The following is a 57,671-nucleotide window of genomic DNA, read 5'->3' on the forward strand; positions in this document are numbered from 1 at the left end:
GCCGCGTCAGTATGCTGCTGATTCGCTTTATGCTGGTGATGGCTCCGGTGGTGTTGCTGATCAACGGTTACACCAAAGGTGACTGGTGGGAAGCGGCACTGTTTGCGCTTTCGGTCGCGGTAGGCTTAACGCCGGAAATGTTGCCGATGATTGTCACTTCGACGCTGGCGCGTGGTGCCGTAAAGCTGTCGAAACAGAAAGTGATCGTCAAACATCTGGATGCCATTCAGAACTTTGGCGCTATGGATATTCTGTGCACTGATAAAACCGGCACCCTGACGCAGGATAAAATTGTGCTGGAGAATCATACCGATATCTCCGGTAAAACCAGCGAACGCGTGCTGCATAGCGCGTGGTTGAACAGTCATTATCAGACCGGACTTAAAAACCTGCTTGATACAGCGGTGCTCGAAGGTACGGATGAAGAGTCAGCGCGCTCGCTGGCCAGTCGTTGGCAAAAAATTGATGAGATTCCGTTTGATTTCGAGCGTCGCCGGATGTCGGTGGTAGTGGCAGAGAATACCGAACATCATCAACTGGTTTGCAAAGGCGCATTGCAGGAAATCCTCAATGTGTGTTCGCAGGTGCGTCACAATGGTGAGATTGTGCCGCTTGATGACATCATACTGCGTAAGATTAAGCGCGTTACTGATACGCTGAATCGTCAGGGGCTGCGCGTGGTTGCGGTGGCGACGAAATACCTGCCAGCACGTGAAGGGGATTACCAGCGGGCGGATGAATCCGACCTGATCCTCGAAGGATATATTGCTTTCCTTGATCCGCCGAAAGAGACAACAGCTCCGGCACTGAAGGCATTAAAAGCGAGTGGCATTACCGTGAAAATCCTTACTGGCGACAGCGAGTTAGTGGCGGCGAAAGTGTGCCATGAAGTGGGACTGGACGCGGGAGAGGTGGTCATTGGTAGTGATATTGAAACGCTATCTGACGACGAACTGGCAAATCTTGCACAGCGCACCACGCTGTTTGCTCGCCTGACGCCGATGCATAAAGAACGCATCGTGACCTTGCTAAAGCGCGAAGGGCATGTGGTTGGCTTTATGGGCGATGGTATTAATGATGCGCCCGCCTTACGCGCTGCGGATATCGGCATTTCTGTGGACGGTGCGGTAGATATTGCCCGTGAAGCGGCTGATATCATCCTGCTGGAAAAAAGCCTGATGGTGCTGGAGGAGGGGGTTATTGAAGGACGCCGGACTTTCGCCAACATGCTGAAATACATAAAAATGACGGCGAGTTCTAACTTCGGTAATGTGTTCAGCGTGCTGGTGGCGAGTGCTTTCTTGCCCTTCCTGCCGATGCTGCCTTTACACTTACTGATCCAGAACCTGCTGTACGATGTGTCACAGGTGGCGATCCCGTTTGATAACGTCGACGACGAGCAAATTCAAAAGCCTCAGCGTTGGAATCCGGCGGATTTGGGGCGCTTTATGATCTTCTTCGGACCGATCAGTTCGATCTTCGATATTCTGACGTTTTGCCTGATGTGGTGGGTATTCCATGCCAACACGCCGGAAACGCAAACGCTGTTCCAGTCGGGCTGGTTTGTGGTGGGATTACTGTCGCAAACGCTGATTGTGCATATGATCCGTACCCGTCGTGTACCGTTTATTCAGAGCTGTGCATCGTGGCCGTTAATGATCATGACCGTGATTGTGATGATAGTCGGGATCGCATTGCCGTTTTCGCCGTTGGCCAGTTATCTGCAACTGCAGGCGCTGCCGTTAAGCTATTTCCCGTGGCTGGTTGCGATTCTGGCAGGGTATATGACGTTAACCCAGTTGGTGAAAGGGTTCTATAGCCGTCGTTACGGCTGGCAGTAAAGAATAAACTGGGCATGGTGGCCCGGATTCGATTACAGACAAAGTGAGCTTTGATCATGCCGGATGCGGCGTAAACGCCTAATCCGGCCTACAAATTCAATAAATTGCAGGAATCACGTAGGCCTGATAAGCGTAGCGCATCAGGCTATTTTGCTTTTGCCATCAGACTTAATCCGGGCATGATAGCCCGGATTTCCATCAAGATTAGCGACGAACAGCGATCGCTTCGATCTCAATCTTCACGTCTTTCGGCAGACGGGCAACTTCAACGCAAGAACGTGCCGGGAAGGTGGCATTGTGCTCGGTGAAGAACGCTTCGTAGGTAGCGTTTACGGTTGCGAAGTCGTTCAGATCTTTCACAAACACGGTGGTTTTAACGATATCGCCCACTTTCAGGCCAGCGGCTTCGACGATCGCTTTTACGTTATCCAGCGACTGACGTGCCTGTGCAGCGACGTCTGCCGGTACTTCGCCGGTTTTCGGGTTTACTGGGATCTGACCGGAGGTGATGATCATATTGCCCAGATCAACGCCCTGTACGTAAGGACCGATAGCTGCCGGTGCATTTTCCGTCGCGATAGTTTTGCTCATGATTTCTCCTTTATTACAGCGGTAAAAAGTCTGGCTCATTATAGGGAGCCAGACTTTTATTACCAACCGCAATTAATTGGCCAGCACCACATTATGGGAAAACTCTTTTTCACAGTATTTGCATTTGAGCGCGATGTCATTGGCGCGTTTTCGCACGGCAAAGCTGGATGAAACCGGTTCGGCATGGCTGATACAGTTGCTGTTCGGGCAGACCAGCACATTGTCGATGCGCTCCGGCAGGCTGGGGCGCGATTTACCCACCACTTCATAGTTGTCGATGCGATTTACTGTGGCTTGTGGTGCATACAAAGCCAGTTGGTCTACCTGATCTTCACTCAAAAAGGTATTTTCGATTTTGATCAGATCTTTACGCCCCATCTCACCAGAAGGCAGATTCAGGCCGATGGTAATACGCTGATCTGTCTCGGTAAGCTTGAACAGACTCAATAGCTTAAAACCGATCTGGGCGGGGATATGGTCAATTACCGTGCCGCGTTTAATAGCTTCAACCTGCAATTTATTATCGTGTGTCATCTCTATTTCCCCTTACAGTACCAGATCGCGATTCAGAACCAGTGCCAGTAACGCCTGGCGAGCGAAAATTCCGTTGCCTGCTTGCTGGAAGTACCAGGCGTGCGGTGTTTTATCAACATCGGTGGCAATCTCATCAACACGCGGTAGCGGATGCAGCACTTTCATATTGGCTTTGGCGTTGTGGAGATCGCTGGCGCGAAGAACAAACTGTGCTTTCACGTTGGCATATTCGGACGGGTCCAGACGCTCTTTTTGCACGCGAGTCATATACAGAATGTCCACTTCCGCCATCACTTCTTCAATGGAGCTGTGCAGACTCCAGGCGATCCCTTTTTCATCGAGCATATCCAGGATGTATTGCGGCATTGCCAGCGCGTCCGGCGCGATGAAGTAAAAACGGTTGCCGTCGAACTTCGCTAACGCCTGGGTCAGAGAGTGAACGGTGCGGCCATATTTCAGGTCACCAACCATTGCGACGTGGAGATTGTCCAGACGCCCCTGGGTTTCCTGAATGGTGAATAAGTCCAGCAAGGTTTGTGTCGGATGTTGGTTGGAGCCATCACCGGCATTCAGTACCGGTACATTGCCGGAAAACTCGGTGGCCAGACGCGCTGCACCTTCCTGCGGATGACGCATCACTATCGCATCGACGTAAGTGCTGATAACCGAAATGGTATCGGCCAGCGTTTCGCCCTTTTTACCCAGTGATGTATTGGCGCTGTCGGAGAAGCCCACCACGCTGGCACCCAGGCGGTGCATGGACGTTTCGAAAGAGAGGCGGGTACGGGTAGAGGCTTCGAAGAAACAGCTGGCAATGACTTTGTGCTTCAACAGCTCTGGTTGCGGGTTTGCTTTCAGTTTCGCCGCTGTCGCCAGCACCAGATTAAGGTCATCGCGACTAAGGTCGTTTATGGAAATGATATGTTTCTGATATAGCGGATTAGCCATCTTTTATCTCCTGACGCCTGGGCAAAAAAAAGCCCCTCGATTGAGGGGCTGGGAATGGGTGATCAACGGGAAGAAAAACGGCAGACCAGCGTCTTTTTTCAGACGCGGTAAGACAAAATGTCGAACACACTGAATCATACATCCTCCCGGCAAATTGTCCGGCATTATACTCATAGCCAGAAGCGGTGCAAGCATTTGATGCAATATTTTGTCAGCGCAAACGGTTTATTTGAATTAAAAGTCAAAGTATGTGCATTTTTATTTTCTATGGTTCTGGAGGGGAACGGTCGTTCGGTATCAATAATTGCAGACATTTCCTGCTTTTTTCTTTTTCACTTTCACCCAATCCGATATGCATTTTATTCCATTCATCCGACTTATAGGGCGGAGTGTGAAAACTCACGGCTAACACTATTGCTTACAGCTCAGGGATGCGCGCTATCACTTTAATTTCAAAATCAAAGCCTGCCAGCCAGGTAACACCCACCGCCGTCCAGTTTGGATAAGGTGGGGCGCTAAATATTTCATTTTTGACTGTCATGATGTCTTCAAATTGTTTTTCAGGATCGGTATGAAAGCTCGTCACATCAATGATATCGTCAAAAGTGCATCCCGCAGCTGCCAGGGTCGCATGCAAATTATCAAATGCCAGTCTGACTTGTTGCTGAAAATCGGGTTCTGGTGTTCCGTCCTCGCGACTTCCTACTTGCCCGGAAACAAACAGCAAATCGCCGGAACGAATAGCCGCAGAATAACGATGTTCAGCATACAGTGAATGTCGGCCAGCAGGGAAAACAGCGGTTCTTTCTACCATTTGGTTATCCTCAAGATTTACGACATGAACAGAAGATTTATATTTACCGGGAGCCGCTTTTAGGGGACGACGTGAGTAAACAAAACCCAGACATCATGGATAATGGCTGGGCTTAATTGAGCGTAGTCGGTTATGCGCCAAACGCGCCATCAATGGTATGCATCGCACCGGTAACAAAACTGGCTTCTGGCCCTGCTAACCATGCGACCATACCAGCGACCTCTTCCGGTTGCCCATGTCTTTTGATAGCCATAAAACCATGCAACATATCGCGCATTGTCCCGTTGGCGGGATTCGCGTCGGTATCAATTGGCCCTGGCTGGACGACGTTGATGGTGATCCCACGCGGTCCAAAATCACGGGCCAGTCCGCGCGCCATACCTTGCAGGGCAGATTTACTGGCGGCATAAGCAGCCATGCCTGCAACAGGCATACGATCGCCATTCACGGAGCCGATGATTAAGATGCGCCCGCCTTCGGGCATCTGCCGGGCGGCTTCAACAGAGGCATAGTAAGGAGCATGAATATTGATTTTGAAAAGGCGATCAATATCGTCGGCATTTAATTCCAGGGAATCGCCAAAGACGCCAATACCTGCATTTACCACCAGGATATCCAATGCGCCGCTCTTACGAACGACATCAATGACAGCGTCTCTGTCAGCACTATCTGTGAATACTGCTGTCGCTCCCGTCTCTTGTGCCAGGCGTTCAGCGGCATCTTTCGACCCCGCATAGGTGAATCGTACATTGGCCCCATCGGTGACGAAACGACGTACGATAGCAGCACCGATTCCACGACTGCCACCGAGGATGAGAACTGTCTTACCTGTAAAAGCGCCCATAAGGACTCCTTGATTTATTATGTAACATGCATTACAAAACTGTTTTAACTTTCTGTCAACAAGTTTTGTAATGGTCACTAAAAAACAATCTCGTGTTCCTGGTCGTCCCAGACGTTTCGCTCCTGAGCAGGCAGTCTCTGCGGCAAAAGTGCTTTTTCACCAAAAAAGTTTCGATGCTGTCAGTGTTGCTGAAATCACTGATTATCTTGGTATTAACCCCCCGAGCCTCTACGCGGCTTTTGGCAGTAAGGCTGGGTTATTTAGCCGTGTACTCAATGAATATGTCGGTACGGAAGCTATTCCGCTTGCCGATATTCTTCGTGATGATCGTCCGGTAGGCGAGTGCCTGGTTGAGGTATTAAAAGAAGCGGCGCGCAGATATAGCCAAAACGGCGGCTGCGCTGGCTGTATGGTTCTTGAAGGTATTCATAGTCATGATCCACAAGCGCGTGATATTGCCGTTCAATGTTATCACGCCGCAGAAACAACCATTTATGACTATATCGCCAGGCGGCATCCACAAAGCGCACAATGTGTGACTGATTTTATGAGTACCGTGATGTCAGGGCTTTCTGCGAAGGCACGAGAGGGGCACTCCATCGAACAACTCTGTGCAACAGCTGCCCTGGCGGGGGAAGCGATAAAAACTCTTCTCAAGGAGTGATGCTGGCCTTGATCCGAAAGGCGGGAACGCGCCTGCCGATAAGTTGTGATAAGACAATAATTCACGCGTTAAGGCTGGCGGAATTGATCATCTTTTCGTATAACGATAGAAATGAAACATTGTTTTAATTAAGGAGTGGAAAAGATGATCATCGGAAATATTCATAATCTTCAGCCGTGGCTACCCCAGGAGTTACGCCAGGCGATTGAGCATATCAAAGCAAACGTTACGGCAGAAACGCCCAAGGGCAAGCACGATATCGAAGGCAATCGTCTGTTTTATCTTATCTCGGAAGATATGACCGAGCCGTACGAAGCTCGCCGTGCGGAGTACCATGCCCGCTATCTCGACATTCAGATTGTGTTAAAAGGTCAGGAAGGCATGACCTTCAGCACGCAACCTGCAGGCACCCCGGATACCGACTGGTTAGCAGACAAAGACATCGCATTTTTGCCGGAAGGCGTTGATGAGAAAACAGTTATCCTTAATGAAGGTGATTTTGTTGTGTTTTATCCGGGGGAAGTGCATAAACCGCTGTGCGCAGTGGGCGCGCCAGCCCAGGTTCGCAAAGCAGTAGTGAAGATGCTGATGGCGTGATGACTTTTCGCCGTAAATAACTCCAGGTTTACGGCGAGTTTGTGAAAAGAGCGTTTTTTGATATTTTTTTGTGAGTAAAATTTGTAATGCTTAGACGTTCTTATTAACTCAAGGAGTTCGTCATGAGCAAAATATCGCATTCGGATTATTTTCACTACGTTGCTTCCTGCAGGAATTTTAAACCAAAACATGATGTTTTAAATAGCTGGTGTGTGGGAATCAATAATTTTTCCCGTATTGCCGAGGGGCAGCATAACAAAAGAAATATCCTTTCTCCTAAGGCATTTTTGGAGTTTCTAGCATGGATATTTACCTTGGGACATGTAGATTTTAGTGAAAGCCGCAATGAAGCGGGAAGAAAAATGATGGGTAATATAAAATCCTCATCTTATTTAAAAAAAGATGATGGTAGTGAAATAATGCGATTTTACATGAATAATCCTGAAGGGTGGGAAGATGATATACGCCCGGTTATTTTAGAAGTTAGACTTACCCCTCCCTCTGTGAATGGGGCTCGTCAAGGGCGTACAGCCATTATATTTGATGATGTAACAGAATCTGGTAAGTCAATTTTTCGTTTTGAAGGGACGGATTTTGAAACAAAAGATGAGAGTTCATTACTACTGATTACTAATAAAGTTCTGGCGTGTTACCAGCGTGAAATTAACAACGAAATAGCACTTCAGTTAAATAATAACCAGATGAATTGGCAAGCCCAGGACTATAAAGATTTTTTTAAAGATGCCTTGGCTACAACATTGTCAACAATAAAGCAAGAGCATCTGCTAATAATGCCTCATGTATGTAATGAAATTATTCCAGACTTACTGGGCGAAGAAGGCATACTTGAAGAGATAGATAATCTCAGCGCGTCTGACGATGCCTTTACTAATAATAAAAAAAGTAATGATGAAATTAATAAGATCAAAATTGATCTAGCGCATATTCTTATTGATTCCTTAGATGATGCGCCGGTTGACCTCTCACCGGTCATCCGTTCGATGTTAGAAACTTTTTTAAAATCGCCATATATGAGTGATGTAAAAATACTGGAGTGGTGTTTTAATAAAAGTATCGAATATTTTAATGCTGCTGCAAAGATAGATTATGCATGCGACGTGATAAAAAATATTAAGTCTGGTTGTGATCAGTCTAAAAGAGCTGAGGCATTATTTTCCCTTCTCGATAAAGAACCCTATAAAAATAATCCTGATTTACAGACGTTGATTTGGGATAAGTTGATTGTATATGTCGATGTTTTAAACTTAAGCAATCAAGAGAAATCACATTTAATTAAAAGGCTATTTAATAATGCTCAGTCAGTATTTAAGGACGTACCTGTCAGTATCTTGGTGAACAAGGTGTTTCTGAATGATTTTTTTATGAAAAAACCTGAGATGATTAAATGGTACCTTCCTCAGTTACTTGTGAGTTATGCAAGGGAAAAAAGAGAACTTGATAGCTTAGAATGTGATATTAATAATAGACAACTTACGAAAGAACAACTGGGTCAACTTATTGAAGAAAAGGCGATTAATGAATTAAACCTTAGAACTAACGTGTTGGTAATCATCAAAAATTTAAAAAGTGCTCTATTAACAGATTTTAATGACGCATATTTGGAGGGACGAAAACCTCCTGAATGGCTACAGGATGCAATACAGAACTATGTGTCGAAACAGGAGACTGACGCTGAATAATAGGATGCCGGGATAATATTGTATTTCCCGGCATCGTTATAGAGGTACAAATTATTTACTGAGTGTCGCTACCATCACCGCTTTTATGGTGTGCATCCGGTTTTCTGCCTGGTCAAAGACAATACTTGCCGGAGATTCAAAGACTTCATCGGTGACTTCCATTCCACCATGCAGACCAAATTCTGCGGCCATTTTTTTACCTAGCGTGGTTTGATCATCATGAAATGCAGGCAGACAGTGGAGGAATTTAACCTGCGGATTACCGGTCAGGGCCATCATTTTGCTATTCACCTGATAGTCACGCAGCAGGGCAATACGCTCCGCCCATTTCTCTTTGGGCTCACCCATCGATACCCAGACATCGGTATAGATAAAATCTGCGCCTTTAACCCCAGAGGCGATATCTTCCGTCAAGGTGATTTTACCCCCGTGTTTTTGTGCCAGAGCACTGCATTCGGCGACCAGCGATGCTTCCGGCCAGCAGGCTTTCGGCGCGACTAAACGCAGATCCAGCCCGGTCAACGCCGCAGCTTCCAGCATTGAGTTCCCCATGTTGTTACGAGCATCTCCGGCGTATACCAGCGTCATTTCATTGAACGCTTTACCTGGCAGATGTTCCTGCATCGTGAGGAGATCTGCCAGCAGCTGTGTCGGGTGAAACTCATCCGTCAGGCCATTCCACACAGGTACTCCCGCATATTCAGCCAGTGTTTCGACAATTTCCTGACCGTAGCCGCGATACTGAATCCCGTCGTACATCCGACCAAGAACACGAGCCGTATCTTTAATCGATTCTTTATGACCGATCTGGCTACCGCTTGAACCGAGATAAGTGACACGTGCCCCTTGATCATATGCGGCAACTTCGAAAGAGCATCGTGTACGAGTCGAGTCTTTTTCGAAGATGAGCGCGATGTTTTTACCAGTGAGTTTGGCTTCTTCAGTGCCGTTTTTCTTCGCGGATTTCAGTGTTGCGGCAAGTTGTAGCAGGGTGGTGAGATCTGAAGAGGTAAAATCGAGTAACTTCAAAAAATGCTTCTGATAAAAACTGGACATACTTCCCTCCCATGGCATACGCCTTTGATGAATTAAAATTCAATCTATATGAATGATTATTCATTTGCAAGCTTGATAAATAAAACTTTGTGACAAAGGTGGAGGCAATGTCAGTGGTGTGTGACAATAAGAGTATCGGCAGGACATTAAGAGGAATGAGCCATGGCAAACCCGGAACAACTGGAAGAACAGCGTGAAGAAACACGTTTGATTATTGAAGAATTACTGGAAGATGGCAGCGATCCGGACGCGCTGTACACCATCGAACACCATCTTTCCGCAGACGATCTGGAAACTCTGGAAAAAGCGGCAGTTGAAGCGTTTAAACTCGGTTACGAAGTGACCGATCCAGAAGAGCTGGAAGTTGAAGATGGTGATATCGTGATTTGCTGCGACATCCTCAGCGAGTGCGCGTTGAATGCCGATCTGATCGATGCCCAGGTTGAACAACTGATGACGCTGGCAGAGAAATTTGACGTTGAGTACGACGGTTGGGGCACTTACTTTGAAGATCCTAACGGCGAAGATGGCGACGATGAAGATTTTGTCGATGAAGACGATGACGGAGTTCGCCACTAATTAAGCGTAGCGCATCAGGCCCAGGTAGTTCCTGCAACCTGGTGAATTTGTTGCCCGGATAAGGCATTCATGTCACATCCGGCATAAACAAAACGTACGTTGTTAATGTTCGAATGCCCGCGAGTTGAACACGCGGGCATTTTTTTAGAGTTCGCGCAACATCCGCACTTCACAATCGACATGGCCCGTGCAGCCAAGCGCATAGTCGATATGCTCAAAGCCCAAATGCTCATAAAGCGCAATGGCTTCCTTTAAAAAAGCTGTCGTTTCCAGATAGCAGCGTTTGAAACCCATCTCTCGCGCCTGCTCCATCGCCATTAAGGCCAGTTTTTTTGCCAGCCCTTTGCCGCGGATAGCCGGAAGAAAATACATCTTTTGCAGTTCGCAAATGTCCGACTCACTCCCGGTTAATGGCGCTATCCCACCGCCGCCGACCACTTCACCCTCGTACTCAACTACCCAATATGCATGGCCAGGCTGACTATACACTTGATACAGCTCGTCAAGATTCGGATCGGCGACGGTGTAGCCTTTATCAGCGGTAAGACCGTATTCGGCGGATACCTGACGAATGACGCGGGCGATAGCAGGATTATCCTGCAGCGTCAGGCGACGCATTACAGGTGATTGCGGCGCAATGTTATTCATAGTTTAACCCAATAAAAATAAAGTAATTATACATTTGTTTAATACCACTCTCTTCTTACGTGCGCAAGCGACTTATAAAGTAATAAAGTTTTTGCCAGCCTATTACTGATAAGAGTATTGTAACGTGGCAGAACATTTTACTGTCTGTATATATAAGTTATATCAATGGATTTTTTAATTCAGGGATTTTTTATGGCTCAAGTTATTAATGAAATGGATGTTCCGTCCCATTCGTTTGTTTTTCATGGTACAGGTGAGAGGTATTTTCTTATTTGTGTGGTGAATGTGTTGTTAACGATTATAACGTTAGGTATCTATTTACCATGGGCATTAATGAAATGTAAGCGTTATCTTTATGCTAATATGGAAGTTAACGGACAACGATTTTCTTATGGAATTACCGGTGGGAATGTTTTTGTTAGTTGTCTTGTTTTTGTTTTTTTCTATTTCGCAATCTTAATGACAGTGTCAGCAGATATGCCGCTTGTTGGTTGTGTTTTGACTTTGTTACTGTTGGTTTTGCTTATATTTATGGCAGCAAAAGGACTGCGTCATCAGGCCTTAATGACCAGTCTCAATGGCGTAAGATTTAGTTTTAATTGCTCTATGAAAGGGTTCTGGTGGGTGACCTTTTTCTTGCCGATTTTAATGGCCGTTGGGATGGGGACTGTTTTCTTTATCTCGACAAAGATGCTACATGCCAATAGTTCAAGTAGTGTTATTATATCTATGGTTCTGATGGCAATAGTTGGTATTGTTTCCATTGGTATTTTTAATGGTACTTTATATAGTCTGGTAATGAGTTTTCTCTGGAGCAATACCAGTTTCGGTATACATCGTTTCAAGGTGAAATTAGATACTACGTATTGTATAAAATATGCCATTCTCGCATTTTTAGCTTTATTGCCTTTTCTCGCTGTTGCTGGTTATATTATCTTCGATCAAATATTAAATGCGTATGATAGTTCTGTATATGCAAATGATGACATTGAGAATTTACAGCAATTTATGGAAATGCAACGTAAAATGATAATCGCGCAGTTAATCTATTATTTTGGGATTGCTGTTAGCACCAGTTATTTAACGGTGTCGTTGCGAAACCATTTTATGAGCAACCTGTCACTGAATGATGGGCGTATTCGTTTTCGCTCAACTTTAACGTACCACGGTATGCTTTATCGCATGTGTGCGTTGGTGGTGATATCCGGGATTACGGGCGGTCTGGCTTATCCACTGTTGAAAATATGGATGATTGACTGGCAGGCAAAAAATACGTATTTGCTGGGCGATTTGGATGACCTTCCTTTAATCAATAAAGAAGAACAACCAGATAAAGGCTTCTTAGCCAGTATTTCTCGGGGAGTTATGCCTTCTTTACCATTTCTGTAAGAGATAAAAAAGGCCGGAGCATGCTCCGGCCTTCGTTTTCATCACGGTGTTGATTACAGCGCGGCGATAACAGCCTGCTGCTCAATCAGTTTCGCTTTCGCTTCCGCATAACCTTCCAGCTTCTCACGCTCTTTCGCGATGACCGCTTCTGGTGCGCGCGCTACAAAGCCTTCATTCGCCAGTTTGTTCTCGATACGGCTGATTTCACCTTCAATCTTCGCCACTTCTTTCGCCAGACGCGCCAGCTCATCTTCTTTGTTGATGAGGCCAGCCATCGGGATCAGCAGCTCTGCACCGTCGATGATCTTGGTAACGGAAACCGGACCTTTGTCATCGGCAGGCAGCACGGTGATGCTTTCCAGACGCGCCAGCGTTTGCAGGAAGCCATGGTTTTCATTTACGCGACGCTCTGCATCCGCGCTGCAACCACGAAGCAACAGCTCCAGCGGTTTGCCCGGCGCGATGTTCATTTCTGCACGGATGTTACGTACAGCAACGATCGCCTGTTTCAGCCACTCGGTGTCGGCCAGTGCGGCTTCATCAACCTGAGATGCATCATACTGCGGGAACGGTTGCAGCATGATGGTGTCGGCAGTGATACCGCAAAGTACTTTCACACGCTGCCAGATGGTTTCGGTGATGAACGGAATGATCGGATGCGCGAGGCGCAGCAGACCTTCCAGTACAGTCACCAGTGTATGGCGAGTACCGCGCAGTTCGGCTTCGGTGCCACCGTTCATTACCGGCTTGGTCAGCTCCAGATACCAGTCGCAGAACTGGTTCCATGTGAATTCATACAGAATGCCTGCGGCGATATCGAAGCGGAAGCTGTCCAGCGCTTCGCGGTATGCTTTGATGGTCTGGTTGAATTCTGCCAGAATCCAGCGGTCCGCCAGCGACAGCGTCATTTCACCGCCGTTAAAGCCGCAATCCTGACCTTCTGTGTTCATCAGCACAAAGCGGCTGGCGTTCCACAGCTTGTTACAGAAGTTACGGTAGCCTTCCAGACGCTTCATATCCCAGTTGATGTCACGACCGGTAGAAGCCAGCGCCGCCAGGGTGAAGCGCAGCGCGTCAGTACCGTGCGGCTCAATGCCGTTCGGGAACTGCTTCTCGGTGCGCTTACGGATTTTGTCCGCCAACTGCGGCTGCATCATATTACCGGTACGTTTTTCCAGCAGTTCCGGCAGCGAAATACCGTCAACCATATCCAGCGGGTCAATCACGTTACCCTTGGATTTGGACATCTTTTGACCTTCGTCATCACGAATCAGACCGGTCATGTAAACGGTGTGGAACGGCACCTGCGGTTTGCCATTTTCATCTTTGATGAAGTGCATGGTCATCATGATCATGCGGGCAATCCAGAAGAAGATGATGTCGAAACCAGATACCATCACGCTGGTTGGGTGGAACTGACGCAGGGCGTCGGTGTTTTCCGGCCAGCCAAGGGTAGAGAAGGTCCACAGTGCGGAGGAGAACCAGGTGTCGAGAACATCTTCGTCCTGACGCAGGGCAACATCAGCACCGAGGTTATTTTCTTTACGCACTTCGTCTTCGTTGCGGCCAACATAAACGTTACCCGCGTCGTCATACCATGCCGGGATGCGGTGACCCCACCACAGCTGACGAGAGATACACCAGTCCTGAATATCGCGCATCCAGGAGAAGTACATGTTTTCGTACTGCTTCGGTACGAACTGAATGTCGCCGTTCTCAACCGCTTCAACTGCCGGTTTCGCCAGTACATCGGCACGCACGTACCACTGGTCGGTCAGCATCGGTTCGATAACCACGCCGCCACGGTCGCCGTAAGGAACGGTCAGGTCGTGCGGTTTAATTTCTTCCAGCAGGCCGAGTGCATCAACCGCAGCAACGACTGCTTTACGTGCAGCAAAACGCTCGAGTTTCTGGAACTCTGCCGGGATTTCGCTGGAATAAACGTCAGATTCGTTACCTTTGGTATCGAACACCTGGGCGCTTTCACGGATATCACCGTCAAAGGTCAGGATGTTGATCATCGGCAGCGCGTGACGTTTACCGACTTCATAGTCGTTAAAGTCGTGCGCCGGAGTGATTTTCACGCAGCCGGTGCCTTTTTCCATGTCGGCGTGTTCGTCGCCAACGATCGGAATACGACGGTTAACCAGCGGCAGAATGACATATTTGCCAATCAGATCTTTGTAACGCGGATCTTCCGGGTTAACGGCTACGCCGGTATCGCCCAGTAGGGTTTCCGGACGGGTAGTCGCAACCACCAGATAATCTTTACCATCTGCGGTTTTCGCGCCGTCAGCCAGCGGATAGCGGATGTGCCACATCGAACCTTTCGATTCGCGGTTTTCCACTTCCAGGTCAGAGATAGCGGTGCGCAGTTTCGGGTCCCAGTTTACCAGGCGCTTGCCACGGTAAATCAGGTCTTCTTTATACAGACGAACGAAAACTTCTTTCACCGCATTGGACAGACCTTCGTCCATGGTGAAGCGTTCACGCTCCCAGTCCACGGAGTTGCCGAGACGGCGCATCTGACGGGTAATGGTGCCGCCGGATTCCGCTTTCCATTCCCAGATTTTGTCGATGAAAGCTTCGCGGCCGTAGTCGTGACGGGTTTTACCTTCTTCTGCGGCAATCTTGCGCTCAACGACCATCTGGGTAGCGATCCCGGCGTGGTCAGTACCGACCTGCCACAGGGTGTTTTTGCCCTGCATGCGCTGATAGCGGATCATGGTATCCATGATGGTTTGCTGGAAGGCGTGACCCATATGCAAACTGCCGGTGACGTTCGGCGGCGGGATCATGATGCAGAAACTTTCCTGGCTTTCATCGCCATTAGGCTTAAAGTAGCCCTGCTTTTCCCAGTGCTCGTAAAGCGGCTGTTCGATATCTTGTGGGTTGTATGTCTTTTCCATTATTTCCAGGTTGCCGTATTCAGGTTGAAACCAGCCACGCGGTAGGCTTTATAGCGTTCGCGCGCCAGTTGTTTCAGAGAATCTTCATAAGGAACGAAGTCTACCACTTCTGTGAAAGCGGTGGCAAAATCTGCAAAGCTTGTTCGCAGACTAATCAATATATCGCGCGGGCTGCTGCTACGCTTTTGCGGCCAGGCGATCTCCACCGGCGCACCGCCGCGCGGTCCTTCTCCCGCTAAATTATGCGGAACAAAGCTTTCTGCCGGACGCGCCCACAGGGCTTCATCCAGCCGGTAAGCCTGCTTTTCATCTTCACAAGCGATGAGCACGCGCTTACCGCTGCGCCAACGTTCTGCGGCAATTTCACACACCAGTTGCTCAACGGCGCTTAAGCCATCGACGGTGGTGTCATTGTCCAGAAGATAGAACGTCGCGTTTTTCATAAATGGGGCTTCTTGTGGTGGATTTAAATATGCATTTGGTAATACACAGCATTGCCTGATGCGACGCTGCCGCGTCTTATCAGGCCTACGAGTTCATTGCTGTGTAGGTCGGATAAGGCGCTCACGCCGCATCCGACAATAACAACTTTGCCTGATGCGACGCTGCCGCGTCTTATCAGGCCTACGGGTCCGGTGCTCTGTGTAGGTCGGATAAGGCGTTTACGCCGCATCCGACAATAACAGCCTTGCCTGATGCAATTACTCTTCGCCGTTAAACCCGGCGCGGTTCAGCAGGAACTGTGCCAGCAACGCCACCGGGCGACCGGTTGCGCCTTTTGCTTTACCAGAACGCCAGGCGGTACCGGCGATATCCAGGTGCGCCCAGTTGTACTTACGGGTAAAGCGCGACAGGAAGCAACCTGCGGTAATCGCCCCGCCAGGACGACCGCCAATGTTCGCCATATCGGCAAAATTGGACTCCAGCTGTTCCTGATACTCATCACCCAGCGGTAAACGCCATGCGCGGTCACCGGATTGTTCAGATGCAGCAATCAGCTCATGGGCCAGTGGGTTATGGTTCGCCATCAAGCCGGTAATGTGATGACCCAGCGCGATAACGCAGGCACCAGTCAGCGTCGCCACGTCAATCACCGCTTCCGGCTCAAAACGCTCAACGTAAGTTAACACATCGCACAGTACCAGGCGGCCTTCGGCGTCGGTATTCAGCACTTCTACGGTTTGACCGGACATGGTGGTTAACACATCGCCCGGACGATAGGCACGTCCGCCAGGCATGTTTTCGCAGCCTGCCAGCACGCCAATAACGTTAATCGGCAGTTGCAGCTCCGCGACCATACGCATCACGCCGTAAACCGCCGCCGCGCCGCACATATCGTACTTCATCTCATCCATGCCTTCTGAAGGCTTGATGGAGATACCGCCGGAGTCGAAGGTTAAACCTTTACCGACCAGCACGATTGGGCGTGCATCTTCCGACGCGTTGCCTTTGTACTCAATCACCGACATCAGCGATTCGTTTTGCGAACCCTGACCAACCGCCAGATAAGAGTGCATCCCCAGCTCTTTCATCTGCTGTTCGCCGATAACGCGGGTGATGACATTCTTGCTGTAGCTGTCAGCCAACTGGCGCGCCTGAGAGGCGAGGTAAGCGGCGTTACAGATATTCGGCGGCATATTACCGAGATCTTTCGCTGCTTTTATCCCGGCGGCAATCGCCAGACCGTGCTGGATCGCGCGCTCACCGCTGGTCAGTTCACGGCGGGTCGGCACGTTGAACACCATCTTACGCAGCGGGCGACGCGGTTCGCTCTTATTCGTTTTCAACTGATCGAAACTGTAGAGCGTCTCTTTTGCTGTCTCGACAGCCTGACGCACTTTCCAGTAGTTGTTACGGCCTTTAACGTGCAGTTCAGTCAGGAAACAGACGGCTTCCATCGAGCCAGTATCATTCAGCGTATTAATGGTTTTCTGAATAACCTGCTTGTACTGACGCTCATCCAGTTCACGTTCTTTGCCGCAACCAATAAGGAGGATGCGTTCAGAAAGCACGTTTGGCACATGGTGCAGCAACAGTGTCTGCCCCGGTTTTCCTTCCAGTTCGCCCCGACGTAGCAGGGCGCTGATGTACCCATCGCTGATTTTATCGAGCTGTTCTGCAATCGGAGAAAGGCGACGTGGTTCGAAGACGCCCACGACGATGCAGGCACTCCGCTGTTTCTCCGGGCTACCGCTTTTTACACTAAACTCCATGCACTACGCTCCTGAATCTTAAAGACAACGGCGGTGGCTACAGATAGAATTGCAAGCTTTCGTAACTCATGTCCGCTGTTGCGATGACTTCGTGTTAATCTTAACGTTATTACGGCATTGGCACGTCAGAACAAAATCTGAGAGGTGAATCCGTTGAGTATAATTATCTTAGCGACGATTTCGACGACTCAAGAGAATAAATGACGTTTAAGCCATGAAACAAGCTAAAATCCTGCAAAAGACGAGTTTTTACGGGCGTATTTAAAGTGATAATCATAAGATATCTGGTGCGGGAGACGCTCAAAAGCCAGCTGGCGATACTCTTCATCTTGCTTTTGATCTTTTTCTGTCAAAAGTTAGTGAGGATCCTCGGCGCAGCGGTTGACGGCGATATTCCGGCGAATCTGGTGCTCTCCCTTCTCGGGTTGGGCGTGCCGGAAATGGCGCAGCTTATCCTGCCATTAAGCCTGTTCCTCGGGCTGCTGATGACGCTGGGCAAACTGTATACCGAAAGTGAAATTACGGTAATGCATGCCTGCGGCCTGAGCAAAGCGGTGCTGGTGAAAGCGGCAATGATCCTTGCGGTATTCACGGCAATCGTCGCGGCGGTTAACGTGATGTGGGCGGGACCGTGGTCATCGCGTCATCAGGATGAAGTGTTAGCAGAAGCGAAAGCGAACCCTGGCATGGCGGCGCTGGCGCAAGGGCAATTCCAGCAAGCGACTAATGGCAGCTCGGTGCTGTTCATCGAAAGCGTTGACGGCAGCGATTTCAAAGATGTGTTCCTCGCGCAAATTCGACCAAAAGGTAATGCACGTCCTTCTGTGGTGGTGGCCGATTCCGGACATTTAACCCAGCTGCGCGACGGCTCCCAGGTCGTCACTCTCAACCAGGGAACGCGCTTCGAAGGCACTGCACTGTTACGCGATTTCCGCATTACGGACTTCCAGGATTATCAGGCGATCATTGGTCACCAGGCGGTGGCGCTCGACCCGAACGATACCGACCAGATGGACATGCGCACATTGTGGAACACTGACACCGATCGTGCCCGCGCAGAACTGAACTGGCGTATCACGCTGGTATTCACCGTGTTTATGATGGCGCTTATGGTCGTTCCGCTGAGCGTGGTTAACCCGCGTCAGGGGCGCGTACTGTCGATGCTGCCAGCCATGCTGCTGTATCTGTTGTTCTTCCTGATCCAGACCTCCCTGAAATCGAACGGCGGTAAAGGTAAGCTGGACCCGACGCTGTGGATGTGGACCGTAAACCTGATTTATCTGGCTTTGGCGATTGTTCTCAACCTTTGGGACACCGTGCCGGTCCGCCGCCTGCGCGCCAGTTTTTCGCGTAAAGGAGCGGTGTGATGCAACCTTTTGGCGTACTTGACCGCTATATCGGTAAAACTATTTTCACCACCATCATGATGACGCTGTTCATGCTGGTGTCGCTGTCGGGCATTATCAAGTTTGTCGATCAGCTGAAAAAAGCCGGGCAGGGGAGTTACGACGCGTTAGGCGCAGGAATGTATACCTTGCTGAGCGTGCCGAAAGATGTGCAAATCTTCTTCCCGATGGCGGCTCTGCTGGGTGCATTACTTGGGTTGGGGATGCTGGCACAGCGCAGCGAACTGGTGGTCATGCAGGCTTCTGGTTTTACCCGTATGCAGGTGGCGCTGTCGGTGATGAAAACCGCCATTCCGCTGGTCTTGTTGACGATGGCGATTGGCGAATGGGTCGCACCGCAGGGCGAGCAGATGGCGCGTAACTACCGTGCGCAGGCGATGTACGGTGGCTCGTTGCTCTCTACCCAGCAAGGCTTATGGGCAAAAGATGGCAACAACTTCGTCTACATTGAGCGGGTTAAAGGTGACGAAGAGTTAAGTGGCATCAGTATCTATGCCTTTAATGAGAATCGTCGTCTGCAATCTGTACGCTATGCCGCTACCGCGAAGTTTGACCCGGAACATAAAGTATGGCGTCTGTCGCAGGTTGATGAATCTGATCTGACCAATCCGAAACAGATCACTGGTTCACAGACGGTGAGCGGTACCTGGAAAACCAACCTCACGCCGGACAAACTGGGCGTGGTGGCGCTGGACCCGGATGCACTCTCCATCAGTGGTTTGCACAACTATGTGAAGTATCTGAAGTCGAGCGGTCAGGATGCCGGACGTTATCAGCTCAACATGTGGAGCAAAATCTTCCAGCCGCTATCTGTGGCGGTGATGATGCTGATGGCGCTGTCGTTCATCTTCGGCCCACTGCGTAGCGTGCCGATGGGCGTGCGTGTGGTCACCGGTATCAGCTTCGGTTTTGTCTTCTACGTACTGGACCAGATCTTCGGCCCGCTGACGCTGGTTTACGGCATCCCGCCGATCATCGGCGCACTGTTGCCAAGCGCCAGCTTCTTCTTAATCAGCCTGTGGCTGTTAATGAGAAAATCGTAACTGGATGAACGTATAAGGGGAGCGAAAGCTCCCTTTATTATTGTTAGCAAAGTGTGCTTTGTTCATGCCTGAAAAATCATGAAAATTCAATATATTGCAGTGGTGTAGGCATGATAAGACGCGCCAGCGTCGCATCAAGCAAAGACAAATCGCACCTGACTTACCTTTTTCTCCCCCCCAGCAAACTCCCCAGCACACCGCGTACAATCTGATTCGTCACCTGGCGGGCGGCGCTTTTCGCCATTGTTTGCACCACACCATCTTTCTTCCCGCCGCGTGGTCCGGTAGTGCCAAACAAAATATCCTTCAATCCACCAAGAATACCGTCATCCACCGCCACCTCTTTCCCTTTCGCAGGAGGATTATTTTGCTGCCCGGTACTGGCCTGAAAGCCTTTTTGCAACATCTCATAGGCGGATTCCCGGTCCACGTCATCCTCGTACTTGCCATACACCGGGGAGTGATTAATCAGGCCGTTACGCTCATCTTCCGTCACCGGCCCCATTCGCGAACAAGGCGCGATAACCATCGCCCGTTCCACCACTGAAGGACTTCCTTTCGCATCGAGAAACGAGATTAACGCCTCGCCGGTCCCCAGTTCCTGGATTGCCTTTTCGGTATCAAACGCCGGATTGGCCCGCATGGTTTGCGCCGCAGCTTTTACTGCTTTCTGATCTTTGGGCGTAAAAGCCCGCAAAGCGTGTTGAACGCGATTACCTAGCTGTCCGAGCACATTATCCGGAATATCTGACGGGTTTTGCGAAACGAACCAGACGCCCACGCCTTTTGAGCGAATAAGCCTTATCACCTGCTCAATCTTATCCAGCAGTACCTGTGGCGCATCGTTAAACAGCAGATGTGCTTCGTCGAAGAAAAACACCAGTTTTGGTTTCTCCAGATCGCCCGCTTCAGGTAATTGTTCATATAACTCTGAAAGCATCCACAGCAGGCTGGCGGCATACAGTTTCGGCATCTGGTAGAGCTTCTCGGCGCTGAGGATATTGATAACCCCTTTACCATTGGCATCGGTGCGCATCCAGTCTTTGATATCCAGCATCGGCTCGCCAAAAAAGTGTGCTGCGCCTTGTTGTTCCAGCGACAACAGCCCGCGCTGGATGGCACCAACCGATGCGCTACTGATATTACCGTACTGATTCTGGAAGGATTTGGCGTTATCGCCGATGTACTGGGTAATCGCCCGCAAATCTTTAAAGTCGAGCAGTAACAGCCCCTGATCATCAGCAATGCGGAAGATAATATTCAGCACGCCAGATTGCACATCGTTGAGATTCAACAGTCGCGCCAGCAACAGCGGCCCCAGGTCTGAAACCGTCGCCCGCACCGGATGGCCTTTCTCGCCAAAGATATCCCACACCACCACCGGATTAGCATGCGGTTGCCAGTCGTTGACGCCGATGTTTTTCAGCCTTGCGAGCAGTTTTTCCGACGCAGTTCCTGCCTGCGCGACGCCGGTCAGATCGCCTTTTACATCGGCCATAAACACCGGAACACCGATTTCCGACAATGACTCCGCCAGTTTTTGCAGCGTAACGGTTTTACCCGTCCCCGTTGCGCCAGTAATCAGCCCGTGACGGTTAGCCATTCCCGGCAGTAAAAACAGTTCTGTGTCCGACGTGCGGGCAATTAACAGGGGTTCGCTCATGAGATTTCCTCCAGTTTCCTGCCTGGAGTATAGGCAACGTCCGGCAAAGAGAATACGTGTAATGAAGAGAAAATAACCTAAAGCGTGTTACCGTGATAAATCTGATACCCGAGGTCAACAGTGTTGTGGTTGTGATCGTTATTTTTAATTTTTCTCAGCAACATTTGGGCGGCCATCCGACCAATATCAAAACGGGGAGTAATTACGCTGGCGAGGCTTGGGATCATTTGCCTGCCAATCTCCAGCCCATGAAAACCCGCAATGGAAATTTGTTCTGGCACGGCGAGGTTTCGCTCGCGGCACAGCAGAAGCGCACCCATCGCAATATCGTCATTGGTGCAAAATACACCGTCTAAATCCGGGTTTGCGCTAAGGGCATCACGCATTAATTGCATTCCTAAATGAATGGATGAGATGGCGCGTGGATTCATGCGTAACGGGGAAAGATTATGCAGCATCATCGCATCGCAATACCCCTGATAACGCTGTTCATCGCGGGTGTCATCTTTGGAACCGAGATACAGAATTTTGCGCCTGACTCGCTTATCCAGCATGGTACACACCATGTCAAAAGCGGCCTGCCGATTATCAAAACCGACCTCCATATCCAGCCGTTCTCCCTGTACATCCATCAATTCCACGACCGGAATGGTGGCTGAACGCAGAAATTTCACCGTCCTGATGGTGTGATATTTTTCCGAAAGAATAATCCCGTCAATGTTATAAGAGAGCAGGTTAATCACCGACTCTTCTTCGGAATCGCGATCGTAATTGTAATTAGCAATAAGGGTCTGATAATTATGCTCAGAGGTGACGGATTCTATTCCCGCGAGAATGTCAGCGAAGAGTTGATTTTGAAATGACGGAATCAAGATACCGAGGGTATAACTTTGTGCATTCAACAACATGCCGGGAGCGCGATTAGGGATATAATTGATCTCTTCCATAATTTTGGCGATGCGCTCGCCTGTTTCCTTTGCCACCTTTTTCGGCGAGCGGATATAACGACTCACGGTCATTTTTGTTACGCCAGCCAGCGTAGCGATATCCTGTAAAGAAATTCTGTGATTGCGCATAACTTCTCCCAACGTCGGGGGAATCTTCAATCTTCCCCCGAAACTACATCACAATATTTTATTCTTTCAGTGCAATACGGCGTTAATGGCTAACACGCCCAGCAAACCCATAATAGAAATAAGGGTTTCCATCACCGTCCAGGTACGCAACGTTTCACCAACCGTCAGATTAAAATACCCTTTAAATAGCCAGAAGCCAGGGTCGTTTACGTGTGACGCGATCACGCTGCCCGCACCGGTTGCCAGTACCATTAAAGCGGGATCGGCATGGGTAACGTTGATAATCGGCAACACCACACCCGCGGTGGTAATGGCCGCGACGGTGGCAGAGCCCAGAGCGATACGCAACAGCGCCGCAACAGTCCAGCACATCAATAACGGCGAAAGCGTAGTTCCGGTCATTAAGTGTGAAATATACTGCCCGACACCGCTATCTACTAATACCTGCTTAAACGCGCCGCCGCCAGCGATAATAAACACAATCATCGCGATAGCGCCTATAGAATCCCCAATGATATCCATGATTTGCTCGATGGTGCGTCCATTACGTCGGCCCAGTGTGAAAATCGCAATAACAATGGCAATAAACAGTGCAACGGCAGGGTTACCGACAAATTCAAAGAAGAGGCGCACGGTGTTAGTTTTCGGTAACGTAATTTCACAAACGGCGGCGATAGCCATCAGGATGACCGGGATCACGGCAGCGAAAATACTGTTCCAGAAGGAGGGCATCTCCTCTTCGCTAAACAGATGAGGATTAAATAAGCCTTCTGGTGGTGCTTTCTCAAAGCGAGTTAGCAGTTTAGAAAACAGCGGTCCTGCGACAATAACTGTCGGAATGGTAATGATAAATCCATACAGTAGAGTCGTTCCGAGATTAGCCTCAAAGATAGTCGCGATGGCAGTAGGACCAGGATGTGGCGGCAGAAAACAGTGGGTTACAGAGAGCGCTGCTACCATTGGTACGCCAACATACAACAGGGGTAATCCTGATGATGCTACGATGGTAAATACCAACGGCAACAGCAGGACAAAACCCACTTCAAAAAACATGGCGAGGCCCACAACCAGACCGGTGATCACTAGCGCCCATTGCACGCGTTTTTTACCAAAAGTAGCAATCAGCGTAGTGGCGATACGTTGTGCCGCGCCCGTATCAGAAATCAGCTTGCCTAACATGGCCCCGAAACCGAGGATCATTGCCAGCCCGCCGAGCGTGCTGCCGATACCATTTTGTATAGAGTGCAGGACGGCCTGTGCATCCATCCCTTCGGCAAATCCGACGACGGCAGCTACCAGAACGAGGGCAATAAAGCCGTTAACTTTAAAGCCGATCATCAGGATAAGAAGCAGCGCGACGCCTGCCGCAATAATGATTAATGGCATAGTCTTTATCTCTTATTAGTGCCAGAAAAGCAGCGCTTTCGCGCTGCACGCAGGGTAGTGGCTGTTAAACAGCCACCAACATGCCGCCATCAACAAACAACAGGTGGCCGTTTACGAAATCAGAGGCTTTTGAAGAAAGGAACACCGCAGCACCAATCAGTTCCTGCGGATCGCCCCAGCGTGCGGCGGGGGTCCGTTTGCACAACCAGGCGGTGAAGGCTTCGTCCTCAACCAGTGCTTTAGTCATTTCTGTTTTGAAATAGCCCGGCGCAATACCGTTGACCTGAATATTGTGGCGCGCCAGCTCGACGCACATGCCGCGGGTGAGCATTTTTACCGCTCCTTTCGATGCGGCATAAGGGGTGATGGTGTCACGTCCCAGTTCGCTTTGCATCGAGCAAATATTAATAACTTTACCCGCCTTGCGTTCAACCATGTGACGAGTTACCGCTTGCGACACCAGGAACACGGCGGTCTGGTTTACTGCGATCACATCATTCCACTCTTGTTCAGGGAACTCAGTAAAAGGATGACGGCGCTGGATACCGGCGTTATTCACCAGCACATCAATGGGGCCGATGTCCTTTTCGATATGTTCAACGGCGGTATCAATTTCATGTTTATGGGTAACATTAAAAGGTGCGGCAACGGCCCGAATACCCTCCTGGCGGAGTTTTTCTACAGCAAGTTCTGCGCGTTCGGCAGTAATATCATTAATAATTATTTGTGCGCCATATTTACCCAGGCCGGTTGCCAGTAAAAAGCCAATGCCCTGTGCTGAACCGGTAATCAAGATATTTTTTCCTGCCAGTGAAAATAGATCGTTCATTGTATTATTCCTTTATTTATCTCTTAGAAAACAAGCTGGACTTTTGCTGCCTGGGTTTTATCACCGGCGAAACGTAGCGCCTCTTCCAGGTCAGTGAAGGGATATTCAGCACTCAGTAAAGGCAGTGGATTGATAACGCCATTCGCCAGCCATGACACTGCGGTATTAAATTCGCTGGTAAAACGGAAAGAGCCTTTGAGTGAAATCTCCTTACCAATCAACGTCATCATTGGGAATTCTGCCATCGCGCCTCCCATACCTACCTGCACCATTACGCCGCGTGCACGAGTGACTTCCAGACAGGTATTCACTGATGAAGGATGACCGGACACTTCAAAGCTGACATCGAAATAGCCTTTTTCCGCTTTCCAGTGATCCATATCGTCGTTTTGTGGGTTTACGAGCACATCCGCCCCCATCTCTTTGGCCAGCAAAAGGGAACGGGGACTCACATCGGCACAGACAATTTCCGAGGCCCCCAGTGTTTTCACAGCACTGACAATCAGGCAGCCAATGGGCCCAACACCGGAAATAAATACTCGCTTGCCCTGTAACTCGCCGGCCTGATGTGCGGCATGAATCGCGACGGCTAAAGGTTCGGCAAAAGCCATAACCTTTTCGTCAGCTTTGGCCGGATAAGGGACACATTGCGACGTTTCAACCATTTTATAACGGGTAAAGCCACCATCAACATGAGGGAAATACATGGCACTGCCAAAAAAACGCATCTCTGTACACTGATTCTCGTTATGTTCAATGCAGTATTTGCAGTGACCGCAAGGTTTAGACGGATTAATGGCTACCGTTTGCCCTTCATGTAATTCTGATGAGTCGCTATGAATAACTTTACCGATAACTTCATGACCTAACACCATCGGTGCCTTTATCATGAAATTACCTACTTTTCCTTCCTGATAATAATGTAAATCGGAACCGCAAATTCCACCTCGGGTTATTTGTACTAATGTTCCATTATTATTCCAATCTATCGTCTGCTCGGTAACGGCAACAGTTTTCTTGCCCGCAACAACGCAGGACTGTGTTTTCACTTGCATAAATTCCTCACTGGTCAGGTAGACACCTCGGAAGCATTTAAGCGGTTTTAATTGTCATTATTTGTGATGAAGATCACGTCAGAAAATTGTTACATTACTATGTTACGCATAACGTGATGTGCCTTGTAATTCTTATCAACAGAAATAAAAAAACGTGAAATTATTATGCCGCCAGGCGTAGTATCGCCGCAGGTAAGATGATTCAGGAGATTTTAAATGGCGGGTGAAAGCTTTATTTTGATGGGCGTATCAGGGAGTGGTAAAACATTAATTGGTAGCAAGGTTGCCGCGTTATTGTCTGCGAAATTTATTGATGGTGACGATCTTCATCCAGCCAAAAATATAGATAAAATGTCGCAAGGCATTCCATTATCTGATGAAGATCGACTTCCCTGGCTGGAACGCTTAAATGATGCTTCATACAGTCTTTATAAAAAGAATGAAACAGGATTTATTGTCTGTTCATCATTAAAAAAACAGTATCGTGATATTTTACGCAAGGGTAGCCCCCATGTTCATTTCCTCTGGTTAGATGGCGATTATGAAACTATTCTCGCGCGAATGCAGCGTCGGGCTGGGCATTTTATGCCGGTAGCGTTACTAAAAAGTCAGTTTGAGGCGCTGGAGCGACCACAAGCAGATGAACAGGATATTGTGCGCATTGATATCAACCATGATATTGCCAATGTCACCGAACAATGTCGGCAGGCTGTGCTGGCGATAAGACAAAACAGAATATGTGCGAAAGAGGGCAGCGCCTCAGATCAGCGCTGCGAATGATTTTCAAAAATCTGCTTTCAACACCACGCGGTAGCGCGCTTTACCATCGCGTACATGCTGAATGGCGTCGTTAATTTTCGACATCGGGAACAGTTCGGTAGTCGGCGCAACCTTGCTGCGGGCGGCAAAGCGCATCAGCTTACGCAGCTCATAAGGTGTACCTGTTGCTGAACCAGAGACGCTGCGGTCGCCCGCAATTAACGTAAAGGCCGGAACAGACAGCGGCGTGAGGACCGCGCCGACTGTATGGAAATTACCGCCATACGTCAGCGTCTCAAAATAAGGCTGCCAGTCGAGGCTGACGTTGACGGTGTTGATAATGAGATCAAACTGCCCCGCCAGTGCTTTCAGTGCCTGCGGATCGCGGCTATTCACTACTTTATCGGCACCCATCGCCAGCACTTCCTGCTCTTTCGCCGGATTAGAACTAAAGGCCGTCACCTCGCATCCCATTGCGTGCAGAAGTTTTATAGCGATATGCCCCAGCCCGCCAATACCAATTACCCCAACGCGGCTGGTGGCAGTGATATGGTGCATTAACAGTGGTTTGAAGACCGTGATACCACCACACAGCAGCGGCCCGGCGGATTCGATATCGATATTTTCCGGCAGTGGAATCACCCATTGCCAGTCTGCACGCAACTTCTCGGCAAAACCGCCGTGATTCATAATTGTTGGCACCGCACCTTGCTCGCAGTTGATCTGATTACCGCTAATACAGGCATCGCAGTGACCACAGCTTCGCGCCGTCCAGCCAATCCCGACACGCTGACCGACCTGCAAACCTTTATCCTGCGCGGCGCTCCCGAGCGCCACCACGCGACCAATCACCTCATGCCCGGCAACCAGCGGATATTGTGAAAATCCCCATTCGTTGTCGATCATCGACAGATCGGAATGGCAGATCCCGCAGTAATCCACCTGCACTTCGACATCTTGTGGTTTCAGTTCACCGGGATCGTACTCATAAACTTCCAGTTTGCCGCCAGCCTCTTTTGCGGCATAGCTTTTTATCATCGACATATTTTTGTCCTTCTCTGGTGTTGTCTGGGAAGTGTAGAGCATGGTAGGGCGGGGTGCCTGGAGTGTGACAAAGGTTACACATCGCTGTATGCAATGCTGAAAATTTCAGCACTTAGCGAGGTGGGAGCAAGCTGGCGCTTGCATGGTGGCGCGTGACAGGTATAATCCACAACGTTTTCCGCATACCTCTTCAGTGCCGAAGTGGCGAAATCGGTAGACGCAGTTGATTCAAAATCAACCGTAGAAATACGTGCCGGTTCGAGTCCGGCCTTCGGCACCACACCGTATGCAAATCGAGTCGCTTAAGAGCGGCTTTTTTTGTGTCTGAAATCACCCATATCCGTGCAGTATATAGGCCTGCCAGAAAAGCAGTTCAGTATTCTTCATTTTGTAGTCGATGGTCCCAAGTTTGCTCTGGCTGGGAGCTGCATCGTCCACATTACGTGGGCAGGGTGGTTTCGCTATGCTACTTGAACGTTTTGACCATGTGGCTCAGGTAGCTAATATCAAAAGACGTCATTTTGTCTCCACGCCCACCTTGGTGAACATTCAATAAATAGTTTCGGTCGAGAGCAGTTATGTAGGGCTAGCAGACGAGATGCGCAGACATCTTGTTGAAGACAATTTTACTGACCACCTGAGAACGCTATTCTACCGAATAATATTTATTATCTTGGTGAATAATGATGATTACCTGTGTAACTATGGTTTTATGCTGATGGGACCGGCAGTACAATTTCTGTAGTGTACTCGCAATTTCAGGTCTCTGGCGTTTATTCTGGTGCAAAGGAGGTATGTGATGAAAACTTTGCTACCATGCCATTAAATGCGACCAATATCGGATTATCCATCAGTTGCTTGTTGTAGATTTCATTGGTTATAAAAATGCAAGGTGTAAAAGATGAAATTTATAATTATTAGTTAAGTGGCTAGTTTTATAGTAATTTAGACAATAGGATGTATGGAAAAATGGAAAAAGTTTATGATACCACTAGAATTAGTAATCTTGCTAACGACCCGAAACAGTTTTGTTCTTTTTTTTTGTGAGTACATAAAAAGAGATGATATTAGTATAGATATCGCCTTGGATGTGCTGAGAATATCTTCCATCTATTATAATAGATTTTCAGTTCAGACTGAAGTTGAGTATAACAATACATTCAAAAAATGTATTAATGAGCTAGTAAACTCATTTCCTGATAACATTGAACTAATCTCTGAGTTCGAGAGTCAATGTAAAATTATGCATGATATAAATAATTCTTTCTTTGCGGCTGCAAAATGTGCTGGTATTTGGCGTAAAAATACAAAAAAATCACATGCATTAATACTTAATCTCATCATGTTTTGTGAGATGTTTTTATCATCATTATCATCCTTGGTTGTGGTCAATGATCCTAAAAAAATGAAGAGGATTTTTCCATTATTTATCGTTTCTGAAAATATTAATATTCATGCTGAACCTGATATCGAATATTTTCGAGTTATCGATAGGGCATTTGATGAGGTAGCCAATTACACCGGAAGAATATTTTCTTATTTACGGACTCATGGGCCATTGAAACTAACTTCTTGTGTGAATAAACAAACCTTGCTTTCAATGGGAGGGTACCTTAATGAGTGGAATGTTTTTGACTCATTAAGCAGAGTAAGAGACTTTTTCAGACTAAGTAGTGCAGTATTTACAAAATTGGATAATAACATTTACTCTCTTGAGGTTGATAGTTTTTGTTTATACCGAGATTATGAGATTGCAAGAAATAGACTAATGATGAGAGCGTCACATCTATATAGCGAAGTTCATGAATTTAGAAACAAACATTTTCATCTAAATAGTTGGGTAAAGGATCATATGCCATCTTACTTAAATTCTGATGGCGTTTTTAGCTCATTTCATTTAAGCGAGTTGGAAAATATGTCTCCTGATGACCTTCATGAAGAATATGGGAATATATCATTATTTAATTGGGTGCACGCTTATCAATGTTTAGTCGAGTTATCTAAAGAAGAAATGAGCAAAAGATTTTCATCGACAAAACCTATACCCCTACAGTTGGATCGCTGGCTGATCATAAAAAGCCGTGAGAGTTGGTTATCATTCTTTCAACGTAAGGGGATTGCAGCAGATGCAGCAAAAAAACTGATAGATTATTTTACCTTCAATTCAAAATCACATGATCTTAATGATTGCCCATTTATTCCCTGTATGGACGGTTTATGCTTAATGCCTGCATTAATAGCAAATAGCTCAGTGACTCGCTCTCTAATGTCATTATTTGGTTCCAAAAAAATTTCTCAAGCAAGTAAAGGGCGATTTCATGAGCAACAATTTATAAAACAAGTTCGTGATGCGGGGATTAAAGCTTCTCCAATTGATGCTCATGCTAATTATCAGTACGATTGCGTGATTCTCCTGGATGATTGTTTGATTTTTACAGAACTAAAATCAAATGGTCAACCAATATATTATGGTAAGTACTATCAGCAAGTGTGTAACATCGTTGGAGATAGCTCATTAATACATGATCATAATAATAAATTTATGCGTTCTTATATTCAACAAATAAATCGAATTTCTGAACATTATCTTAATCATCTTGATGTGATCATTAAAGAATTCGAACTACCATCAACATGGCAACCCAAAGGTGTGTATAAGCTTATTGTTACTACAACTATGCTCGGTGGGAAATATCATGTGGATGATACATATGTAGCGGACAAATATGCATTATCTAGTTTTTTTCAACGAATACCTGGAGTGATATATCAAACAAATGAAAATGGAAAAATGGCGAAAAATATCATTGATGGGTTTGAGTGTTGCGAAGGGAAAATCACTATCGATAAGTTTATAGATTATCTTTCCTCTTTGCCCAGTATTAATGCTGTACGTAAAAATATAAAAAAATTAACTTATAGTGTTCGATTTAATGAAAAATTAGTCCATCACCCTTATTATGATTCTTGGGCTTTTGGCCCATATATTCGTAAGGGAAATGATTAGAGCAATTTATTATATAGTCCATGTTATTCACTGATTATATTATTGATAATATAATCAGTGAATAACTCTAATTTTTTTAATGTTGGGGTTTAGCCTGAAGTTGAAATTGGTACTACGGAACGGTATGATCATATCTCATCAAAATATCAAGGTAGTGATGATTTTCTACGCACCGATCCAGAAACGTGGATTTTATCATCACCATAAGCAATGGCAGCGACAACACCATCAATTTCTATATCAAAGGTGGTGAAATAAATTAGAAAATTGTTTATTTAATCCATTAGCGATAAGTTTTATTGTTATTTAGCCGAGATATATTCCATTGAAAAAAGTAAATTGGCACTGATATTATATCAAATGGGAATAATCCTTTTGTAAATAAGCTGAGGAATGTGTTAATTCACATCCAGCGCCTTATAAACCGCATCAACCGGTTCTGAGTAAAAACTTACCTGAAACTTGGTAAACAACTCTGCCGGAACTGTTGGAATATCCATAGCCGAGGATATCGGCAACAGAACTCGTTTTGCGCCGCTATCGAAGGCGAGTTGTAAACTAGCGGCAAGATCCTGCACTGATTATGTCAGCAATATTGAACATACTGCGATAGTTATCAAACTCACCCCCTAAAAACCTCTTTTCGATGCCACTCCACAAACCCCTCAAAAGGGTAATTTTTACGCACCTGTGGTAACGTAATAGTTTTCCCGTCAAAATCCCAGAATAGTTTCTCAACGATCCCTCCGCCGTTTACCGCATCCGAGACCAGTACCCGCATATTTTCATCCAGGCCAATCGATCCTTTATCAAAGGCTTTATGGTGAATTGCGCAAAGCGCCAGGCCATTAGGAATTTCACAAGGACCGCCGTGCTGTTTCCATTTTATATGCGCCGCTTCCAACGCGACGGTGGTGTCGTCGTGGCGCATATTAAAGCCACATATCGCGCACTGGTATTTATAAGCGCGTAATACATTTTTGCGAAATAACGGGTCGCGCTGTTTACGGATTTGCTGGAGATCAAAACCCAGCTCGTCAGCAATTTCTTCCTGAATACTCTCGGTGAAGTGCGCTTCGAGTATCTGTTGCGCCAGAGTATTGATGAGTTTTTTATTGCCGGTTACCAGGGCGTAGTGCTGTTCATCGAAACCGCCTGCAACGTGGTATTCGTTCAGTTCCTTCACTGGCGGTTGTCGGCTGCTCCCTGTTGTTGAGCAAAGCTCGGCATTGTGTAATTGCCAGAATCCGTCGCCTTGTAATCGCCAGAACGGCATATCAGGTCGGTACTGTGAACGCTGTGGCCCAAAACGTTCCAGTAAACTGTGCAGAGGTTCGTAGATTTCCGAGCCATAATCGAAAAGGCGCGGATGTCCATTCAGGTATCCCGCTAATACGTATAGCAATAACAATGGCTTATGCGGCGCGCGCTGTTCACCCTTGTGCCAGATTTTTATATTGGCAATTGCCTGCTGTAGCGATTTACTGGAAGCCATTGATATCCCTGGCAGTGAAATAATTGCGATCATGCTCGCAAATTTTCTGCTGTTCAAGCCTGCAAGTGAAGATATATTACCTTGATCTCATTTGTTTTTTTGCTGCCTGTTCTGAGAACGTATAAGGACATTCTCCATGAATAAACTCCCTGATCATCTTCCGCGGCGGTATATCATCGAAGCTATCCATTTATGGGATGCGGGAGAAACTCATCAGTTCCAGCCTGCGCGGTTGTATGAGATTGAATATCATGGCCGACGTTACCCCTCGAAGGCGATTGCTGGCATCGCAGCGACATTGATGACGGGGACGCAATTTACCCCTGCGGATTTCACCGGCGGAATAAAATCTAAATGCGTCAAACTACTCATAGAGCAGGGATTTCATATTCATCAGGATAAAGCCGCTGCGGCTCCCATAGCCGACGTTCTGTTCCCGGATGAGTTGCCGTCGCAGGAGACATACCTTGAAGGTGCGGCGATAAAGGTGACAGTAAACCGCTATGAACGCGATAAAAAGGCCCGAGATAAAGCGGTCGAACATCATGGATGCCAGTGCAACGTATGCGGCGTTGATCTGGTGAAGATCTATGGTGATATCGCTGAAGGCTTTATCCATGTGCATCACCTGGTGCCGCTTTCAGCCATTAAAGAGGATTACCAGCTGGATCCAGTTAATGATTTGCTTCCTGTGTGCCCTAATTGCCATGCGATGTTGCACCGACGCAAACCACCGTTTTCGCCGGAGCAGTTAAAAGCGTTGATGGATGCGAATAAATCAAATTAATGAACGCTCACCTTTCGCGCCAAAACTGCAAAATTGCTTCTACAAATCTGTCAGAAATAATCCCCCGACGGGCTGCTGAGCTGAAATGACTGCTTCGCAGTGACGTCGTCCAGTTCTCCGGTGACCGGTACGCTGAACCGTAATATCCCGTGCTTAAATCGTCCGGGTCTTCATCAGGCGCGTTCGTCAGTCCTCTTTCACCTTGTTGCTGGAAGTCGACGAAAATAATATTGGCTAAAACATTATTTTGATAATTGCCATAAATAGCTTCATACGCATGAGGGAAATTTTCTTTCCAGTACCAGGTGGTATCGCCGCAAAACCACGGCGCGTCAGTAATTTTATTAAGCTGAGAATGGTATTGTTTTAGATCCCTACGAAAGGCTTTAACCATATGATTAAAGTGTTGAGGGTGTGACGCGTAGTCACTGGCCATTAAGTCAAATTCGCCTTGCATCCAGCATACGCCGAGGAATTTGTTCTGCGGATTTTTTGCCAGTGCGGCTCGCGTTCTGCTGACTAAATCCTGGTATAGCGGAGTATCCGTTCCCCAACGACAAGCATCATGGCTGGCTCCGTGCCGTTCTGAATATGTCCCTTCGCTGCCCGCAGTAAAAGCCGATCCGCCACGGCAACATGGAACGATGAGAACCCCCGCGTTATCAGGAATAAAGGGCAGTAATTTCCGTGCAATATGCAGTGCCTGGCCAACGGTGCCGTACTGTGTTTGATGATTCGTTGCCAGAGGATGGTGATAACCCTGCATATCCTGAACATCGTGTGGGCAGTGAGTCAGTGGAATAATGTCGTTAAAGTGACATGACGGGCCTCCGGGATGCGTATGCGCAAATCTCGCTAATTGTTTAATTCTGGGATGAGGCGCATCTTCCCTGTCCGGTAATGGCAGTCCTTCGCCATACGCCATGGCATTAGACTGACCAGCAACGGTAAGAACATAGTAATAATCGGGCGATATTATTGCGTTCATATAATTTTCGCGTAATTGAAATGGCAAATTGATAGCAGAGCCCCTTTACTGGGGCCCTGAAGCGTTAGTTTTGCACTGTGACTTTATTATCCTTCACAGAGATCAATACTGAATCCGTTACCGCTTTGCCGCCTGCAGTTTCACCGCCAATAATCAATAGACTATTATTCCAGGGCAATGATACTCCGTAGGCCCGACCTTGCGACAATTCGCCCGATTTATCCCATTTCCCGTTATGCCAAAGATGAATATCAGTGCTATATGATTTTTTCAGGCCTTCATGCGCATAGTTCTTACCGTTCTGGTAATTTTCTCGTGAACCTTTGAATCCGGCCCCTCCGGCAAATATAAGTGAGTCATTGCTTATCCCCGCAAAACCGCCAGCAACGCCATCTGGTGATGAGACGGGAGCAAGTTTATTCCATTTTAAATTATTACCGGTGAAATCAAGTTCAAATACGGCATCCGTTCGTAGTCCTGGTTTGGCTTCACCATTAATAAGCCAGGTTTTATCGCCTTTATTCACAACCGCTGCACCAGCCGTCCCGTACCAGGGAGATTCGCCAGCGTAACTCCATTGCTGTGTTGAGGGATCAAAAGACAACAGAAACTTATTGAAGAAATAATCTTCTGCTTTTTTGTCAAAATAGTGGGCGTTGATTTTCTCTATAGCGGTTGAATCTTTTCCAGCTTCGTTGAGATCTTCAAAATAGCCATTGAAGATATTCTGGTTAACACCGCCAGTAACATAAGCCTTGCCGTTGTGTACAAAAGTCACATGGCCCGCCATACCCATCGGCGCGTGTGACATCAATTTAACCCAGCTATTGGTTTTGGGGTTGTATTTGTGTACGTCATTAAATACCTGAGTCAAGCCTTCGCTGTTTTTGCCAATGCCGCCAAATACGTACAGATTGCCATCAATAAATGCAGAGGTTGCTTGATCTCTCGGTCCGCCAGGGAATGCAGCTAACGCTGTCCATCTTTTATCTTTGGCCTGTGTATCCAGCTTGTACCATGCCGTACCTGCGCTACCTAAACCAATGTAGACAGTGTCGTTATCAATTGCTCCGGTACCACTTTTAAATGGCACAGGAGTTTCCGGTAATACAGACGCGTTTGCGGCAAATGAAGCCATCATGATAGCAAGCGCCGTTATTGTTTTATTCATTGTGACTGTCTCCTGTCTACTACAGTTTAAATGACACACCAATGCGATAACTGTTTTCTGATAAATTATCTCTGCCGTTATAAACACCCTGACGGTCAAGGTAGTCATATTCTATGTATGGCGTAATATCAGGCGTCATATGGTATTGTAGAACAAATGCATTTTCTGTCGCCCATTTCTTGTGGTTTGCATAGCGATAATCGTTCTGTTTGCTGTATAGCGTCGTTTGCCATGCGAAGGTGAAATCACTATTAATATGGTAAGTGACATATCCATCCCAACGATGAACGTTATCACGAGACATATCACCGGATAAGTCTTGTTGTCGGTAAGCTTTCCAGTCGTAACGATAGCGAATGCCAAAATTAAGATCTTTTGTCGCGTCCCAGGACAGTTTTACGTAGGGTCCGTAGCGTGTGCCGTTGCTGCTAAAATGCGTTAACATTCCCGGGCGCACCGTCCATTGATCATCAAGTTTAATCGCGTAATTAACTTCAACCTGAACATCATTGAGTGCGGCATTTTCCTTTTTATTATCATGAATGGTATTCCAGGTATTACTTTCCATGCTTGCCCACCATCCATTTTGCCATCCCTCACTGACTTTGAGTCGAGTCTCATAGGCGTGGCTTCCACTACGATATCCACCACGTACGTCCAGTGTCGCAGCTTGAGAAATTAATGGTGACGAAAAGCACAGTAATAATACGCCAGAAAGTATTTTAGCCTTTTTCATAAATTTCACTCATTTGTAGGATACAGAAAGCAATACAAAGCCCGCATAAACAATTAGCATTTATGTTGTGTAATATTTTTTGCCAGGCTTATAGTGTCTTTGGCAACCGATAGCTGTATTTTATATTTTTTGTATAATGTCTCCTGTGAAAAATCTCTTTCCACATTATTTAAATAAACAGAGATCCAGATTAAATACCTGAGTATAAAATCTCTTCTGATGTTTGATTGATTTGAATGTTCGTAAGCTATATCACTTACTCAATCCATTTTACCCAGAGTCATAAAATAGAGTGTCTGTTGATCTCATTTTCATATTCCTTTCAGACTGAAGTGCATTTTCATCACCCGATGTGAAAGAACTGAAGTGATGTTTGCCATAGATTACGAGATGCCCAGTCTCATTGACTATCGTGGTGCACCTTTATACCTGTTATACCAGATCAAAAATCACGCAATCCATACAACAAAACCAGATTTGCAATTCGTGTCACAAAATATGTCGATCTTTTTCTAAGAGGAAGATGCCATGTGAAGCCAGACGAACACTTGCGGTGGCCTTCACAAATCAAAGATATTTGATTAACTATTTGTTTTATATGTTATTTATTTGCGCTCTAAACAAGGGGCGCTTTGCTGGCTAACTCAGTGAGCGTGGTGAAAATAAGTGTTTACCCGCCATCAGGCTGAGCATAATTCTCATCATGAAATATGTTTCCAGGTTTGTGGCTTGTAACTGGTCACTTCTGAAGTCGATCAGGAGAGGCTTGTTGATGTTCAGTACGCATTGGTGTTTTCAGGATGATGCTTCACTTAGTTTGTTTGCCGTATCGCCCGGCGAATAGCTGTGATTGAAGAAGGTTTAAGACGTAGTGACCAAAGCCATATTTACCAATGAATGTAGATGAAAAAGCGTCGCCTGCTTTCCCCCATATCTCCAGGATAAAAAGGAATATAACAATCTCATGGCGTGAGTTGACGAACCAGACAGGAATAATAGCTAGGGACCTAAGCATTAGCATGATAATAGCCACTAAGAAATTACTGCGTTCCATGAAATAGCCATTTTGTGGCAAATGCAGTTGACTAATAATGTCATATGTGAGACGGCTAGTTGAACGAATATTAAATTTTGCTGAATTTTTTATGTTGATTTTACTTGTTACAGAACATATCACATGATATATAGATAAGATTGGTTGCATTAATGATGAGGGTTATTATTAGATTCGTATCAGATTGATAAATATATAAAGGTACATAGCATGCAAGAGCATGGCGTTTGTATGGCAAAGTTATTATAAGTAACTATCGCTACTCCATTTAAGTTCACTCAGAAGAACTGGTCCACTTACGTTAGTTATTAAGCAAACGTTCGCTTTTATAAACATAATCAGGATTAAAATGTTGGATTATTGCTAACCCAGCACAGCTAGTGCGCGTCTGTAATTATAAGGGAAAACGATGAAGAATAAGGCTGATAACAAAAAAAGGAACTTCCTGACCCATAGTGAAATCGAGTCACTCCTTAAAGCAGCAAATACCGGGCCTCATGCAGCACGTAATTATTGTCTGACTTTGCTTTGTTTTATTCATGGTTTCCGGGCGAGTGAAATTTGCCGATTAAGGATTTCGGATATTGATCTTAAGGCAAAGTGTATCTATATCCATCGATTAAAAAAAGGCTTTTCAACAACGCACCCGCTATTGAACAAAGAAGTTCAGGCTTTAAAAAACTGGTTGAGTATACGTACTTCGTATCCGCATGCTGAGAGCGAGTGGGTATTTTTATCACGTAAGGGGAACCCGCTTTCTCGGCAACAGTTTTACCATATTATCTCGACTTCTGGTGGTAATGCTGGGTTATCACTGGAGATTCATCCGCATATGTTACGCCATTCGTGTGGTTTTGCTTTGGCGAATATGGGAATAGATACACGACTTATCCAGGATTATCTTGGGCATCGCAATATTCGTCATACTGTCTGGTATACCGCCAGCAATGCAGGGCGTTTTTACGGCATCTGGGATAGAGCCAGAGGACGACAGCATCACGCAGTTTTATAGAGATAGATGAGATACCAGGGATGGTGTTAAAAAATACATTATTCTTACGATATATCAAAAATGATTAACCATTTATTAATTGATGTTATTGTAAGTGTGATTCTTAATTATCATAATAAACATTAAGTTAACCATATCCATACAAAATACAATGGTTTATGTTCTTCAAAATAAATAAACAAAATCATTCATAAATTTACACATCACTCAAGTTCTCCTGTTTCTGCACTTTTTTCTTTATTTTTTAAGCAACTGGAAGTTAATCCGCTGCAATCTATTGTTATATTGAATCAAATCAATGAAAATAGATGTTGTCACATCAGTGATATTTTATTTTTGTATGATATTTAATGTAATTGACTGATAGCCACATAACTTCCTGTGTGGTTATCTTTTTATCTATTGGGCTAATTTTAACCGATTGAGGTTTCCTATAGGTATTCATTCAAATATATCTCAGTCAGGAGTACTACTATTGTGAGTAAACGTCGTTATCTTACCGGTAAAGAAGTGCAGGACATGATGCAGGCGGTTTGTTACGGGGCAACGGGAGCCAGAGATTATTGTCTAATTCTGTTGGCATATCGGCATGGGATGCGTATTAGTGAACTGCTTGATCTGCATTATCAGGATCTTGACCTTAACGAAGGTCGAATAAATATTCGCCGACTGAAGAACGGATTTTCTACCGTTCACCCGTTACGTTTTGATGAGCGTGAAGCTGTGGAGCGCTGGACCCAGGAACGTATTAACTGGAAAGGCGCTGACCAGACCGACGCCATATTTATTTCTCGCCGCGGGAGTCGACTTTCTCGCCAGCAGGCCTATCGCATTATTCGCGATGCCGGTATTGAAGCTGGAACCGTGACGCAAACTCATCCTCATATGTTAAGGCATGCTTGCGGTTATGAACTGGCGGAGCGTGGTGCAGATACCCGTTTAATTCAGGATTATCTCGGGCATCGAAATATTCGCCATACTGTGCGTTATACCGCCAGTAATGCTGCACGTTTTGCCGGATTATGGGAAAGAAATAATCTCATAAACGAAAAATTAAAAAGAGAAGATGCCTGATGTAACTTATTGATAATAATATGAAAAGATAAAGAAATATAAGACAATTGGGGCCAAACTGTCCATATCATAAAAAAGTTTTGTATTTGTTCTCAAGCATAAAAATATAAAAAAACGACATAAAGCAACTAACTGTTTGATATGTAAATTGTTTCTCTTATAAATTAATTTCACATCACCTCCGCTATAGGTAAAGCTAACGTTTCTGTGTCTCGAAGCAACTTCCTCATTCATCTCTCCAAAAACCACCGTGTTCAATATAAAAATCCATAAAAGAATGTATTAATAGAATATAAATCCAAATAATAAACTAAGAAAGTTCGTGCGTAATGCTTTCCTCTATGAGTCAAAATGGCCCCAAATGTTTCATCTTTTGGGGAAGAACTGTGCAGTGTTGGCAGTCCAATTCGTTTCAAAACAAAGTGTACAGAACGACTGCCCATGTCGATTTAGAAACAGTTTTTTTAAAGGAAAGCAGCATGAAAATTAAAACTTTGGCGATCGTTGTTCTGTCGGCTCTGTCCCTCAGTTCCGCAGCAGCTCTGGCCGATACTACGACGGTAAATGGTGGGACCGTTCACTTCAAAGGGGAAGTTGTTAACGCCGCTTGCGCAGTTGATGCAGGCTCTGTTGATCAAACCGTTCAGTTAGGACAGGTTCGTACCGCATCGCTGGCACAGGACGGAGCAACCAGTTCTGCTGTCGGTTTTAACATTCAGCTGAATGATTGCGATACCAATGTTGCATCAAAAGCCGCTGTTGCCTTTTTAGGTACGGCGATTGATGCGACTCATACCAACGTTCTGGCTCTGCAGAGTTCTGCTGCAGGTAGCGCAACAAATGTTGGTGTGCAAATTCTGGACAGAACCGGTGCTGCGCTGGCGCTGGACGGTGCGACATTTAGTGCAGAAACAACCCTGAATAACGGTACTAACACCATTCCGTTCCAGGCGCGTTACTTTGCAACCGGTGCCGCAACCCCAGGTGCTGCTAATGCGGATGCGACCTTCAAGGTTCAGTATCAATAACCTACCCAGGTTCAGGGACGTCATTATGGGCAGGGATGCCCACCCTTGTGCGATAAAAATAACGATGAAAAGGAAGAGATTATTTCTATTAGCGTCGTTGCTGCCAATGTTTGCTCTGGCCGGAAATAAATGGAACACCACGTTGCCCGGCGGAAATATGCAATTTCAGGGCGTCATTATTGCAGAAGCTTGCCGGATTGAAGCTGGTGATAAACAAATGACGGTCAATATGGGGCAAATCAGCAGTAACCGGTTTCATGCGGTTGGGGAAGATAGCGCACCGGTGCCTTTTGTTATTCATTTACGGGAATGTAGCACGGTGGTGAGTGAACGTGTGGGTGTGGCGTTTCACGGTGTCGCGGATGGTAAAAATCCGGATGTGCTTTCCGTGGGAGAGGGGCCAGGGATTGCCACCAATATTGGCGTAGCGTTGTTTGATGATGAAGGAAACCTTGTACCGATTAATCGTCCTCCAGCAAACTGGAAACGGCTTTACTCAGGCTCTACGTCGTTACATTTCATCGCCAAATATCGTGCTACCGGGCGTCGGGTTACTGGCGGCATCGCCAATGCTCAGGCCTGGTTCTCTTTAACCTATCAGTAATTGTTCAGCAGATAATGTGATAACAGGAACAGGACAGTGAGTAATAAAAACGTCAATGTAAGGAAATTGCAGGAAATAACATTCTGCTTGCTGGCAGGTATCCTGATGATCATGGCAATGATGGCTGCCGGACGCGCGGAAGCAGGAGTGGCCTTAGGTGCGACTCGCGTTATTTATCCGGCAGGGCAAAAACAAGTACAACTTGCCGTGACAAATAATGATGAAAATAGCACCTATTTAATTCAATCATGGGTAGAAAATGCCGATGGTGTAAAGGATGGTCGTTTTATCGTGACACCACCTCTGTTTGCGATGAAGGGGAAAAAAGAGAATACCTTGCGTATTCTTGATGCCACAAATAACCAATTGCCACAGGATCGGGAAAGTTTATTCTGGATGAACGTTAAAGCGATTCCGTCAATGGATAAATCAAAATTGACTGAGAATACGCTACAGCTCGCAATTATCAGCCGCATTAAATTGTACTATCGCCCGGCTAAATTAGCGTTGCCACCCGATCAGGCCGCAGAAAAGTTAAGATTTCGTCGTAGCGCGAATTCTCTGACGCTGATTAACCCGACACCCTATTACCTGACGGTAACAGAGTTGAATGCCGGAACTCGGGTTCTTGAAAATGCCTTGGTGCCTCCAATGGGCGAAAGCACGGTTAAATTGCCTTCTGATGCAGGAAGCAATATTACTTACCGAACAATAAATGATTATGGCGCACTTACCCCAAAAATGACGGGCGTAATGGAATAACGCAGGGGGAATTTTTCGCCTGAATAAAAAGAATTGACTGCCGGGTAATTTTAAACCGGAGGAATAATGTCATATCTGAATTTAAGACTTTACCAGCGAAACACACAAAGCTTGCATATTCGTAAGCCTCGTCTGGCTGGTTTTTTTGTTCGGCTCTCTGTTGCCTGTGTTTTTGCCACACAGGCACCTTTGTCATCTGCCGAACTCTATTTTAACCCGCGTTTTTTAGCGGATGATCCCCAGGCTGTGGCTGATTTATCGCGTTTTGAAAATGGGCAAGAATTACCGCCAGGGACGTATCGTGTTGATATCTATTTGAATAATGGTTATATGGCAACGCGTGATGTCACATTTAATACGGGCGACAGCGAACAAGGGATTGTTCCCTGCCTGACACGCGCGCAACTTGCCAGTATGGGGCTGAATACGGCTTCTGTCTCCGGTATGAATCTGCTGGCGGATGATGCCTGCGTGCCATTAACCTCAATGATCCAGGACGCTACTGCGCAACTGGATGTGGGTCAGCAGCGACTCAATCTGACGATCCCTCAGGCATTTATGAGTAATCGCGCGCGTGGTTATATTCCTCCAGAGTTATGGGACCCCGGTATTAATGCCGGATTGCTCAATTATAATTTCAGCGGAAATAGTGTACAGAATCGGATTGGTGGTAACAGCCATTATGCATATTTAAACCTACAGAGTGGGTTAAATATTGGTGCGTGGCGTTTACGCGACAATACCACCTGGAGTTATAACAGTAGCGACAGTTCATCAGGTAGCAAAAATAAATGGCAGCATATCAATACCTGGCTTGAGCGAGACATAATTCCGTTACGTTCCCGGCTGACGCTGGGTGATGGTTATACTCAGGGCGATATTTTCGATGGTATTAACTTTCGCGGCGCACAATTGGCCTCAGATGACAATATGTTACCCGATAGCCAAAGAGGATTTGCCCCGGTGATCCACGGTATTGCGCGTGGTACTGCACAGGTCACTATTAAACAAAATGGGTATGACATTTATAATAGTACGGTGCCACCGGGGCCTTTTACCATCAACGATATCTATGCCGCAGGTAATAGTGGTGACTTGCAGGTAACGATTAAAGAGGCTGACGGTAGCACGCAGATCTTTACCGTACCCTATTCGTCAGTCCCGCTTTTGCAACGTGAAGGGCATACTCGTTATTCCATTACGGCAGGAGAATACCGTAGTGGAAATGCGCAACAGGATAAACCCCGTTTTTTCCAGAGTACATTACTCCACGGCCTTCCGGCTGGCTGGACAATATATGGTGGAACGCAACTGGCGGATCGTTATCGCGCTTTTAATTTCGGTATCGGGAAAAACATGGGGGCACTGGGCGCTCTGTCCGTGGATATGACGCAGGCTAATTCCACACTTCCTGATGACAGTCAGCATGACGGGCAATCGGTGCGTTTTCTCTATAACAAATCGCTCAATGAGTCAGGTACGAATTTTCAGTTAGTGGGTTACCGTTACTCGACCAGCGGGTATTTTAATTTCGCTGATACAACATACAGCCGAATGAATGGCTACAACATCGAAACACAGGATGGTGTTATTCAGGTTAAGCCGAAATTTACCGACTATTACAATCTCGCTTATAACAAACGCGGGAAATTACAGCTCACTGTTACTCAGCAACTCGGGCGCACATCAACACTGTATTTGAGTGGTAGCCATCAAACTTATTGGGGAACGAGTAATGTCGATGAGCAATTCCAGGCTGGATTAAATACTGCTTTCGAAGATATCAACTGGACGCTCAGCTATAGCCTGACGAAAAACGCGTGGCAAAAAGGACGGGATCAGATGTTGGCTCTTAACGTCAATATTCCTTTCAGCCACTGGCTGCGTTCTGACAGTAAATCTCAGTGGCGACATGCCAGTGCCAGCTACAGCATGTCACACGATCTCAACGGTCGGATGACCAACCTTGCGGGCGTATACGGTACGTTGCTGGAAGACAATAACCTCAGCTATAGCGTGCAAACCGGCTATGCCGGGGGAGGCGATGGTAATAGCGGAAGTACAGGCTACGCCGCGCTGAATTATCGCGGTGGCTACGGCAATGCCAACATTGGTTACAGCCATAGCGATGATATTAAGCAGCTCTATTACGGAATCAGCGGTGGGGTATTGGCTCATGCCAATGGCGTAACGCTGGGGCAGCCGTTAAACGATACGGTGGTGCTTGTTAAAGCACCCGGCGCAAAAGATGCAAAAGTTGAAAACCAGACGGGGGTGCGTACCGACTGGCGCGGCTATGCCGTGCTGCCTTATGCCACAGAATATCGGGAAAATAGAGTGGCGCTGGATACCAATACCCTGGCTGATAACGTCGATTTAGATAACGCGGTCGCTAACGTTGTTCCCACCCGTGGGGCAATTGTGCGAGCAGAGTTTAAAGCGCGTGTTGGGATAAAACTGCTCATGACGCTAACCCATAATAATAAGCCGCTGCCGTTTGGGGCGATGGTCACATCAGAGAGTAGCCAGAGTAGCGGCATTGTTGCGGATAATGGTCAGGTTTATCTCAGCGGGATGCCTTTAGCGGGAAAAGTTCAGGTGAAATGGGGAGAAGAGGAAAATGCTCACTGTGTCGCCAATTATCAACTGCCACCAGAGAGTCAGCAGCAGTTATTAACCCAGCTATCAGCTGAATGTCGTTAAGGGGGCGTGATGAAAAGCAAACCTTTTTATCTTCTGTGCGCTTTTTTGTGGCTAGCGGTAAGTCACGCTTTGGCTGCGGATAGCACGATTACTATCCGCGGCTATGTCAGAGATAACGGCTGTAGTGTGGCCGCTGAATCAACCAATTTTACTGTTGATCTGATGGAAAACGCGGCGAAGCAATTTAACAACATTGGCGCGACGACTCCTGTCGTTCCATTTCGTATTTTGCTGTCACCCTGTGGTAATGCCGTTTCTGCCGTAAAGGTTGGGTTTACCGGCGTTGCAGATAGTCACAATGCCAACCTGCTTGCACTTGAAAATACGGTGTCAGCGGCTGCGGGGCTGGGAATACAGCTTCTGAATGAGCAACAAAATCAGATCCCCCTTAATGCGCCATCCTCCGCGATTTCGTGGACGACCCTGACGCCGGGTAAACCAAATACGCTGAATTTTTACGCCCGGCTAATGGCGACACAGGTGCCTGTCACTGCGGGGCATATCAATGCCACGGCTACCTTCACTCTTGAATATCAGTAACTGGAGATGCTCATGAAATGGCGCAAACGTGGGTATTTATTGGCGACAATGTTGGCGCTCGCAAGTGCGACGATACAGGCAGCCGATGTCACCATCACGGTGAACGGTAAGGTCGTCGCCAAACCGTGCACGGTTTCCACCACCAATGCCACGGTAGATCTCGGCGATCTTTATTCTTTCAGTCTGATGTCTGCCGGGGCGGCATCGGCCTGGCATGATGTTGCGCTTGAGTTGACTCATTGTCCGGTGGGAACGTCGAGGGTCACCGCCAGCTTCAGCGGGGCAGCCGACAGTACCGGATATTATAAAAACCAGGGGACCGCGCAAAACATCCAGTTAGAGCTACAGGATGACAGTGGCAACACATTGAATACTGGCGCAACCAAAACAGTTCAGGTGGATGATTCCTCACAATCAGCGCACTTCCCGTTACAGGTCAGAGCATTGACGGTAAATGGCGGAGCCACTCAGGGAACCATTCAGGCAGTGATTAGCATCACCTATACCTACAGCTGAATCCGAAGAGATGATTGTAATGAAAAGAGTTATTACCCTGTTTGCTGTACTGTTGATGGGTTGGTCGGTAAATGCCTGGTCATTCGCCTGTAAAACCGCCAATGGCACCGCTATCCCTATTGGCGGTGGCAGCGCCAATGTTTATGTAAACCTTGCGCCCGCCGTGAATGTGGGGCAAAACCTGGTCGTAGATCTTTCGACGCAAATCTTTTGCCATAACGATTACCCGGAAACCATTACAGACTATGTCACACTGCAACGAGGTTCGGCTTATGGCGGCGTGTTATCTCATTTTTCCGGGACCGTAAAATATAGTGGCAGTAGCTATCCATTTCCTACCACCAGCGAAACGCCGCGCGTTGTTTATAATTCGAGAACGGATAAGCCGTGGCCGGTGGCGCTTTATTTGACGCCTGTGAGCAGTGCGGGCGGGGTGGCGATTAAAGCTGGCTCATTAATTGCCGTGCTTATTTTGCGACAGACCAACAACTATAACAGCGATGATTTCCAGTTTGTGTGGAATATTTACGCCAATAATGATGTGGTGGTGCCCACTGGCGGCTGTGATGTTTCTGCTCGTGATGTCACCGTGACTCTGCCGGACTATCCCGGTTCGGTACCTATTCCTCTTACCGTTTATTGTGCGAAAAGCCAAAACCTGGGGTATTACCTCTCCGGCACAACCGCAGATGCGGGCAACTCGATTTTCACCAATACCGCGTCGTTTTCACCAGCACAGGGCGTCGGCGTACAGTTAACGCGCAACGGTACGATTATTCCAGCGAATAACACGGTATCGTTAGGAGCAGTAGGGACTTCGGCGGTAAGTCTGGGATTAACGGCAAATTACGCACGTACCGGAGGGCAGGTGACTGCAGGGAATGTGCAATCGATTATTGGCGTGACTTTTGTTTATCAATAAAGAAATCACAGGACATTGCTAATGCTGGTACGCAATATTGCCTGATGCGCTACGCTACCTACAAACCCGCACGTTAGCCCTTTGTAGGCCAGATAAGACGCGGCAGCGTCGCATCTGGCATAAACAAGGCGAATCTGAATAGAGCCTGCCATTGGCAGGCTCTGGTGTTCTTTTACGCTACCATGCTAATAATCAACACAATAATCAGCCCAACCACGGAGTTGACCAGCTCCAGCAGACCCCATGTTTTCAACGTGTCTTTTACTGACAGGTCAAAGTAACCTTTGAACAACCAGAATGAGGCATCGTTAATGTGGGTGAGGGTGTTGGAACCCGCAGCCGTCGCCAGTACCAGCAGCGCCGGATTCACGCCAACCAGTTGACCGGTTGCTGGATCAAGGATTGCAGCACTGATAATCCCGGCGGCGGTCATCGCTGAAACCACACCTTGACCCGTCGCCAGACGAATTAGCACAGTGATCAGCCACGCCATGATGTACGGCGAGATATTGCCGTGGGACATCAACATGCCGATGGTGTCACCAATGCCGGTGTCGATGATGGTCTGCTTCAGCACGCCGCCCGCACCAATGATCAGAATCACCATCGCAATGCTTTTTACCGCGCTTTCAAAGGCGTTCATCACCCACTGCATGTCATGACCACGCGCGGTGCCAAAGAGTACGAATGCAACCACCATCGCAATAAACATTGCAATCGGCGATGAACCTATAAAGTTAACGACTTCCCACGCAGGGGTGTCTTTGACCAGCCAGATATTGGCGATAGTGGTAGAGATCATAATGATCGCCGGGATCAGCGGTACCAGAATCGAAACGCCGAAAGAGGGGAGATTATTCATATCCAAAGGTTGATCCGCTTTGAGGAATGATGGCGTTGGGCGCTCAAGATTACCGAGGAACTTCGGCAGAATCAGGCCTGCGCAGATTACGCTTGGGATTGTCACCAGTACACCATAGATATAAACCATCCCCATATCTGCACCATAAGCATTCACCAGCGCCACCGGACCCGGCTGCGGAGGGAAAAGTGAATGTGCGGTGGTAGCAGCCGCTACTGCCGGAATAGCCAGTTTCAGGAACGGAATTTTAGCTTCGGCGGCAATGACGATAACCAGCGGCGCTAACATGATAAAGGCCACTTCATAGAACATCGCCAGACCAAAAATCAGGCCGATGATAATCACCGATATCTGGACATAGCGCAGGCCGAGACGCGCCAGCAGCGTATGCGCTATCTGATGAGCCGCGCCGGAGTCGACCATCAATTTACCAATGACCGCACCGAACACAACAATGATTGCCAGTTCCCCCAGCGTGTTGCCGAAGCCCGCTTTCATGGTGTGCAGCAGCGACATCAAATCCATGCCCGCCAACATCCCGACGGATAGCGCCGCCACTAGCAAAGCCACCATTGAATTGATTTTGAACTTCAAATTCAGTACCAGCATCAGACCGATACCGAATACTACCCAAAGAATGTTAAGCACATGCATAACGTTTTACCTTACCTGGTTGAACCGTTGTTATTTTGGGCGACATGTTATGTAAATTGGTCAACCATTGTTGCGATGAATGTCACACCCTCTGATTAATAACTATCAATTACCCGTTGCTGCAATTTGCAGCAACGAGCGTGCGCGTGAAAATCTTGTGATGTGGTTAACCAATTTTTGAATTCGGGTTGACATGTCTTACCAAAAGGTAGAACTTATACGCCATCTCATCCGATGCAATGCCACGGCTGCGGTCTGGTTGTTCATCCGGATACCTAAACAACTCCGGGATTCCGCGTTTTTTTGCTGTGGAACCCACTATGTGAAAGAGGAAAAATCATGGAACAGACCTGGCGCTGGTACGGCCCTAATGATCCGGTCACTTTAGCTGATGTCCGTCAGGCGGGCGCGACTGGCGTGGTTACCGCTTTGCACCATATCCCGAACGGGGAAGTGTGGTCAGTAGAAGAGATCCTCAAACGCAAGGCGATCGTTGAAGACGCAGGCCTGGTGTGGTCTGTTGTGGAAAGTGTGCCAATTCACGAAGATATCAAAACTCATACTGGCAACTATGAGCAGTGGATCGCTAACTATCAGCAGACTCTGCGCAACCTGGCGCAGTGCGGCATTCGCACCGTGTGCTACAACTTCATGCCGGTGCTCGACTGGACCCGTACTGACCTCGAATACGTGCTGCCAGATGGCTCCAAAGCTCTGCGCTTCGACCAGATCGAATTTGCTGCGTTTGAAATGCACATCCTCAAGCGTCCAGGCGCGGAAGCGGATTACACCGAAGAAGAAATTGCTCAGGCCGCTGAACGCTTCGCCACTATGAGCGACGAAGACAAAGCGCGTCTGACCCGTAACATCATTGCCGGTCTGCCGGGCGCGGAAGAAGGCTACACCCTTGACCAGTTCCGTAAGCACCTGGAGCTGTACAAAGATATCGACAAAGCCAAACTGCGCGAAAACTTTGCGGTCTTCCTGAAGGCGATCATTCCATTTGCGGAAGAAGTTGGCGTGCGTATGGCTGTTCACCCGGACGATCCGCCGCGCCCAATCCTCGGCCTGCCGCGTATCGTTTCCACCATTGAAGATATGCAGTGGATGGTTGATACCGTAAACAGCATGGCGAACGGTTTCACCATGTGCACCGGTTCCTACGGCGTGCGTGCTGACAACGATCTGGTTGATATGATCAAGCAGTTCGGTCCGCGTATTTACTTCACCCATCTGCGTTCCACCATGCGTGAAGATAACCCGAAAACCTTCCACGAAGCGGCGCACCTGAACGGTGACGTTGATATGTACGAAGTGGTGAAAGCGATTGTTGAAGAAGAACACCGTCGTAAAGCGGAAGGCAAAGAAGACCTGATCCCGATGCGTCCGGACCACGGTCATCAGATGCTGGACGACCTGAAGAAGAAAACCAACCCAGGTTACTCCGCGATTGGTCGTCTGAAAGGCCTGGCCGAAGTTCGCGGTGTCGAAATGGCGATCCAGCGCGCTTTCTTTAGCCGTTAATATCCACCGGCATGGCTGCGCGCCGTGCCGGTTCCTTCTTCCTTGCCGTCACTCTCTGAAGACGAATTCTGGAGTTTACGATGACTACTATTGTTGACAGCAATCTGCCGGTTGCCCGCCCGTCATGGGATCATTCTCGTCTGGAATCACGCATTGTGCATCTCGGTTGCGGGGCGTTTCACCGCGCGCACCAGGCGCTGTACACCCATCATCTGCTGGAAAGCACCGACAGCGACTGGGGTATCTGCGAAGTTAACCTGATGCCAGGCAACGACCGCGTGCTGATCGAAAACCTGAAAAAACAGCAACTGCTGTATACCGTGGCGGAAAAAGGCGCAGAAAGCACCGAGCTGAAAATTATTGGCTCGATGAAAGAAGCGCTGCACCCGGAAATCGACGGTTGTGAAGGTATTCTCAACGCGATGGCGCGTCCGCAGACGGCGATTGTCTCCCTGACGGTCACGGAAAAAGGTTACTGCGCCGATGCGGCGAGCGGTCAGCTGGATCTCAATAATCCGCTGATTAAGCACGATCTGGAAAACCCGACTGCGCCGAAGTCGGCGATTGGTTACATCGTAGAAGCGTTGCGTCTGCGTCGTGAAAAAGGGCTGAAAGCGTTTACTGTCATGTCCTGCGACAACGTGCGTGAAAACGGTCACGTGGCAAAAGTTGCTGTTCTGGGGCTGGCTCAGGCGCGCGATCCGCAACTGGCGGCATGGATTGAAGAGAACGTCACCTTCCCGTGCACCATGGTTGACCGCATCGTTCCGGCAGCTACCCCAGAAACGTTGCAGGAAATTGCTGACCAGCTGGGCGTTTACGACCCGTGCGCCATTGCCTGCGAACCATTCCGTCAGTGGGTCATTGAAGATAACTTCGTTAATGGTCGCCCGGACTGGGATAAAGTGGGCGCACAGTTCGTTGCAGACGTTGTGCCGTTCGAAATGATGAAATTGCGTATGCTGAACGGCAGCCACTCTTTCCTGGCGTACCTCGGTTACCTCGGCGGCTATGAAACTATTGCCGACACCATGACTAACCCGGATTATCGCAAAGCGGCCTTTGCCCTGATGATGCAGGAACAAGCGCCAACGCTGTCGATGCCGGAAGGTACGGACCTGAACGCCTATGCGACGCTGCTGATCGAGCGTTTCAGCAACCCGTCTCTGCGTCACCGTACCTGGCAGATTGCGATGGACGGCAGCCAGAAGTTACCGCAGCGTCTGTTGGACCCGGTGCGTCTGCACTTGCAAAACGGCGGTAGCTGGCGTCACCTGGCGCTCGGCGTGGCTGGCTGGATGCGTTACACCCAGGGGGTGGATGAGCAGGGGAATGCCATTGACGTGGTCGACCCGATGCTGGCGGAGTTCCAGAAGATCAACGCGCAGTATCAGGGCGCAGACCGCGTGAAAGCGCTGCTGGGCCTGAGCGGTATTTTTGCCGATGATCTGCCGCAGAATGCCGACTTTGTTGGCGCGGTGACGGCGGCATATCAGCAGCTGTGTGAACGCGGTGCGCGCGAGTGTGTGGCTGCGCTGTAACTAACTGATTACCCTACAGACTTACTGGTCAATCAAACGCATATTTGGTTGACCAGTTTTCGTTTTTTGCCCACCTGTACGTGCCAACTTCCAGTGCTAATGGTATAGTTTGAGATTGACGGGTGCCGTAAAATCGCCCGTTGTAGGCCGGATAAGGCGTTCACGCCGCATCCGGCAAAAATTTGATTAACTGCACCTAACGGACACAACACCATGAAATCTGCCACCTCTGCGCAAAGACCTTACCAGGAAGTCGGGGCGATGATCCGCGATCTGATCATAAAGACGCCGTACAATCCTGGCGAACGGCTGCCGCCGGAGCGTGAAATTGCAGAAATGCTTGATGTCACGCGGACGGTGGTACGTGAAGCGCTGATCATGCTGGAGATCAAAGGGCTGGTGGAAGTGCGCCGGGGTGCCGGTATTTATGTTCTTGATAGCTCAGACAGCCAGAACACAGACGGTCCGGATGCCAACGTTTGCAATGATGCGGGTCCTTTTGAGCTGTTACAGGCGCGTCAGTTACTGGAAAGTAACATCGCGGAATTTGCCGCCCTGCAGGCTACCCGCGAAGATATCGTCAAAATGCGTCAGGCATTGCAACTGGAAGAGCGTGAACTGGCTTCCAGCGCGCCGGGTAGCAGCGAAAGCGGTGATATGCAGTTCCATCTCGCCATTGCCGAAGCAACGCATAACAGCATGCTGGTGGAGTTATTCCGTCAGTCCTGGCAGTGGCGGGAAAACAATCCAATGTGGATCCAATTGCACAGCCATCTGGATGACAGCCTGTATCGCAAAGAGTGGTTGGGCGATCACAAACAGATCCTCGCCGCGTTAATCAAAAAAGACGCCCGAGCGGCGAAGCTGGCAATGTGGCAGCATCTGGAAAACGTGAAGCAACGTCTGCTTGAATTCTCGAACGTTGACGATATTTATTTTGATGGCTATCTGTTTGATTCATGGCCGCTGGATAAAGTCGACGCCTGACTTATTATGATAAGCGCAAGGGTAAACGTTCCTTGCGCTTTCTTAAATTAAGAAGTTGCAATGAGTATTACTTTGTAAATTGCAGGGTATTGTTTAACTATCTGTATAACCTGAATATTAGTACTCATTCTTCCCAGTGGTTATTTACCAATATAATTCCATTCACCATTTTTTAATTCAAACAGTTCTGGAAGAGATGACGGTTGCAGAGTCATGCGTTTGAGTGGCTCATCTTCATCACCGGGGATAACTTTATATCCCATTTTTGCATGGATCTCCGCGGTACCTGGATAAGCTTCTATACCAATTATTGGGTCATTTCCCATTCCAATATTAGCATTAAGTAATGCGGCAAGGGCGAATCCGGAAGAATTTGCTACCCCTGTTACCGTCATTATCTGATCAATATAGATATCAATCCTTGGCTGCTCATTGGTCCATCTTTTTGCCTGAGAAGCTGGAAGGGTTGAAATATATCCTATCGTGGTTCCAGCATAACCTGGAACATTGCAACCAGGGCCTAATGTTATTTCATGAACTGTATATTCCTCAACAGGATCGAAAGGGCTCTTCATAAATAAATTTAGTTGTAATCCTTCCGCTAACTCTATGGCAGCATGCGCCTTTTTACATATACCACCATATATTTCGTCTAAAGCTGAGGTGATTTTCAAGTTTCGATAGAGCATACGTCCTGTTGTTGTAATACCATTGAATTCCCTGCATGTTTCTGTCACATAATGAAATGGCCAGGACTCTTTGCTAATATTAAGTTTTCTAATTTCGACAACGCTTTTTCCATCGTAATTATGGTTATTGCCACGAGCAAGAGGCAGAAGATAGATATTTTCCGTATCCATGCGTGCATATTCATATTCACGTGTTAACTTATTGTCGACTTTTGGATGATGAAGGAAGTGATTATTTGTATAGATTTGGTTATTAGCGGTATTGCTTAATGGCATAGACATAATAGTTACCTTTATGAGTATTTCACTGATGCTTAGAAAAATAGATAAATTTTTCTGTAGTAAAAAGAGAAGTAAACAAATGACATGCATGTTTCTGTTGTAGTGATATCAACTCTACACGGTCATATTAAAGGGTGGGAAACACTCTAAAGTATCAAAAAACGCTCATTTAAAATTATTTGCATGCAATTAAAAAGCATATCTTATTACTAATTGGAATTTGATGTTGTTATATTGATGTCTATATTAATAATGCCTGTGAATGGTGTTTTTGATGTATTTGATATGTTATCAATTTATATTATTTACAAACTAATTGTTTCAAATAATACATGGTTGATTATACGAAAATAAATAATGTCCCGCCGGGATTAAGTAGCGGCGGTGACAAGTATTTTCATCTACGTAACTATTCGGAATATTCAGAATATACTAGCAGTTTTTTTTTGAGTTTGATGATTTTTATCAAATCATGACTTTTTTGCTGAAAAGTCAGTAGATATTCATAGGCAAGTAAGGTTTTATACTTTGCTGACAGGATTCAGGCCTGTCTCAGACTGACATGGATGTAATGAACAAAAGGGAATGGCTATGGAAAATGAGCATCAATACAGTGGTGCCCGGTATTCAGGGCAAGCCACATATGTTGCTAAACGTCAGGAGTGCGCAAAATGATGCGCCAATCACTTCAGGCTGTTTCACCTGAAATATCAGGCAATAAAACGTTATCACTGCGTAAATCGGTATGCAGCGATCTCCTCACTCTTTTTAATTCTCCTCATTCGGCATTACCTTCATTACTTGTTTCAGGTATGCCTGAGTGGCAAGTGCATAACCAGAGCGACAAACATCTCCAGAGCTGGTATTGCCGTCAACTACGTTCTGCACTGTTATTTCATGAGCCTCGGATTGCGGCGTTGCAGGTCAATTTGAAAGAAGCGTACAGCCACACGCTGGCGATCAGCCTTGAGATAATGCTGCACCACGACGATGAACCGCTAACGTATGATCTGGTCTGGGATAGTGGCGGTTGGTGTAGTGCGACGCTGGAGAATGTCAGCTAAGCACAATCTCCAGCTCGCGCAGTTCGCGCCAGAAGCGTTCGGCCACGGGATTCATACGGGTATTCATCCGGTATGCATAGGCCTGAATCGGGATCACCAGTTCGTCCCGATTCAGAACGATAAGCTTCCCGCTGCGAATTTCTTGTTGGATGGCGTACTCCGGCAGCCAGGCAATCCCACAGCCGTCGAGGGCAATCTGCTTTAAAAGCTCGCTCATCGACGAGACAAAAAAGGTGCTGAAACTTAACTCACTGTGGCGCGTCAGGGTACGGTTAATCAATCGCCCCATGTAGGAGTTGCGGCTGTAATTCAGTAACGGAAAGTGTGGCTGTGCGAGGTTAAAAAGTGCTTCTCCGTGTTCGTCACTGGCGCAGACGGGGAACAATTGAGATTCAAATAAGCGAATGTGGTCAAACGGCGCTTCCAGCAAATCTTCGTCATGAAAGGAAAAAATACAGTCGCTTTGCCCTTCACGCAGTTTATCGACCGCTTCATCAACATCAATGGCTTCAATCGCCCAGGTAAAGAGCGGCGGCATCTGGCTGATAATTGACGGTAAAAGACCGAGAGAAAGAGAGTGTGCAGCGGCTACCTTGATTTTACGTTGCGCGTAATCGCTGCCGCCACGCAGTTCTGCAAGGTTGCTCTCTAACTGTTGCAGCAGATGGCGGATCTGCGAATGGAAGATTTTCCCTTGTTCCGAGAGTTGCAGAGGTGTCACCTGGCGGTTAAACAATTCAACGCCAATCGCCTGTTCCAGCGCGCGGATGCGACGGCTAAATGCGGGTTGTGAGACGTTGCGACTGACTGCCGCCTGGGAAAAGTTGCGGCATTTTTCCAGGGTCAGAAAATCATAAAGCCATTTTGTTTCAATATTATGCAAAACCGCACCACAGTCATCCATTACGTTTTACTCTGTCAGCCGCCCTTGCGGGCATTCTACGTCCATTCGGGCGGCTGACAACCGTTTATGCCGTTTCAAACGTTCCTTTCACGCAGGCTTTGCCGTCTTTAACCATCAGTTTGCCGCGGGCGTATACCTGTTCAATGCGCAGTTCTGGCGTCATGACCAGTAAGTCTGCGTCATTGCCTGGCAGAATTTCGCCTTTCCCGCTCAGGTTAAGGAAACCGGCTACGCTACTGGTGAGCGGGCGCAGGGCATCGCTGATACTGAAATCATAGTCTTTGACCAGCACCTGCACGGTTTCCAGCAACGTTTCAAAACCTGCAACACCGATATGGGTTAAATTCCCTTCGTCATCGAAGAACGGCTGGCTACCGTTGCCGTCAGAGCTGAGGGTGACGCGTGCCAGCGGAATACCGGCCTGAACGGCGCGGGCAATACCTTCGGCAGGGGCGACTGGTTCGTCAATGCTGCTGGTGATGTCGATGGTACCGCCTTTGCGCGCAAACTCCAGCGCCTGCTCAAACAACGGTACGTTGCGGTTAACGTGGGTCGGCAGCAACTTATTGATGGGAACATCGCAGTTTTCCAGCAGGTCATAGATAGGCTGCAATGCCTTTTTACTGTCGCCCATGTGGAACACTGTGACGCCAGGCTTACCGCCGAGCAAACCGCCAACGCGGGATTCCGCCGCCATATTGGCCAGGTGATAAACGTCCGGTGCGGCAGAGCGGTGATCAGAGATTGCGCATTTCACGCCAATCACGCGATCGATAATTGCCACGTCTTTTTCCACGGAACCTGTAATGGTGCGGGAAGGTACATGATAAGCGCCGGTCAGCATCCAGGCGCTGATGCCTTCCTCATTGAGCGCACGGGTCTTGGCGAGCAGGGATTCCGGGTGGCGAGAGACAGAGTCGGTGCCCAGCAGTCCAACCACTGACGTGACGCCCGCTTCTGTCAGACGACTTAACGCCACTTCCGGCGTACGCGTAGTGGGGCCAGCTTCTCCGCCACCGCCAATCAAATGGACGTGTTGATCAATAAAACCAGGGCAGAGGATCTGCCCGCGGAGATCGACGACCATGCAGTCAGGTACGATGTCAGAAGGGATATTGCTGGCAACGGCGATAATTTTGCCGTTAGCGACGAGGACATCGCAAATTCCCCGATCTTCCGGCGCATACAAATGCGCTCCCTGCAGCAGGGTAAAACCGGCTGCGGAATAATCAATCATGATAACTCCTTGTTAAACAATAAGCTGCATAACCCAGATCGACAGCAATGCGTTAATGACGCAGACCGTAATGATGTGCGGGTAATATTTGGCATTCACTTCGGCTGTCCCCAGGCAGCGACCGACATTTTGCACCGGGTTGCCCATTAAATACATTGCAGGCAGTAAAACAGTGACATCGTGGCCGGTTAATGCGCCGGCGGTTGCCAGACTGGCGGCAACACCGACTGCGCCGCCCATACTCATTAATGCGGCTAAAAGGACGGTTGCCGCTTCACCGGGCAATCCCCACAACGCCATTACGGGTTCACAGATATGCCCCACCCAGTCGAGCAGGCCAGTAATTTTCAGTGCCTGAATGATGACAAATGCCATCACCACGTTGGGCAGTAGGTTGGTGGTGGCGATAGTAAAGCCACGGCGCGCGCCATCAATAAACATATCCATGACATTTTTGCGGACCTGAGTTGTCATGCTTGCGCTCCTTGCGTTGGGTTGCGACGTTCTTCGAAGTTAAGCCAGACGCGCAAAATGTTGGCTCCGACAAATTTAAGCACCAGGATGACGGCTAAAGGTACGATTACGGACGTGCCCAGAAAGGCAAACACCGCGACGCCGGAAGAGAAGTAGTTGGTGATGATGGCGCTACCGCTGGTTTGATATGCGGCGAAAATCACTTTATCGCGTTCGGTAATTTCTCCTTCCTGTGCCAGTTCTTTGGTCATACCGGCGGCAGCATCGGTGTTTTGTAGGTTAGCGATTAGCGCCAGCGAACAGATGCCTGGAATGCCCAGCAACGGTTTTAGCACTGGCGTCATTAACTGCTGCGCGGCGCGTAATCCGCCAAGACCATCGGTAATTGAAATAATCCCCAGAGAGAGAATGACTGATGGTGCCAGCTCCAGCGCAAAGAGAAAGCCATCTTTAGCCCCCGCGCCACCCGCTCCGCGAAACGAGGTGGTGGCTCCGTTCGCACCAGGCAGTTGCCCAAACGATCCGTTCAGAACGGAAAAATCAAAAACGCGCCACCAACTGTCTGTCCCGGAAAAAACACCGGAAAAAAAGATTATGGTGAGAAAAAAAGCCAGATACCCTTTAATGCCCACTTTTTCTGTCGCCAGCTCCCCGGCTACAGCATCCCCTTGTTGTGTCATAACAATCCCCATTGTTTTTTTGTGTTTGTGTGTTGCTTGAGCCAGGAAAATTCCTGGAGCTGAAAAACCTTATCAGCCATGTGGGTATGGGGAAAATGCAAGTATGTTTCTGGCTATGCGTTTTTTGCATAGCGGAAAAATTACGCTGTTTGAACAAGATGCTGCGAAGGATTTCGTTGCAGAAAATTCATAAATCCAGTGACAATGACGTGAGTAAATAAAAACGGAAAATCCAGGGACGAAAATGCGATGGCAAAGTACAACGAAAAAGAGCTGGCGGATACGAGCAAGTTTTTAAGTTTTGTTCTCCGACATAAACCGGAGGCGATTGGTATCGTACTTGACCGTGAAGGATGGGCGGATATTGATAAGCTCATACTTTGTGCACAAAAAGCAGGTAAGCGGTTAACCCGTGCATTACTGGATACCGTTGTCGCCACCAGCGATAAAAAGCGTTTTAGTTATTCCAGTGATAGTAGGTGCATTCGCGCGGTTCAGGGGCATTCGACTTCGCAGGTCGCCATTGCCTTTGCCGAAAAAACACCGCCACAATTTCTCTACCACGGTACAGCAAGCCGCTTTCTTGACGAGATAAAAAAACAAGGGCTGATTCCAGGAGAGCGTCATTACGTGCATCTCTCTGCTGATGAAGCAACGGCACGCAAAGTGGGAGCAAGACACGGATCGCCGGTTATTTTAACCGTCAAAGCACAGGAAATGGCGAAATGAGGCATCCCTTTCTGGCAAGCGGAAAACGGGGTCTGGCTGACATCAACGGTTGCTGTT

55 protein-coding genes, 1 tRNA gene and 3 pseudogenes (2 of these 59 cut by a window edge) are annotated in these 57,671 nt (G+C 47.6%); 31 read left to right on the top strand and 28 right to left on the bottom strand.

The window, feature by feature from the left end:
* Positions 1-1,841, top strand: the 3' portion of a protein-coding gene (mgtA, locus tag QUE34_RS25620) for a magnesium-translocating P-type ATPase (protein WP_000471876.1). The gene continues 856 nt to the left of window position 1, outside the view; 1,841 of the gene's 2,697 nt are visible here — the last part of the coding sequence; the start codon falls outside the window, past its left edge; it ends in the stop codon at positions 1,839-1,841.
* A 204-nt stretch (positions 1,842-2,045) separates the two neighbouring features.
* On the opposite strand, the gene ridA is transcribed toward mgtA, so the two are convergent.
* The 6 genes from ridA to bdcA all read right to left on the bottom strand — a co-directional run bounded on the left by ridA (position 2,046) and on the right by bdcA (position 5,572).
* On the bottom strand, positions 2,046-2,432 hold the full coding sequence (gene ridA / locus QUE34_RS25625) for a 2-iminobutanoate/2-iminopropanoate deaminase (protein WP_000047539.1): 387 nt from the start codon (positions 2,430-2,432) through the stop codon (positions 2,046-2,048).
* A gap of 72 nt (positions 2,433-2,504) precedes the next feature.
* Entirely contained in the window at positions 2,505-2,966 is a 462-nt protein-coding gene (pyrI, locus tag QUE34_RS25630; protein ID WP_000148581.1) for an aspartate carbamoyltransferase regulatory subunit, read from the bottom strand.
* Between the two features lie 12 nt (positions 2,967-2,978).
* Positions 2,979-3,914, bottom strand: a complete 936-nt coding sequence (gene pyrB, locus QUE34_RS25635) for an aspartate carbamoyltransferase (RefSeq protein WP_000013046.1) — start codon at positions 3,912-3,914, stop codon at positions 2,979-2,981.
* 3 nt (positions 3,915-3,917) lie between these two features.
* Positions 3,918-4,052 (bottom strand): pyr operon leader peptide, encoded by a 135-nt coding sequence (gene pyrL / locus QUE34_RS25640; protein WP_103253430.1) that lies wholly within the window; start codon positions 4,050-4,052, stop codon positions 3,918-3,920.
* Positions 4,053-4,332: 280 nt separating this feature from the next.
* A complete protein-coding gene (locus tag QUE34_RS25645) occupies positions 4,333-4,728 on the bottom strand; it encodes a RidA family protein (protein WP_000230273.1) in 396 nt (131 codons plus the stop codon).
* 130 nt (positions 4,729-4,858) lie between these two features.
* Complete coding sequence (gene bdcA / locus QUE34_RS25650; RefSeq protein WP_103253431.1) at positions 4,859-5,572, bottom strand: SDR family oxidoreductase; 714 nt, start codon at positions 5,570-5,572, stop codon at positions 4,859-4,861.
* A 70-nt stretch (positions 5,573-5,642) separates the two neighbouring features.
* Between bdcA and QUE34_RS25655 the strand changes: the two genes are divergently transcribed.
* From QUE34_RS25655 to QUE34_RS25665, 3 genes are all read left to right on the top strand, one after another.
* Entirely contained in the window at positions 5,643-6,236 is a 594-nt protein-coding gene (locus QUE34_RS25655; RefSeq protein WP_103253432.1) for a TetR/AcrR family transcriptional regulator, read from the top strand.
* A gap of 144 nt (positions 6,237-6,380) precedes the next feature.
* Positions 6,381-6,833: a toxin-antitoxin biofilm protein TabA gene (gene tabA / locus QUE34_RS25660; RefSeq protein WP_001315168.1), complete on the top strand. Its 453-nt coding sequence runs from the start codon at positions 6,381-6,383 to the stop codon at positions 6,831-6,833.
* A 122-nt stretch (positions 6,834-6,955) separates the two neighbouring features.
* Positions 6,956-8,533, top strand: coding sequence for a hypothetical protein (locus QUE34_RS25665; protein WP_103253433.1), 1,578 nt, complete (start codon positions 6,956-6,958; stop codon positions 8,531-8,533).
* 51 nt (positions 8,534-8,584) lie between these two features.
* Here QUE34_RS25665 and argF read toward each other — a convergent pair whose 3' ends face one another.
* Positions 8,585-9,589, bottom strand: a complete 1,005-nt coding sequence (gene argF / locus QUE34_RS25670; protein WP_103253434.1) for an ornithine carbamoyltransferase — start codon at positions 9,587-9,589, stop codon at positions 8,585-8,587.
* Positions 9,590-9,751: 162 nt separating this feature from the next.
* Between argF and rraB the strand changes: the two genes are divergently transcribed.
* Complete coding sequence (rraB, locus tag QUE34_RS25675; protein ID WP_000002953.1) at positions 9,752-10,168, top strand: ribonuclease E inhibitor RraB; 417 nt, start codon at positions 9,752-9,754, stop codon at positions 10,166-10,168.
* A gap of 144 nt (positions 10,169-10,312) precedes the next feature.
* Here the strand turns inward: rraB and QUE34_RS25680 are convergent, their stop codons facing one another.
* A complete protein-coding gene (locus QUE34_RS25680) occupies positions 10,313-10,816 on the bottom strand; it encodes a GNAT family N-acetyltransferase (RefSeq protein ID WP_001059402.1) in 504 nt (167 codons plus the stop codon).
* Positions 10,817-11,008: 192 nt separating this feature from the next.
* Here QUE34_RS25680 and QUE34_RS25685 point away from each other — a divergent pair, with 192 nt between their 5' ends.
* Entirely contained in the window at positions 11,009-12,205 is a 1,197-nt protein-coding gene (locus tag QUE34_RS25685) for a YjgN family protein (protein ID WP_000079650.1), read from the top strand.
* Between the two features lie 53 nt (positions 12,206-12,258).
* Here the strand turns inward: QUE34_RS25685 and valS are convergent, their stop codons facing one another.
* The 3 genes from valS to pepA form a co-directional block, all read right to left on the bottom strand.
* Positions 12,259-15,114 carry a valine--tRNA ligase gene (gene valS / locus QUE34_RS25690; RefSeq protein WP_103253436.1) on the bottom strand — a complete coding sequence of 952 codons (2,856 nt, stop codon included), beginning with the start codon at positions 15,112-15,114 and terminating at the stop codon, positions 12,259-12,261.
* A complete protein-coding gene (gene holC / locus QUE34_RS25695; protein WP_000786399.1) occupies positions 15,114-15,557 on the bottom strand; it encodes a DNA polymerase III subunit chi in 444 nt (147 codons plus the stop codon). Before holC ends, valS begins: the two co-directional genes overlap by 1 nt.
* Before the next feature lie 258 nt (positions 15,558-15,815).
* A complete protein-coding gene (gene pepA / locus QUE34_RS25700) occupies positions 15,816-17,327 on the bottom strand; it encodes a leucyl aminopeptidase (RefSeq protein ID WP_000397144.1) in 1,512 nt (503 codons plus the stop codon).
* A 153-nt stretch (positions 17,328-17,480) separates the two neighbouring features.
* Here pepA and ytgA point away from each other — a divergent pair, with 153 nt between their 5' ends.
* From ytgA to lptG, 3 genes are all read left to right on the top strand, one after another.
* A complete protein-coding gene (gene ytgA, locus QUE34_RS25705) occupies positions 17,481-17,531 on the top strand; it encodes a protein YtgA (protein ID WP_211180521.1) in 51 nt (16 codons plus the stop codon).
* 62 nt (positions 17,532-17,593) lie between these two features.
* The gene (gene lptF, locus QUE34_RS25710; protein ID WP_000584114.1) at positions 17,594-18,694 is read left to right on the top strand and encodes an LPS export ABC transporter permease LptF; all 1,101 of its coding nucleotides are present in this window, start codon (positions 17,594-17,596) and stop codon (positions 18,692-18,694) included.
* Positions 18,694-19,776 (top strand): LPS export ABC transporter permease LptG, encoded by a 1,083-nt coding sequence (gene lptG / locus QUE34_RS25715; RefSeq protein ID WP_103253437.1) that lies wholly within the window; start codon positions 18,694-18,696, stop codon positions 19,774-19,776. Before lptF ends, lptG begins: the two co-directional genes overlap by 1 nt.
* Positions 19,777-19,936: 160 nt before the next feature.
* Here lptG and QUE34_RS25720 read toward each other — a convergent pair whose 3' ends face one another.
* The 5 genes from QUE34_RS25720 to idnD all read right to left on the bottom strand — a co-directional run bounded on the left by QUE34_RS25720 (position 19,937) and on the right by idnD (position 25,785).
* On the bottom strand, positions 19,937-21,439 hold the full coding sequence (locus QUE34_RS25720) for a helicase HerA-like C-terminal domain-containing protein (RefSeq protein ID WP_103253438.1): 1,503 nt from the start codon (positions 21,437-21,439) through the stop codon (positions 19,937-19,939).
* Between the two features lie 77 nt (positions 21,440-21,516).
* A complete protein-coding gene (gene idnR / locus QUE34_RS25725; protein ID WP_103253439.1) occupies positions 21,517-22,515 on the bottom strand; it encodes a DNA-binding transcriptional regulator IdnR in 999 nt (332 codons plus the stop codon).
* 66 nt (positions 22,516-22,581) lie between these two features.
* The gene (gene idnT, locus QUE34_RS25730) at positions 22,582-23,901 is read right to left on the bottom strand and encodes a gnt-II system L-idonate transporter (RefSeq protein ID WP_001128336.1); all 1,320 of its coding nucleotides are present in this window, start codon (positions 23,899-23,901) and stop codon (positions 22,582-22,584) included.
* A gap of 64 nt (positions 23,902-23,965) precedes the next feature.
* Positions 23,966-24,730 (bottom strand): gluconate 5-dehydrogenase, encoded by a 765-nt coding sequence (gene idnO / locus QUE34_RS25735; RefSeq protein ID WP_000998700.1) that lies wholly within the window; start codon positions 24,728-24,730, stop codon positions 23,966-23,968.
* Positions 24,731-24,753: 23 nt separating this feature from the next.
* Positions 24,754-25,785 (bottom strand): L-idonate 5-dehydrogenase, encoded by a 1,032-nt coding sequence (gene idnD / locus QUE34_RS25740; protein ID WP_001197418.1) that lies wholly within the window; start codon positions 25,783-25,785, stop codon positions 24,754-24,756.
* 216 nt (positions 25,786-26,001) lie between these two features.
* Between idnD and idnK the strand changes: the two genes are divergently transcribed.
* Entirely contained in the window at positions 26,002-26,565 is a 564-nt protein-coding gene (idnK, locus tag QUE34_RS25745) for a gluconokinase (RefSeq protein WP_000896738.1), read from the top strand.
* A 3-nt stretch (positions 26,566-26,568) separates the two neighbouring features.
* On the opposite strand, the gene ahr is transcribed toward idnK, so the two are convergent.
* Positions 26,569-27,588 (bottom strand): NADPH-dependent aldehyde reductase Ahr, encoded by a 1,020-nt coding sequence (ahr, locus tag QUE34_RS25750; protein ID WP_103253440.1) that lies wholly within the window; start codon positions 27,586-27,588, stop codon positions 26,569-26,571.
* A gap of 195 nt (positions 27,589-27,783) precedes the next feature.
* Between ahr and QUE34_RS25755 the strand changes: the two genes are divergently transcribed.
* Positions 27,784-27,868 (top strand) — tRNA-Leu (locus QUE34_RS25755).
* A gap of 702 nt (positions 27,869-28,570) precedes the next feature.
* Positions 28,571-30,595, top strand: a complete 2,025-nt coding sequence (locus tag QUE34_RS25760) for a hypothetical protein (RefSeq protein WP_286338894.1) — start codon at positions 28,571-28,573, stop codon at positions 30,593-30,595.
* Positions 30,596-30,993: 398 nt separating this feature from the next.
* Here the strand turns inward: QUE34_RS25760 and QUE34_RS25765 are convergent.
* Positions 30,994-31,173 (bottom strand): annotated as a pseudogene (locus tag QUE34_RS25765) (hypothetical protein); the annotation flags it as partial.
* A 44-nt stretch (positions 31,174-31,217) separates the two neighbouring features.
* Positions 31,218-32,090 (bottom strand): phosphorothioated DNA-binding restriction endonuclease, encoded by an 873-nt coding sequence (locus QUE34_RS25770; RefSeq protein WP_105268504.1) that lies wholly within the window; start codon positions 32,088-32,090, stop codon positions 31,218-31,220.
* 136 nt (positions 32,091-32,226) lie between these two features.
* Here QUE34_RS25770 and QUE34_RS25775 point away from each other — a divergent pair, with 136 nt between their 5' ends.
* Together QUE34_RS25775 and QUE34_RS28685 are read left to right on the top strand one after the other, a co-directional pair.
* Entirely contained in the window at positions 32,227-32,877 is a 651-nt protein-coding gene (locus QUE34_RS25775) for an HNH endonuclease (RefSeq protein ID WP_105268505.1), read from the top strand.
* Positions 32,877-32,966 carry a hypothetical protein gene (locus QUE34_RS28685; RefSeq protein ID WP_418134933.1) on the top strand — a complete coding sequence of 30 codons (90 nt, stop codon included), beginning with the start codon at positions 32,877-32,879 and terminating at the stop codon, positions 32,964-32,966. Before QUE34_RS25775 ends, QUE34_RS28685 begins: the two co-directional genes overlap by 1 nt.
* 332 nt (positions 32,967-33,298) lie before the next feature.
* Here the strand turns inward: QUE34_RS28685 and QUE34_RS28690 are convergent.
* From QUE34_RS28690 to nanC, 3 genes and pseudogenes are all read right to left on the bottom strand, one after another.
* A pseudogene (locus tag QUE34_RS28690) lies at positions 33,299-33,865 on the bottom strand (sialate O-acetylesterase); the annotation flags it as partial.
* Between the two features lie 64 nt (positions 33,866-33,929).
* Positions 33,930-35,036, bottom strand: coding sequence for an N-acetylneuraminate epimerase (gene nanM / locus QUE34_RS25785; RefSeq protein ID WP_105268507.1), 1,107 nt, complete (start codon positions 35,034-35,036; stop codon positions 33,930-33,932).
* Between the two features lie 19 nt (positions 35,037-35,055).
* Positions 35,056-35,772, bottom strand: a complete 717-nt coding sequence (gene nanC / locus QUE34_RS25790; RefSeq protein WP_001295734.1) for an N-acetylneuraminic acid outer membrane channel NanC — start codon at positions 35,770-35,772, stop codon at positions 35,056-35,058.
* Between the two features lie 1,463 nt (positions 35,773-37,235).
* On the opposite strand from nanC, the gene fimB reads away from it, so the two are divergent.
* The 9 genes from fimB (at position 37,236) to fimH (ending at position 45,987) form a co-directional block, all read left to right on the top strand.
* Positions 37,236-37,838 (top strand): type 1 fimbria switch DNA invertase FimB, encoded by a 603-nt coding sequence (gene fimB, locus QUE34_RS25795; RefSeq protein WP_000790582.1) that lies wholly within the window; start codon positions 37,236-37,238, stop codon positions 37,836-37,838.
* 477 nt (positions 37,839-38,315) lie between these two features.
* Entirely contained in the window at positions 38,316-38,912 is a 597-nt protein-coding gene (gene fimE / locus QUE34_RS25800) for a type 1 fimbria switch DNA invertase FimE (protein WP_000044720.1), read from the top strand.
* Between the two features lie 479 nt (positions 38,913-39,391).
* Complete coding sequence (fimA, locus tag QUE34_RS25805) at positions 39,392-39,940, top strand: type 1 fimbrial major subunit FimA (RefSeq protein ID WP_105268510.1); 549 nt, start codon at positions 39,392-39,394, stop codon at positions 39,938-39,940.
* A gap of 64 nt (positions 39,941-40,004) precedes the next feature.
* Positions 40,005-40,544 (top strand): type 1 fimbrial minor subunit FimI, encoded by a 540-nt coding sequence (gene fimI, locus QUE34_RS25810; RefSeq protein ID WP_000824095.1) that lies wholly within the window; start codon positions 40,005-40,007, stop codon positions 40,542-40,544.
* Positions 40,545-40,580: 36 nt separating this feature from the next.
* Positions 40,581-41,306: a type 1 fimbria chaperone FimC gene (gene fimC / locus QUE34_RS25815; RefSeq protein WP_001403893.1), complete on the top strand. Its 726-nt coding sequence runs from the start codon at positions 40,581-40,583 to the stop codon at positions 41,304-41,306.
* 66 nt (positions 41,307-41,372) lie between these two features.
* On the top strand, positions 41,373-44,009 hold the full coding sequence (gene fimD / locus QUE34_RS25820) for a fimbrial usher FimD (protein ID WP_105268511.1): 2,637 nt from the start codon (positions 41,373-41,375) through the stop codon (positions 44,007-44,009).
* 9 nt (positions 44,010-44,018) lie between these two features.
* A complete protein-coding gene (gene fimF / locus QUE34_RS25825) occupies positions 44,019-44,549 on the top strand; it encodes a type 1 fimbria minor subunit FimF (RefSeq protein ID WP_001355117.1) in 531 nt (176 codons plus the stop codon).
* A gap of 72 nt (positions 44,550-44,621) precedes the next feature.
* The gene (gene fimG, locus QUE34_RS25830; RefSeq protein ID WP_306308292.1) at positions 44,622-45,065 is read left to right on the top strand and encodes a type 1 fimbrial minor subunit FimG; all 444 of its coding nucleotides are present in this window, start codon (positions 44,622-44,624) and stop codon (positions 45,063-45,065) included.
* 19 nt (positions 45,066-45,084) lie between these two features.
* The gene (gene fimH, locus QUE34_RS25835) at positions 45,085-45,987 is read left to right on the top strand and encodes a type 1 fimbria D-mannose specific adhesin FimH (RefSeq protein WP_103253485.1); all 903 of its coding nucleotides are present in this window, start codon (positions 45,085-45,087) and stop codon (positions 45,985-45,987) included.
* A gap of 172 nt (positions 45,988-46,159) precedes the next feature.
* Here the strand turns inward: fimH and gntP are convergent, their stop codons facing one another.
* Entirely contained in the window at positions 46,160-47,503 is a 1,344-nt protein-coding gene (gntP, locus tag QUE34_RS25840) for a gluconate permease GntP (protein WP_103253453.1), read from the bottom strand.
* Between the two features lie 339 nt (positions 47,504-47,842).
* On the opposite strand from gntP, the gene uxuA reads away from it, so the two are divergent.
* From uxuA to uxuR, 3 genes are all read left to right on the top strand, one after another.
* The gene (gene uxuA / locus QUE34_RS25845; protein WP_286338895.1) at positions 47,843-49,027 is read left to right on the top strand and encodes a mannonate dehydratase; all 1,185 of its coding nucleotides are present in this window, start codon (positions 47,843-47,845) and stop codon (positions 49,025-49,027) included.
* Positions 49,028-49,107: 80 nt separating this feature from the next.
* Positions 49,108-50,568: a fructuronate reductase gene (locus QUE34_RS25850; protein ID WP_000208194.1), complete on the top strand. Its 1,461-nt coding sequence runs from the start codon at positions 49,108-49,110 to the stop codon at positions 50,566-50,568.
* 213 nt (positions 50,569-50,781) lie between these two features.
* Positions 50,782-51,555, top strand: coding sequence for a Uxu operon transcriptional regulator (gene uxuR, locus QUE34_RS25855; protein ID WP_000833681.1), 774 nt, complete (start codon positions 50,782-50,784; stop codon positions 51,553-51,555).
* A 140-nt stretch (positions 51,556-51,695) separates the two neighbouring features.
* Here the strand turns inward: uxuR and QUE34_RS25860 are convergent, their stop codons facing one another.
* Positions 51,696-52,526, bottom strand: coding sequence for a DUF2686 family protein (locus tag QUE34_RS25860; protein WP_286338896.1), 831 nt, complete (start codon positions 52,524-52,526; stop codon positions 51,696-51,698).
* Positions 52,527-52,811: 285 nt separating this feature from the next.
* On the opposite strand from QUE34_RS25860, the gene ytiC reads away from it, so the two are divergent.
* From ytiC to iraD, 4 genes are all read left to right on the top strand, one after another.
* Positions 52,812-52,880 (top strand): small protein YtiC, encoded by a 69-nt coding sequence (ytiC, locus tag QUE34_RS28695; RefSeq protein WP_418930497.1) that lies wholly within the window; start codon positions 52,812-52,814, stop codon positions 52,878-52,880.
* Positions 52,859-53,002, top strand: coding sequence for a hypothetical protein (locus QUE34_RS25865; protein WP_269218583.1), 144 nt, complete (start codon positions 52,859-52,861; stop codon positions 53,000-53,002). Before ytiC ends, QUE34_RS25865 begins: the two co-directional genes overlap by 22 nt.
* A gap of 115 nt (positions 53,003-53,117) precedes the next feature.
* A complete protein-coding gene (idlP, locus tag QUE34_RS25870; RefSeq protein ID WP_123009414.1) occupies positions 53,118-53,201 on the top strand; it encodes an iraD leader peptide IdlP in 84 nt (27 codons plus the stop codon).
* Complete coding sequence (gene iraD, locus QUE34_RS25875; RefSeq protein ID WP_000986226.1) at positions 53,198-53,590, top strand: anti-adapter protein IraD; 393 nt, start codon at positions 53,198-53,200, stop codon at positions 53,588-53,590. Before idlP ends, iraD begins: the two co-directional genes overlap by 4 nt.
* On the opposite strand, the gene hypT is transcribed toward iraD, so the two are convergent.
* The 4 genes from hypT to QUE34_RS25895 form a co-directional block, all read right to left on the bottom strand.
* Complete coding sequence (gene hypT, locus QUE34_RS25880; protein ID WP_105268512.1) at positions 53,583-54,494, bottom strand: hypochlorite stress DNA-binding transcriptional regulator HypT; 912 nt, start codon at positions 54,492-54,494, stop codon at positions 53,583-53,585. The genes iraD and hypT overlap by 8 nt on opposite strands.
* Positions 54,495-54,558: 64 nt before the next feature.
* A complete protein-coding gene (gene iadA, locus QUE34_RS25885) occupies positions 54,559-55,731 on the bottom strand; it encodes a beta-aspartyl-peptidase (RefSeq protein ID WP_000568398.1) in 1,173 nt (390 codons plus the stop codon).
* 12 nt (positions 55,732-55,743) lie between these two features.
* Positions 55,744-56,205: a YjiG family protein gene (locus QUE34_RS25890; RefSeq protein ID WP_000211971.1), complete on the bottom strand. Its 462-nt coding sequence runs from the start codon at positions 56,203-56,205 to the stop codon at positions 55,744-55,746.
* On the bottom strand, positions 56,202-56,885 hold the full coding sequence (locus QUE34_RS25895; protein ID WP_103253458.1) for a nucleoside recognition domain-containing protein: 684 nt from the start codon (positions 56,883-56,885) through the stop codon (positions 56,202-56,204). Before QUE34_RS25895 ends, QUE34_RS25890 begins: the two co-directional genes overlap by 4 nt.
* 249 nt (positions 56,886-57,134) lie before the next feature.
* Here QUE34_RS25895 and kptA point away from each other — a divergent pair.
* Positions 57,135-57,671: pseudogene (gene kptA, locus QUE34_RS25900) on the top strand (RNA 2'-phosphotransferase) (it continues 36 nt past the right edge of the window).

Source organism: Escherichia sp. KS167_9B (assembly GCF_030295215.1).
GTDB classification, from domain to species: Bacteria; Pseudomonadota; Gammaproteobacteria; order Enterobacterales; family Enterobacteriaceae; genus Escherichia; species Escherichia coli_F.

Excerpts from the sequence above, each read along its gene's own strand:
- ridA (WP_000047539.1), bottom strand. The coding sequence starts at position 2,432 with ATGAGCAAAACTATCGCGACGGAAAATGCACCGGCAGCTATCGGTCCT.
- pyrI (WP_000148581.1), bottom strand. The coding sequence starts at position 2,966 with ATGACACACGATAATAAATTGCAGGTTGAAGCTATTAAACGCGGCACG.
- pyrB (WP_000013046.1), bottom strand. The coding sequence starts at position 3,914 with ATGGCTAATCCGCTATATCAGAAACATATCATTTCCATAAACGACCTT.
- pyrL (WP_103253430.1), bottom strand. The coding sequence starts at position 4,052 with ATGATTCAGTGTGTTCGACATTTTGTCTTACCGCGTCTGAAAAAAGAC.
- QUE34_RS25645 (WP_000230273.1), bottom strand. The coding sequence starts at position 4,728 with ATGGTAGAAAGAACCGCTGTTTTCCCTGCTGGCCGACATTCACTGTAT.
- bdcA (WP_103253431.1), bottom strand. The coding sequence starts at position 5,572 with ATGGGCGCTTTTACAGGTAAGACAGTTCTCATCCTCGGTGGCAGTCGT.
- QUE34_RS25655 (WP_103253432.1), top strand. The coding sequence starts at position 5,643 with ATGGTCACTAAAAAACAATCTCGTGTTCCTGGTCGTCCCAGACGTTTC.
- tabA (WP_001315168.1), top strand. The coding sequence starts at position 6,381 with ATGATCATCGGAAATATTCATAATCTTCAGCCGTGGCTACCCCAGGAG.
- QUE34_RS25665 (WP_103253433.1), top strand. The coding sequence starts at position 6,956 with ATGAGCAAAATATCGCATTCGGATTATTTTCACTACGTTGCTTCCTGC.
- argF (WP_103253434.1), bottom strand. The coding sequence starts at position 9,589 with ATGTCCAGTTTTTATCAGAAGCATTTTTTGAAGTTACTCGATTTTACC.
- rraB (WP_000002953.1), top strand. The coding sequence starts at position 9,752 with ATGGCAAACCCGGAACAACTGGAAGAACAGCGTGAAGAAACACGTTTG.
- QUE34_RS25680 (WP_001059402.1), bottom strand. The coding sequence starts at position 10,816 with ATGAATAACATTGCGCCGCAATCACCTGTAATGCGTCGCCTGACGCTG.
- QUE34_RS25685 (WP_000079650.1), top strand. The coding sequence starts at position 11,009 with ATGGCTCAAGTTATTAATGAAATGGATGTTCCGTCCCATTCGTTTGTT.
- valS (WP_103253436.1), bottom strand. The coding sequence starts at position 15,114 with ATGGAAAAGACATACAACCCACAAGATATCGAACAGCCGCTTTACGAG.
- holC (WP_000786399.1), bottom strand. The coding sequence starts at position 15,557 with ATGAAAAACGCGACGTTCTATCTTCTGGACAATGACACCACCGTCGAT.
- pepA (WP_000397144.1), bottom strand. The coding sequence starts at position 17,327 with ATGGAGTTTAGTGTAAAAAGCGGTAGCCCGGAGAAACAGCGGAGTGCC.
- lptG (WP_103253437.1), top strand. The coding sequence starts at position 18,694 with ATGCAACCTTTTGGCGTACTTGACCGCTATATCGGTAAAACTATTTTC.
- QUE34_RS25720 (WP_103253438.1), bottom strand. The coding sequence starts at position 21,439 with ATGAGCGAACCCCTGTTAATTGCCCGCACGTCGGACACAGAACTGTTT.
- idnR (WP_103253439.1), bottom strand. The coding sequence starts at position 22,515 with ATGCGCAATCACAGAATTTCTTTACAGGATATCGCTACGCTGGCTGGC.
- idnT (WP_001128336.1), bottom strand. The coding sequence starts at position 23,901 with ATGCCATTAATCATTATTGCGGCAGGCGTCGCGCTGCTTCTTATCCTG.
- idnO (WP_000998700.1), bottom strand. The coding sequence starts at position 24,730 with ATGAACGATCTATTTTCACTGGCAGGAAAAAATATCTTGATTACCGGT.
- idnD (WP_001197418.1), bottom strand. The coding sequence starts at position 25,785 with ATGCAAGTGAAAACACAGTCCTGCGTTGTTGCGGGCAAGAAAACTGTT.
- idnK (WP_000896738.1), top strand. The coding sequence starts at position 26,002 with ATGGCGGGTGAAAGCTTTATTTTGATGGGCGTATCAGGGAGTGGTAAA.
- ahr (WP_103253440.1), bottom strand. The coding sequence starts at position 27,588 with ATGTCGATGATAAAAAGCTATGCCGCAAAAGAGGCTGGCGGCAAACTG.
- QUE34_RS25760 (WP_286338894.1), top strand. The coding sequence starts at position 28,571 with ATGATACCACTAGAATTAGTAATCTTGCTAACGACCCGAAACAGTTTT.
- QUE34_RS25770 (WP_105268504.1), bottom strand. The coding sequence starts at position 32,090 with ATGGCTTCCAGTAAATCGCTACAGCAGGCAATTGCCAATATAAAAATC.
- QUE34_RS25775 (WP_105268505.1), top strand. The coding sequence starts at position 32,227 with ATGAATAAACTCCCTGATCATCTTCCGCGGCGGTATATCATCGAAGCT.
- QUE34_RS28685 (WP_418134933.1), top strand. The coding sequence starts at position 32,877 with ATGAACGCTCACCTTTCGCGCCAAAACTGCAAAATTGCTTCTACAAAT.
- nanM (WP_105268507.1), bottom strand. The coding sequence starts at position 35,036 with ATGAATAAAACAATAACGGCGCTTGCTATCATGATGGCTTCATTTGCC.
- nanC (WP_001295734.1), bottom strand. The coding sequence starts at position 35,772 with ATGAAAAAGGCTAAAATACTTTCTGGCGTATTATTACTGTGCTTTTCG.
- fimB (WP_000790582.1), top strand. The coding sequence starts at position 37,236 with ATGAAGAATAAGGCTGATAACAAAAAAAGGAACTTCCTGACCCATAGT.
- fimA (WP_105268510.1), top strand. The coding sequence starts at position 39,392 with ATGAAAATTAAAACTTTGGCGATCGTTGTTCTGTCGGCTCTGTCCCTC.
- fimI (WP_000824095.1), top strand. The coding sequence starts at position 40,005 with ATGAAAAGGAAGAGATTATTTCTATTAGCGTCGTTGCTGCCAATGTTT.
- fimD (WP_105268511.1), top strand. The coding sequence starts at position 41,373 with ATGTCATATCTGAATTTAAGACTTTACCAGCGAAACACACAAAGCTTG.
- fimF (WP_001355117.1), top strand. The coding sequence starts at position 44,019 with ATGAAAAGCAAACCTTTTTATCTTCTGTGCGCTTTTTTGTGGCTAGCG.
- fimH (WP_103253485.1), top strand. The coding sequence starts at position 45,085 with ATGAAAAGAGTTATTACCCTGTTTGCTGTACTGTTGATGGGTTGGTCG.
- gntP (WP_103253453.1), bottom strand. The coding sequence starts at position 47,503 with ATGCATGTGCTTAACATTCTTTGGGTAGTATTCGGTATCGGTCTGATG.
- uxuA (WP_286338895.1), top strand. The coding sequence starts at position 47,843 with ATGGAACAGACCTGGCGCTGGTACGGCCCTAATGATCCGGTCACTTTA.
- QUE34_RS25850 (WP_000208194.1), top strand. The coding sequence starts at position 49,108 with ATGACTACTATTGTTGACAGCAATCTGCCGGTTGCCCGCCCGTCATGG.
- uxuR (WP_000833681.1), top strand. The coding sequence starts at position 50,782 with ATGAAATCTGCCACCTCTGCGCAAAGACCTTACCAGGAAGTCGGGGCG.
- QUE34_RS25860 (WP_286338896.1), bottom strand. The coding sequence starts at position 52,526 with ATGTCTATGCCATTAAGCAATACCGCTAATAACCAAATCTATACAAAT.
- QUE34_RS25865 (WP_269218583.1), top strand. The coding sequence starts at position 52,859 with ATGGTTGATTATACGAAAATAAATAATGTCCCGCCGGGATTAAGTAGC.
- idlP (WP_123009414.1), top strand. The coding sequence starts at position 53,118 with ATGGAAAATGAGCATCAATACAGTGGTGCCCGGTATTCAGGGCAAGCC.
- iraD (WP_000986226.1), top strand. The coding sequence starts at position 53,198 with ATGATGCGCCAATCACTTCAGGCTGTTTCACCTGAAATATCAGGCAAT.
- hypT (WP_105268512.1), bottom strand. The coding sequence starts at position 54,494 with ATGGATGACTGTGGTGCGGTTTTGCATAATATTGAAACAAAATGGCTT.
- iadA (WP_000568398.1), bottom strand. The coding sequence starts at position 55,731 with ATGATTGATTATTCCGCAGCCGGTTTTACCCTGCTGCAGGGAGCGCAT.
- QUE34_RS25890 (WP_000211971.1), bottom strand. The coding sequence starts at position 56,205 with ATGACAACTCAGGTCCGCAAAAATGTCATGGATATGTTTATTGATGGC.
- QUE34_RS25895 (WP_103253458.1), bottom strand. The coding sequence starts at position 56,885 with ATGACACAACAAGGGGATGCTGTAGCCGGGGAGCTGGCGACAGAAAAA.